Source organism: Halobacteriovorax sp. ZH5_bin.2, from assembly GCF_043196375.1.
Classification (GTDB): Bacteria; Bdellovibrionota; Bacteriovoracia; order Bacteriovoracales; family Bacteriovoracaceae; genus Halobacteriovorax_A.
Genome location: NZ_JBEBMJ010000001.1, coordinates 57672 through 115342, shown reverse-complemented (window position 1 = coordinate 115342; position 57671 = coordinate 57672). Strand labels below are relative to the sequence as shown.

Sequence of the window (57671 nt, the reverse complement as noted above, 5' to 3'; positions counted from 1 at the left end):
AAATCCCATATCATCAGCTACTGGCCCAGCCTTCGCAACGACCTTAGCAGGCTCGCGTTTTACAACTTCAGCAACCGGTGTCTTTTCAAAGACAGGAAAGTCTTCAACAACCTCTTTCTTCGCTACAGTATGAGACTTAACTGGTGTCGATGAGATCGAATCGATTAATGCATTTCTATCAACTGAAAGGTTTTGAATCTTACCTAAGACCTCACTTTCAAGCTCTTCAACAATCCCATTTAGAATTGACGTCTGCTCAGATAAACTTTCTGCAAAGCCAGATGTTTCTTGTGCAATTGTCGAGTTAGTATGTGTTACTTCATCAAGCTCATTCATTGCATCCGAAATATTATTAATTCCTTCAGCTTGCTCTTCAGAAGCAGTTGAGATCTCAGTCATCATTTTTGTTACAGCATCAACATTTTCAACAACACTATCTAGGATCTTTCCACAGTTTTCAGAAACATCCACACCTTTAGTGATACTTGTCTGTGCTTCAGAAATAAGTTTTTTTACATTCACTTGAGTTTCATCAACGATTGATTGAACCTTTTTAATTGATCCACCAAGTAGCTCTTCAATCTCAAGAGCAGCATTCCCACTCATTTGAGCAAGGTTTCCTACTTCCTCTGCAACAACTGCGAATCCCTTACCATGCTCACCAGCTCTGGCCGCCTCTACTGAAGCGTTAAAAGAGAGAAGCTTTGTTTGGAATACAATATCGTTGATAACTTTAGTCTTTTCAGAGATTTCATTAATAACATCGACAATCTTTACGATTTCTTCGTTATTGCGATTCATCTCTTTCATAATATCTTCGTTATTGCCGTTAATTTGTCCAATGGCCTCAACCATTTCATTAACAGCGCTCTTCCCTTGAAGGGCAACACGTTGAGACTCGTCTGCTTTCTGGCTTGATACCTTAGCATTCTCAACACTCTTATTTACCATTGCAGTAATCTCATTAAGGGTCGCTACTGTTTCTTGAATAGCGCTTGCCTGTTGAGTTACAGATGATGACACTTTTGATGAGGCCATGCTCATATTAGTTGAAGACTTTTCAGTAACTTGTGATGAGTCACGAAGTCTCTCACTAAGGCCAATGATCTTCTTAATTGACTTAGAGAAGTTGTATTGAAATCCGTATGCAAAAGCTGCAATAATTGCAAAAAGAATTGGGATATAGAAGCTAATCTTCTCTTCAAGAGCAGTAGTTGCTTCAATTTTCTCACCTGTTTTTCTATCAATTAAGGAAACATCTTTTTGAATTAATTGAATAATATTCGTTGACTCTTTAACTGCTACGGCCATATGCTTCTCAAGTGTTAGTTGATTTGCATACAGCTTATTAAATGTCTTTACATAATTATCAACAGACTTACTTACATCGTTATAAACATATTGCTTATACTTTCGTGCAACTAACTCTTTTTTTATTTTTTGACCTTCTACTTTTGCTTTATCTACATATTTCTTTGTTCTTCTTAAAAGAAAGTCTTTTTCATGACGACGAAGCGTTAAAAGAGAAACCATAAAACTTGGGTTTAAGTCATATTTTTTGATCTTAGATTCAATATCGTGAGCATAGCTACGTAATTCACCTCTTAAACCATTCTTAGAGTCACCTTCAGTTTTTAATACACTACGAGTGTGATCAAAGTTTTTTGAGTATAGCCCATAATGCTTTGTCAGATCATCCCAACTGATTTCATCAGAATAATCAATTTTTAAGTTCTTCATCCCCTCAAAAATCTCATCGTTAATTTTTTCTAGTTCAACAAAGCGTTTCACTTCAGCAGGGTTTTGTGAAATCATATACTGCTTTTCATTAGAAATTTGCACTGCAAGATTAGCTGCAATCGTTCTCATCGAATCTTTCATTCGAAGATCATTTTGCACTGTATGCTTTAAACTCTCTACGAGTCCATAGTAAGAGTAAATTGAAATGGCCAGTCCTATACCAAACATTGTAAAGATACCAAGAAAACTTAGAATCGTTTTTTTGTTCATTGACATTCTTGTCTGTTTCATTATTATCCCCCGGTGCATTAGGCACCACTCTCTACTAAGCTGCTTTCTTTACAAGGCCATTAATTTCATCGATGTTTAAAATTGACTCTAGGTCAACTAGCTGAATTAATGCCTCGTTATTGCGGTATACTCTATTAAGACGATCACGTTTTTTTGTTTCAACTGAAGCGACTTCTTGAATTTGTTCTTCATCTACTGAAAGAACCTTACAAATATTATCCACAACAATCCCTAAGCAAAGCTGTCCAAATTCCACAATAATAACTGCTTCTTCATTTGATTCAGCTGGCTTAACACCTAAACGAGTACGTAGATCAATAATTGAAATAACCTGTCCACGTAGGTTCATGATCCCTACATAATAAGTTGGACTAAAAGGTACATTAGTTGTTTCAGGAACAGAGATTAGCTCTCTAACTTGCAGAAGTGGAATTGCATAGTGCTCATCTCCAAGTTTAAACTCTAGGTATCTTTTTGTTACATCAGTTGTTTCATTTTCCATATTATCCCCACATATCAAGTTATATATTTTAATTATGCCGCGTTACTTACTGGTCTTTGGCCTTTCGTTTTACTTACTTTATTAACAACAAGTTCTTTTAAATCTAAGATTAGAGCTGGTCGTCCATTTCCAAGAATCGAACTTCCCATAAAACCTTGAGTATTCTTAATATCATTCCCAAGACTCTTGATAACAACTTGCTGACGTCTAAGAACATCATCGACTACGATTGCAAAATCCATATCTTCAGTTCTTACAACAAGAGCAATCTCATTTACCGAAGGCTCTTTAACATTATGTTTTAAAAGTTTACTTAGCCTAAATGCAGGTAGAACTTGTCCTCTTAGAACAATACAGCCACCAACATTATTTACTTTCTTATAATTTTCTTCTGTAACAGAAACTGTTTCGTGAACTAGATTCAGTGGGACGACATAGTTTTCGTCACTAACTCTTGTCACCATTCCTTCGATAATTGCCATTGTCAGAGGAAGCTTAATTCTAAAGGCAGAACCTGAGCCTACTTCAGATTTAACTTCAACGGCCCCTGAAATATCTTGGATATTCTTTTTAACAACATCCATTCCAACTCCACGGCCTGAAATTTCACTTACCGCTTCTTTTGTTGAAAAGCCTGGTGCAAAAATTAAGTTAATCGCATCTTGATCACTTAATTTGTCAGCATTCTTAATAACGCCCTTTTCAATGGCCTTATTCTTTATAATATCAGGATCGATTCCCTTACCATCATCTACAACTTCAATAACAAGGCTATTCCCTTCGTGATATGCCTTAATTTGGATCTCTCCAGCATCGGACTTTCCAACAGCTTTTCGATCTTCAACACTCTTTTCAAGCCCGTGGTCAACAGCGTTTCTTACGATGTGTACTAAAGGATCCGAAAGTTGCTCAAGAATATTCTTATCAACTTCTGTCTCCTCTCCAACAATAGTAAGATTAACTTTCTTACCAAGTGCTTTTGAAGTATCTCTTACAATTCTTTGAAGTTTTGAAAATGTCGTCTTAAGCGGAACCATTCTCATCTTCATTGAAATATCTTGAATTTCTTTGGTAATCTTTGATAAGTGACTAACACTTTTTCTAACATGCTCATCAGCTACGAGATCATTACATTCACTAAGTACAGTTTGTAGAATAACAAGCTCTCCAACATAGTTATTAAGCTTTTCAACACGACTGATACCAATACGAATCGTCTCTTCTGGTTTTGCTGGCTTCTTTGGTGCAGCAGCAACAGCAGGCTTCTTTTCTTCTTTTTTTGCAGCAGTTTCTAAACTTACAACATTATCTGCTACAGGAGCTTCTTTTGGAGAAGCCGACTCATTCATAAGTGCATCGAGATCATTTGGTCCACTTGCAACAGCGGCCACTTCAACAGGCTTAACTTCTTCTGTTGAATCAAAAGACTCTCCATATAACATACGATCGAGGTCACTGATATCTGATTCACTTGGGCGCGATTCAGCAACGACTTCTTCTTCAAAACTTACAGATTCCTCATTATCGAGGATACCTTGTAATTCCTGGTCTTCGAAATCGTCTTGTTCTTCTTCGTCTTGTTCTTCTTGTTCTTCTTCGTGTGCACTAGCTTCAAACTCTGCTTCATCAGGAATATTTGAGATTCTAAGATCATCATGCTCAACATCAGCACTAGAGACATCTTTAATTAACTGGATAATATCGTCTGAATTAAACTTAGCATCAATATCATCTCTAAGAGCAGAGATCATATTATTTAAATGGTCAGAACACTTGAGGAAAACATCAATAACATCAGCACAGATATCAACCTCACCCTTCTTAACCTTTAGGATGAGTTCCTCCATCTCGTGAGTAAACTCTGCAACATCACTGAACTCAACTGCTCTTGATGTTCCTTTTAGGTTGTGAGCGAGTCGAAAGATTTTATCAATATGCTCATCTGTATTATCGACACCAGATTCTAATTCTAGGAAAGATTCTTCACAGTCTTCAAGAAGCTGTACTGCTTCTTCAAGGAAATCCATCTTTAATTCTAATTCAAACTCATCCATAATCACATCTTGTCTTTTGTGTTAATATCTCTTCATTATTCGGACAATATTTTTATTTAATTAATGTTTTTAGAGGCTTACTGTAAATTTCTATAAATAATCTTAGTTTCATGACATTGATCATGTTCGTCTTTTTACAAGTACTTAATTATTCATTTGACCCTAGTAGAATGTAGATATAAAAAGAGCCCATTTTTGTCGCAAGTGGAATCATAAGAGACTCATATTTACCTAAATCAATCTCAGAAAAGTTCTCTCTAAGTAAAACCGATGGAATTGCACGATCAATAACAATTCCTCTATTTTGATTCAAATTGGCCTTTGCTTGTCCTAAGGTAATATTTGTAAACTCTGCAATTGCATCCTTCACATCGTCGTTAAGCTCAGTATAGTCTTCACCAAAAATTTGGTTATAAATATTGATGAAAACAATATCTGGGAAACAAATAAGAAGCCTTCCATTAAATTGCTCATTTTGAACATCAATGGAACCAATTAACCCAATTTCATAGCTTTCAAAATCTTTTGCTTTGGAAACTTTTCCTGGCAATACTTTTAAATTCGCCTGAACACCAAAAGTATCAATTGCCGCTTGAATAAAAGGGTTTACAAAGTTTACGTCTAATTCAATTCTTTTCTTTTTAAGATTTAGCTCTTGTAGTCTTTTTGAAATCGAATCAGTAAAGTTGAAACGCTCATCAACATAATCACTCTTGAGTTCTCTAACAAGTTTAGAGCGTGCATTAATTGTATATATTAAAATTGACTTCTCTTCAGCTGACTTGAATAACCTAAAAATTTCGTTATAAATTTTTGGAGAAACATACTCAACGCTCTTAAAATCTAAAATTATTAACTTATCTTTCTCATCCTCTAATATCGCATCAAAGATCATCGACAATGACTTGACACAGTCTTGATCGATATCGCCCGAGAAGGCCAAAACTGAGAAGTGAGATTTTGTAATTCTCTCTACCATACCCATGAAAGCCTCCTATTAACCTTGTGGAAACCTTTTCTTCATGGCCAGGGCCAACCTCTTCTTAAAAGATGCTTGATCAAATGGCTTAATTACATAACCGTCTACGTCACTAGCAATCGCCTCTTGAATTTGAGCAACATCTTGTTCGGCAGTTACCATAACGAATGGCATTTCTTTAAAATTCTCACTACCTCTAATAGTTTTTAAAAGATCTAGTCCTGTAGCATTTGGCATACTCCAGTCAGAAATAATAAATGATATCTCGTTCGGTCCACCTTTATTCTCTACAATCTTTTTAAGAGCATCTTTTCCATCAACGGCCTCAACAAATCTATCGGCCCCTAAATCACGCAGTAACTTTTTAACGATCTTTCTCATTGTGCTCATGTCATCCACAATTAAAAAAGAAAACTTTTTAAGATCTTCCATATACTCTTTCTCCTACTCAATAATCTTCAACTAATATATCACCAGGAAATTTTGCCAAATAGCGACCTTATTTTTCCCCGCAAATAAAAAAAGTTTTGATTCTCTATTTAAACTTAATATATCTAGTTAGTTATCGGCGCTTGTGATTTTTTTTTTACGCTCATTTGTGTCAAAGCTTATATTTCCCCAAAGGAAATCTATTGGATTAAAGGCCAATGATATTCAATACTTGCCAATTAAGTGCCACATAAATTAAACGCTCTAAGAAAATTCTCAACAAAGTAGGTAGTCCATCAAAAATGTTTATACTTTGTTCATACTTATAAGTATTACATTCAACGACTTTTCAAATATTTATTATGATATTAGTCATAGACATGAGTAGGTTAAAAACACTGACAATTATCCTAATTACGTCGATGAGCTTTGCAGCGAAGCAGCCGCAGACCAGTAACGTCCCCGCTCCTGAAGAAGTCATTCAAGACAGCTCACCAGGTGTATATTCGAAGTTTAAGTATTTTCTTAGAGATCACCTTTCAAAAGAGAATATTAATCGTAAGCTGATTGATGCATTCAATAGTTTGAAGATCAGTCTCGATGTGGACATTTTCAAAATCAATATCGCAGACGGACTCTCTCTTAGAGGTAAGTACGAATACGAAGTAGAAAAGTCCTATATTCAAGGAAACTATACTCGTCGCGATCAATTCAATTTCAGAATTCATCACGACACGAAGAATGCATTCTTTCCAGAACTGCAGACACCTTTCTTTCTTAAGCTTGATCGTAATAACGAAGTTGTCATTTCAAGACAATTTGAGAAGAAAACTGATGCGATGAAGGCCCTGCCTTTTAATGTGGCAAAAATCCCAATTCGCTCAAAATATGTCGATGAACTAAATCCAGGAGACTTTATCTCCATACCGGCCTCAATGGCATTAACAACAGGCTTTAGCTACAATAATGCAATTCCTCTACTAAATACTGGCCTGACAGGTTTTTACACCATGGCCGGAGACTTTCTCATTCAGGTATATAAGCTCGAAGATCAGAAAGTAAGAGTTAAGATTATCGCACAAAAGAAGAAAACTTCAGGACTAAGCTTTAAGAGTCGATTTGCCCTCGAACTTGTTAGCTTTGAAATCTTAGGACAAGAAGTTGATTATGAGTATAAACTCGACTGGTTTAAACTCGATGCTTCCCGCACAAAAGGTAATATCATTCTTGCCGACTATGTCTTTAATCTAAAAGATGACGAGGTTAGAAAGGTTTACGATAGATTATTTAATAATGTCTTTAAATTTAAAGAGGCCAAACTCTTTGCTGAATCATTAAACTCAGATCTACTTGATAAGTACTATGTCGTTAACCTTGAAGATGTTGACCGTATTGCCAGAGTTGACGAAGGCCAAGAAAACCCAAGGGTAGAAAGAGTCTTTAAAGGACACAATAGATACAAATCAAAATCGTCAGGAATTCAGCTTAATCTTGATATTTTAAAATTAAGTGCAAAGAGCCACTATGTTAACAATCGATTTAATTTTGAACGACTCGATGGTTCCACGGTAGCTTTCTACTACCCTAACTATACTAAGACTAAAGAGTCCAAGATTTCCATTGAGATTTTTGATACTAAGGAAAAAGAGATCCTCTCTTATTTTGGGCTAACTTCTTCTCATAGTGATCATAAATTTCTAAATGTTGGAATGAACTTTAATCGCATCGACAATGAATTTAGAAGACTAGAGCAAAGAAGATACTTGAGAATTCTAAAAGGGATCCTACCTTCTCTTATTCGCGATGAAGTCATTGCTCGTATTCCAAAGGAAAAACGATACGTTAACTTCAATTCAAGAGTTACGATGATATTGAAAAAAGAAGCATTCTCTTATCTGAACAAGATCCCATTTGAAGAATTCCGCTACCGCCTAGCAGAGCACCTCAGAGGAAAGAGAGTTATTCGCTCAACAAGTCATGATAAGGACTCTAGGCTTCATCCATTTGATGTACCTGAGGACGAGTACCAAAGGAAGACAAAGAAACTTGCAAAGTACTTCTACGACATCATTCATAGTGACATGCCATATAATGAGAAGGTCGATAAGTTCACATCTAAACTAAGAAGAATGAGTAATGAACAATATATTATGCAACTTTTAGTAGAGCTTCTTCCTAAAGATGATATTGAGAAGTATCTCTATCTCGATGTCTATATTGTTGATGACTCTGAGACACTTGTGGACTTAAGAATCGGAACAAATAACTACCAAGAAATCTATAATCAACTTGAGTACTTGAACCGCTATATTAGAGGGACAGGAGAAGATTTAAGAATTGATGATCGAGTTGATCGTATTGAAGATATTCAAGAATTAAATTAAGAGTACCAAATAAAAAAGCCGCTTAAAGCGGCTTTTTTTATTTAACAAATTCGACGTGAGTATGTTTTTGTTGATTTTCTTTTTTAGCAAGACGAGCCTTTTTCTTATTTTGTCTCTTCTTGAATGCTGCTTCCTTCTCTTCGTAAGCCTGTCTTCTAATCTCTTTCTCTTTTGCCTTCTTAGTTTCAGCAATTTCTTTAATCGATTTGAAGTAAGTCTCTCTTCTAAACTTAGTAAAGGCCTTATCATCGGCCGCTGTACAACCTTGGTGACCTTTCTTCTTTAAGTTTACGGACTTTTTACTTGAGATATACTCAACAGCATCTCTCGTCTTATTTCCTGCCATATCAATTCCAATAGCATTTAATAAGTTCTTTCTATTAACAAGGCGGTATGAGCCAGGAGCAATCCCCTCAACAGTTAGTCCACCAATAGCAACACGCTTTAGCTTATCAACAGTAAGACCAGCACCTTCACACATACGACGAATTTCACGGTTCTTACCTTCATTGATTCTAAACTCTAGCCAAGTTTTTGTTTCTAGCTGCTTAATAACACGAACAGCTTGTGGCTTTGTCATTACGCCATCAATATAAACACCTGCTCTTAATTTCTTAAGTAGGAATTCATTGATCGCACCAAAAACTTTTACCTCGTACACCTTAGTAATTTCAGAGCTTGGGTGAATAACAAGATTTGCGAAATCTCCGTCATTCGTCATTAGTAGAAGACCTTCTGAAAGGTAATCAAGACGGCCAACTGGATAGATTCTCTCACTGATCTCTTTACAAAGATCAATAACAGTTTCTCTTCCCTCTGGATCATTAACTGTTGTCATAACTCCACGAGGTTTATTCATAATCATGTAGATTTTTTCTACTGAACCAAGGTCGGCGGCCTTACCGTCAACTTCAACAGCATCAATAGATGGATCAACCTTAGTTCCTAGTTCACGAATAGCAATACCATTAACCTTTACACGTCCTTGAACGATTAGGTCTTCGGCCTTACGACGTGAAGTGATCCCACAATCTGCAATAAATTTTTGTAAACGTACTAATTTAGACATTTGACTCTCCTATCTGCCATCACGGCGGTTAAAAGCTATAAAGAAAAAGCTTACGTCTAAATAGAACTAAACGTAAGCTTTTACAAGTATTTAAGTAATTATTTCTTATTCAATATGAGACTCAGAATCCCCTAAGTCCTTGTTATTTAAGAAATCAAGGTCAAGATCTAGGTCTTTGGCCCCATTAATTAAATTTTGAGTTGTTTCATTGATGCTGTCATCAAGGTCAACATCCATCTCATCTTGAGGAAGAGCTGAGTCTCCACCAAATAATTTAGCAAAAGCATCATCAAGTGCTTGTGCTAGATGATCGGCCTCTTCATCAGACTTAGACTCATCAATAATAGCGATTTCTTCAACTTCTTCTGCAGCAGCTTCAATGTCTGCTTCATCATTTTCTTCGTTGATTACAATTTCTTGAGCTTCTGTATTTTCAGAAGAAAGAATAGCGTCAGCAACTTCTTCAAGTGCTTCCTCTACTGTCATATCTTTAATAACTTCACCTGAATCAAGATCGATCATTTCAAAATCATCTTCCTCTTCTTCAGGGATATTAAATGGTCCTTTTGTTAGATCAGCAATAACCTCAGGGCAAGTGATCGCAGTAAAGACTTCCGATTCTGCAGACTCTTTATTTGCACCAGTAACAAGAGAGTTATCTAGGTGTTGTTCAAGGAGATCAAAAGCAGTTAAAACAGGTGCTGCTTCTTCGCCTTCAGCTGTCTTAGCAGACTTACGTCTTCTTTCTTGAACCTTAAGAGATTTAGTAAATGCTGTTTCTGAATCAATTGATTTAATCGACATTGCGATATTATCAAGTTCTTCAATTTCATCTTGATCAAAACGTGATGCTAGATCAGCGTTTACAAGAGTCTTGATATCTTCAATTTTCCCTACACCTTGAGTAGCAATTTCAGCTAGCTCATGCTCTGGTGGTAATTGGTCTATATTTGCAAGATTAAATACTTCTAAGAACTCGGGAGTTGTCCCATAAAGAACCGGGCGTCCAACTTCTTCAGAACGGCCAACAACTTTAACAAGTCTCTTATCCATTAGACCACGTACAATGTGAGAACTATCAACCCCACGAATTTTTTCAACATCAATTTTTGAAACCGGCTGCTTATAAGCAATGATTGCTAGTACTTCAAGAGCTGTTGGAGAAAGTACTAATTCATTAATCTTAAATAGGTCTTGAACATATTTAGAGAATGTTGCCTTTGTTCTAAACTGGTAACCATTTGCAACTTCTTGTAGACGAATTCCATGGTGCTTTAATTCGTACTCATCTTGAAGACGAGTAATTGCCTCGTGAACAACACGTAGAGGGATATCTTCATCAATTAATGACTTAATCTTCATTAATGGTACAGGCTTATCACTCATGAATACAATCGTTTCAATTGCTCCACAGATTGTTTCTTCATTAAGTCCAGTTCTAGCTTTCCAAAGCTTATCTTCTTGCATCTTCTCATCAGCAAAGTCAGACTCGAGCTTTAAGTACTCCTCTGGAAACTCTAGGTCTTCATCAGTTGGCATAAGGGCCATTTCTAACTCTTCCACCATCTCTTCATCTGTTGATAGAAACTCTAGATTTGCTTCAGTAACTGTTGTGTTCTCTTCCATTTGTGTGCTCTCTCTAAGTAGCGATTAGTGCGCTACTTGTTCCATATTTTCTAATTCTTGTGTATCGATCTTATCTTTTGATTCATTCTCGTCTTCAAAACCATCGGCCTGAGTTACGTCGAAGTCATCAAGTGTTTTAACGACATCAACATAAACTTGCCCAAAGCTCTCATTTTGGAAAACCTGAACACGCTTAAGCCTTGCTAGCTCAAGAAGTGAGATAAAAGTAATTACAACGTTATCAATTGTATTCTTACCATCTGCAGACATCTTTGCAGTATCTTCACCAGTTGTCGTTGCCATACGACTATTACTATCGTTTTCAAGTAGTTCTTCTAAATTCGTTTTCTGTCCTACTTGTAGATATGTCTTTAAGAACTCTAACTTCTCTTTAATCGATAAACGGTCACGCTTAATAACCGTGTACTTACGATTTTGACGGAATATGAAGTCAATCATCGTATCCGTTAACTTCTCTAACTCCATCGGTGTAAGAATCGAGTTAACAATTTCCTTACGATTTACCTTTGGTTTAACAAAGATATCTTTCCCCGTTTGAGGAAGTTCTAAAAGCTTTTGTCCCATCTTTTGGTAGAGTGCTAACTCTTCAAGACGGCGAACTAGCTCTGCATGAGAAGTGATATTTAAAGAGCCTTCAGCACCAAGTTGATTTTGTAGCTTTGCCTGCTCTTCTTCTGTAACAGCATTTTTTGACTTTAGAAGAACTAATGTAGCTGCAAGGAATAGATAGTCACCTGCAATATCAAAGTTAAGCTCTTTCATATTCGCAAGATAGTCTAAGTACTGCTTAGTAATTTTCGTAAGGTCTAATTCCTTAATCGACATTTGCTCTTTTTGAATAAGAAGCAAAAGCAGTGAAAGTGGACCATCAAATGTATCCGTTTTAACCTTAATCGTTGTGTCTAACATGTGTTAATTCCCTCAAATCCCTCAATTAACAAATTAAGAGAGAATACCTGCAAAAGTATTCATTAATACCATTCCTAAGCTCATAACCGGTCTGATCATGTAACCGAAGATTGGTGTAAACCAAAGAATTAGAATAAAAATAAAACTAAATCTTTGAAGCTCTTCATATTTTCGTGCTGAGTTGTAATCTAAATAAGCTGCAACCATTTTCGATCCATCAAGTGGAGGAAATGGAATTAAGTTAAAGACCGCCAGTAGGATATTAATAAATACCGAGTACTGAAGCATATCCATAAATTGCGTCTTTAATGAGAACGTCGATGGAACATAGGCATAGACCATTCCAAAGAATAGCGCTGATAAAACCATAAGAATCAGGTTTGCACCTGGGCCTGCAAAGCTTACCCAAAAGATACCTGACTTCATATTCTTAAAGCGACGAACATCAACAGGGACAGGCTTGGCCCAACCAAAAGGAACACCACCAAGCATGATACCAACCATAGGAAAGATAACTGTTCCCACAAGATCAACGTGTGGAATTGGGTTCAGGGTTAGTCGACCAATTCTCTCGGCCGTATCATCACCATATCTTCTGGCCATCCAAGCGTGACCAAACTCGTGAAATGAGATAGCTAAAAGAAAGCCCGGTAGGGCCAAAGTTAATGTATTGATAATTCGCATTAAATCCATCGCAATAATCTACCAAAAACCACGGGAATCGACAAAAATTTGCGATGCAAAATGAACGGAATGTAAGACAAATTAAAGAAATTAACCTCCAAATTTGCCCAAGGCATTGAAATTAAATTTTTTTGCTATAATAAACCTATGAATACGCGTCATAAAAAGGTTCAAGTTGTCACCGTGCACAACGATTTAAGAGCAATCCTTCTATTAGAAATGAAGGAGGATCGTGGCTTTGGCTGGCAGAATGTAACAGGATCTGTTGACCCTGGAGAAGATATTTTTGATGCGGCCAAGCGAGAATTACTTGAAGAAACTTCAATTAATGAAGCTCAGATTATCGAAATTGATCAAAAATTTGAGTTTCATGACCGTTGGAATAAGGATGTGACTGAGTATTGTTTTCTTGCAAGAACAAATCAAAAAGAGATCACGATCTCCCCTCAAGAGCACCAAGGATTTAAGTGGGTGCCACTTGATCAAGTAACAAAGAAAGACTTTAAATACGAAAGTAATTTCATCGCATTTCAAAAGGCACTTGAATGTCTAGACTAATTACTCTTACTATCATTGGCCTTTTATCTCAGAAGCTTTGTTTTGCTCAAACCTCTTCAGATAAGCTATTTGAGGATCTTAGAAGAATCAGCAAGAAAGAAGAAAAAGTTAAAACAAAGGCAAAGCCACGTTTTAAGTATATAAAAAATAACCTCAGGGCCAAGACTTTTCGAAGTGTAATTCTAGCAAACTCTTTAATCGAATCACTTGATGGAAAGAGCTATTACCGTATTCAGAAGAATACTATTATTCGTACAAAAGAAGTCTCTCCTGGCTCACGCTACTTCTTCATCCTACCTAGTGACGGTAGTGAAGATAACGTGAAGTACGTTACATTAAGTACAAACCTTGATCACCTTGAAACGATTTTAACTTTTAATAATGAGAAGTTCACACCTTTTGACCAAACAAAGTTTAAGGCCATCGAATACGATAAAAAACAAATCCATACTTACACACAGCTTAGAGCAGGACTAGGCAGCTCTACTCCAAACTTCTTTTTAGATAATATATCTTTATCAAGTACAACTATTGCTGCAGAAGCAGGAGTCGAGACCTTCGAAAATATTCCAGTATTTCTTAGCGCTGAATACCTTGCTCAAAATAGTGGCCAAGAAGTTCAATTCACATCTTTTTCTGTTGGCCTAAGAACAGAGTATCGCTATCACATTAATGAAAAATCATTTCTTGCGGCCGGCCTAAGTGCGCAAAGATCACTTTATACATCAGCTACGATAAATGATTTAAAAGTTGGTTATACAATTGATTCCTTTGGCCTCAATGTTAATTACAACTATGCCAAGTACTTCATTGGCCTAGATCTTAAAAAGCAAAATTATGCATTTGATTCAAATGTAAATTTCCCAGCAGCAAATCTTACCAATGACAATTCAGCAACTGCCATTAGTATCAATATTGGGAAAGAATTTGAGGTTTCAATATGATCAGAAAGCTATTATTTATAATGCTTTTAGCAACATCGGTTTTTGCCACCGATGGAATTATTCGTGTTCATGAGGCCCCAGTCATAAGTAAGCCAAATGAAGATGGCATCATACTTATGAAGCTAAGAAAAGGGACAAAGCTCTACTTACATCCAAATTATTTAAATGAAGAAGCCTACTACGTCACACTGACAAGAGATGGGCGAAAGGCCTATATTCGAAAAGATTTCATTAAGCTTATTTTAAATAATGAGTCAGAAGATTTAGGTCATACGATCTATGTAAAAAATGATCCGACTGATTATGTTATCGCAGAGCCACTCCCAGATGAATATCCCCTAAAAGGACGCCCACTTAATCGTGCTCAATTTGATCTTATCTTCAAAAAGGGAGTTTCTTCTCGCTACGCTTATAACTCAGAAATTCAACAAGAAAGTACTGGGTTTGAAGGAAGCCTTAACGTTAAGTACTTAAGTCCAGCTACTTTTGATGATGGAAACCGTCTCTACTACGGCTTCTTTGGCGGTATCACAACAGGACAAGCGGAGTACCGATTAAGTGGAGATATTTTTACAACTGAAAGTAATATTCACTATACTTTTGGGCCTGTCGTTTCTTACACATTTCACAAAAGACAATATTTTGAAATTGAATCAATGCTACAAGTTGGGCTTAATTACCAAAGACGTTTTGTGAACCAAGACGATCAAACCAATAGCCTAGCAGAGGAAAAACTTTTTAGTGGGCTCTTCTTCAATATAAGACTTTCAGTCAACCTATCCCATAAGAAGATTTTTGACTCCCCTTCTTTCTACCTCTATCACGGGCCAGTTATCGACATCCGTCTTCCATCAACACTTGAGTCAGATGGTCAATTTGTAAATTCTCAATTATGGCCAGACAATCAAATTTCAACAAATCTTGAAGGAACGTTTGGTTATAACGTTGGATTCACCTATCGTTACTAGTATCTTGGGCCTATCGGCAAAGATTTCCGTTCATAAATAATGCTCATAATTTTTTAAAAGAAAAAATTAAAGGGACGATAAAGTTAGTGTCATTGTTTTAGCAAGGACTGCAAAACTATTTCAGGAGGAAGATTTATGACAATTCAACACAAAGGTACAGAAGTTCTTTTTCAAAAACTAGGTAACAACTGGTTTATCTTTGCAGAAATCAACAACGAAGTAATTTATTCAACAATGCCAGAAGGCATGGATCCATATTCAACAAAATTAGAATTATATGAAGTCATTGAAGAACATATGAAAAGAGTTTCTACAATGAAAAAAGGTGCAGCTGAAGCGGCTGCTTAGGAAATCTCATGGGTGTAAAAAAATATACACACTTATATAAAGGTGCTGACTCACGTGAAAACGCAGCACCTACTACCTCTCAAGCTAAAACACAGCAAAAACAAGAGGTAGAGCAACTTCAAAAGCTCATTCAAAAGCGCCTTGAGAACCCTCAAGAAGCTAAAAAAGCAGCACGCATTATCGAGCAAATGCTAAAGGGCTAATTGCGATTAAAGTTGGCAACAGCTTCAATAAGCCCCTTAAGCTCACACTGCTTTAACACCTGGACGACTTCTGTATTCACATTGTAGATCTTACAACTTTCAGCTTCATCCAAAACAAGATTCTGTCCTACAAAACTCTTAGTAAAATTATTATATGACTGACTCTCCATCTTCTTCATTCCCGATATGAGAGCGCGATAAAGTCGTTTATTTGTTTTACGTACATAGAGATAAACTGGATAGCGATAATAGATAAAGTTCTTCGTATCGATTAAGAGATTTTCTTTTTGATTAATAATTTCAATGAAGGCTTCCGACACTCCCCTAAGCGTATAATCAGCACGACTGTCAGATAAGGCCCCATAGATATCATCAAAGGTATCAACTGCAATCAATTTGAATTTATACTTTTCTAGAATTTTATAATCACGCCAATTCTTATTAAATGAAACTCGTTTTTTCTTATACTCTTCAGGAGACTTAATTGCTTCAAATTTTAAACGATCCTTATACTCGTAAACAGGTAAGCGAAGCCCCATAAGGCCTGACAAAATAGGTGCTTCAATTTTTTTGAAACCTGAGAGGTCCCAATTCTCAGATGGAGAATAGATGATATCTCCATTCTTATAGGCACCTGAGTTCACACATTCCTCTTCGTTACCGCAATCAAGTGCCGTCACTTTAAAATCACCAAAATCATTACGTGAAAGAGTTAATATCTCCTCTAAGAAATAGCGAAAGTATTGATGACGATAATGGCCTTGGAGAATCTTAACTTCGTGCTCTTTATAGATGGGAGCTGGGGCAACTGAAGCTGGCCCTCTTCTCATTGCATCGAAAGCATGAGCCGCTTGTGAGAAGAGAAATATAAGAAATAGGTGCAAAATAAACTTCATACTACAGTTTCTAAAGCTTTTGAGTAAATTAATACTTAAATATCCCTAATATTTATTTACGGAACACCTTACAAAAGCCTGTATAAAGGTTTTAAAGCCTTGCCTGAGCGCCTTCAATTTGATAACTAGGTGCAATAATCATTTAGGAGTATAAGTTGCCAGTAAAATCAGACGCTCAAGAAGCGACAAACGATCCATTTGCGTACGACCAAGACCAAGACAAGTCATTTGCTAAGGACTTCCAGTACAAGCACCGCAACCCTTACCACGATAAGTTAGAAGAATTTAATGAATTTGTTCTAAGAGACGAAGAGGCTGAAGTTCACTCTGGTAAGTGGAATAAAGAGGTGTTCTCGCAAGATGGTGAACTGTGCCTTGAGATCGGAACTGGTTATGGCCACTTTATGCTACAATATTGTGATGCTTATCGAGACCAGAATTTTGTTGGTCTGGATTATCGCTTTAAGAGAAGTTACGCATTAGCAAAGAAGCTAAAGTCACTTCCTTACCGCAATTTTAAATACTTAAGAGCTAAGGGTGAAAGAATTGAGCACCTATTTGCTGAAAATGAGTTAGATAAAGTTTTCTATTTCTTCCCTGATCCATGGCCAAAGGCCCGTCATCACAAGAAGAGACTTTTTCAACTTCCTTTCCTAGAAAGGGCATATAAAGTAATCAAACCAGGTGGATACTTCTTTGTTAAGACGGATCATGATGGTTATGCAGAGTGGATGAAAGAAGTTATCGAGAAACAAGATCTCTTTGAGCTTGAGCTTGAGACGAAAGATCTATGGAACGATGCTCCGGATCACCTACTTTGCCAATTTAAAACAAAGTTTGAGAAAATATTTATCGAGCAAGGTGTAAATATTAAAGCTTTTGTTCTAAAATCCAAGAAAGCAAAATAAAAAGCTAGGTTAGTCACACACATGTCATTACAAAGACTGCGCGAAAAGATCGTCAATGAGATCCCGATTTCTGATTTAATCGAGCGCTATGGTGTGCACTTAGTTCGCAAGGGTAATAACCTTTACGGAGTTTGCCCTTTCCACGATGACACAAACCCTTCCATGTCTGTTGTTAACGACAAGAAAATCTATAAATGCTTTTCTTGTGGTGCTGGCCACAGTCACTTTGACTTCGTTATGAATCTCCAAAGTATGGAGTTCATCGAGGCCATGAAGGATATCTGTGATAAATTTGGCATCGATTTCGACTCCTACACAAATACAAAAGAAAAGTCGAAAGAGTTCATTTATGCTGAAAAGATTCTGAAGGTCGCTACAACTATTTACTTCCAATCGGGACGTAACCTAAAGCCAGAGCAATACTTAGACTTTTTAAAGAATCGTCATTTGAGCAATGAGATCGCCGACCTCTATCAGCTCGGTTTTGCGCCAAAGAAGAATAGTATCTATGACTATATCTGTTCACTTCCGGCCAAGGATCGCGGGGAGATTCTTCAAGCGGCCCTGAAAATTGGAATCGTTAAATATAACGCTGATAATAAGTCCCATTATGATACTTTCCGTGAGCGCATAATGTTTCCGATTTGGGACCACTACGGTAAAGTTATTGGCTTCACTAGCCGACGAATTCATGAATATCAACACGCTAAGTACATGAATTCTATAGAGTCGTTCATCTTTAATAAGAGAAACCTACTCTATGGCCTCCATCTTGCAAAATCATTCATTAGAAAGCGCGATAGCGTGATTATAGTTGAAGGAAATATGGACCAAATTGCAAACTACAAGAAGGGTTTTGAAAATAGTGTCGCAATCATGGGGACGGCCCTTGGCGACAACTCTCTTCGTACGCTTAAGTCCATGACAAAGAATATTTATCTTTCCCTCGATAATGATGAAGCTGGCTTTAAGGCTTCTCAGAGGGCAAATCGCCAATTCCTAGAATCTGGCATCATACCTAAGTTTGTCGATCTAAATCCCCATAAAGATCCAGACGACTTCCTAGAAAAGGAAGGTATCATTGCTTATCAAGATAGAATCGATAATGCGGTTCCGTTCATTGATTATGAATTTTCAAAAATACTACCGGATCGCAAGATTGAGATACTCGATGAGAAATTGGCACTGCTAAGACAGGCCTTTGATCTTGTGTCCCCTCTTGGAAAAGATCTTAATGCCATTGAAAGACTCGTTGGGTGGGCAAAGCAGCTAAACCTCGAATCGAGTAAAGAAAGCATCATTGAGAATTATGAAAATTTCTTAAAAGACGAGAAATCTCAGACCTTTAAGCCGGCCGTTGTCGAAGAGACACCTCCGATGGAAATGCATGCTCCAGAGTATGACGAAGACTACATGGCAAGCTTTGTTGAAAGTGATGCAAACGAGATGCCAATAATGGATGAAGTAGAGGCTCCAATCTCACGTACAGAGAAGACTTTACTGCTTGCTATCGTTGAACATCCGGATTGTCTTGAGTATGATGAAATGACCGATCTGCTTGATTTTATGCACTCAGATAGGGTAAAAGAGTATGTTTTAAATCTGAAAAATTTAATCTTTGAAATAGATGAGAGGGAATTTAAAAATTTTGCGCTTTCGAGTTCTTCCAAGTACGGCCTACATGAAATTATAGATGATGGCATAAGAAATAAATACAAAGGAATCAAACTAGAAAAAGAGAGAGCGGTTAAAATTATTAAGGACCTCAAAGCAAAACTTGAAAGAGTTAGTCTAGAAGAAGAAAGTGATCGCTTAGTTATAGAGAAAGGAAATGTTACTACTCAAACTGAGCTTACTGAGTTGAATACAAAGATTATTGAAATCCGTAAAAAGCTTCATGCTTTAAAAAAGTAAAAGACTGGAGAAACCAAACATGTCAAGTGCTGCACAATTTTTAAAATCGAAGGGTTTCGAAAAACTTATCGCACGCGGTAAGGATCAAGACTCCCTGACTCCAGAAGAAATTAACGATGCTATCCCAGCAAGCTTAATTGCTCCTGAAGAACTTGACCTCATTATGCTAGCTATCAGTGAATCAGAAATTGAAGTTACTGAAGCCGAAGTTGAAGAGGAAGATGAAGGAATCAAACTTGACGGTACTGAAATTATTGAAGAAACGCTTTCGAAAGAAGAGAGAGCTGAACTTAGAAGTGCCTCAACTGATCCTGTAAAATTATATCTAAAGAGAATGGGATCTGTTGCCCTTCTTACAAGAGAAGGCGAAGTTGTTATCGCAAAAGAAATTGAAGAAGGTGAAAGAGAAATTATTCTTTCATCACTAAAGTCTTCTCACGCGATTGCAGAAATTATCACGCTAAAAGATAGAATCAATGAACTAGAAAACCCAACAGAGTTCGTAAGAGAGCTTGTTCGTGGTTTAGATGATGAATCGACTCAAAAAGACGTTGATAAAGTTAAGAAGACAATCATTAAGGTTTGTGACGAGCTTAAAGAAATTTATGACTCTGCACTTAACGAAGATGATGGAACTCTTGATAAGTTTTCTAAAACTGAAAAAACAAAAATGGATGCTATTGCAACTGAACTTGCAGACCTTACTTTCAATAGAAAGATCATTAATAGCTTCGTTGAGCCAGTTAAGAAATACTACCTACAATTTAAAGACCTTTACGAACAACAAGATCGTATCTTTAAGTTCCTAGAAGTTGAAACAATTGAAGCTTACCGTGACCTACATGAGAAGATCATGGAAGACGATGCATTTAAGCGTGCATTCGCAAAAGAGCTTTACACAACTGATGCAAAGGTAGAGCAACTAGTTCGTAACCAAGAAGATATTCTTAGAAAACTAAGAAGACTATCTCAAGAAGCTGGAATGAGCTTTGATGATATCGAAACAGTTTATAAGATTATCACGAATGGTGAAGAAAGAGCTGACCGTGCGAAGGCCCAACTAGTTGAAGCTAACTTAAGACTTGTTGTTTCAATTGCTAAGAAATACACAAACCGTGGTCTACAATTCCTAGATCTTATTCAGGAAGGTAACATCGGTCTTATGAAAGCAGTTGATAAATTTGAGTACCGTCGTGGTTACAAATTCTCAACTTATGCAACTTGGTGGATTCGTCAGGCCATTACTCGTGCCATTGCTGACCAAGCAAGAACAATCCGTATCCCAGTTCACATGATTGAGACAATCAACAAAATGGTAAGAACTCAAAGACAACTTATCCAAGAACTTGGGCGTGAACCTACTCCAGAAGAAATTGCTGAGAAAATGGAAATGCCAGTAGATAAAGTTAAGAAAGTTCAAAAGATCTCGAAAGAGCCAATCTCTCTAGAAACACCAATTGGTGAAGAAGAAGATTCATCTCTTGGAGACTTCATTGAAGATAAGAAAATTATTTCACCAGCAGATGCTGTAATGAGTATTACATTATCTGAGCAAACTCGTTCAGTACTTTCAACTCTTACACCAAGAGAAGAAAAGGTTCTAAGAATGAGATTTGGTATCGGTGAAAAATCTGACCACACTCTAGAAGAGGTTGGACAGGACTTCTTCGTAACTCGTGAACGTATTAGACAGATTGAAGCCAAAGCGCTTCGCAAGCTAAGACATCCTTCACGTGCGAAACTTCTTAAATCGTATATCGAAAATAACTAAGTAAATTAGGCCCCTATTCAGGGGCCTTTCTCTTAACAGAACTAAGACTATTACATTCTTTATTTTTGCGTTATAATAAGGCTTTTAGACATAAAAGTAATATATGACACAAGAACCTGGACTCGATCTAGCAAAAAAATATTTTTCAACTCTGGCAATTTCTAAGGCCAGAAAAGTTCTCAGCCTTGGGAAGGTCTCACTTTCATTTAAGAAAGGAAGTCTTGATGGTTACCTCATCACAACAGGAATCATTAAAGAAGATCGCCCTTATGAGTCTAAGGTCGTCTATAAGAAGAGGCTTGAAGGAACAGATGAATCACCACTGTCAACATCATGTGATTGTCTAGAATGGACAAAAGAAAAGCACTGCCACCATACAGCTGCTCTCTTTATGTACTATATTGCAACAAATAATGACCAATCTGATACAAGCACTCACCTCCCTCCTATTGGTGGATACGGTGTTTACCCACTTGAGTACGGGACAATTATCAGTGGTCCACACGAGTTAGAAAATGCGCCACATGGGCCAACTTACTCAACACTAAATTACTCATTAACGAATAAGAAAACGATTGAGTTTCCAATTCCTGAAAATCTCTCAGGAAAGTTAGTCTTTAATATCGCTCCAAATAAAGAACAAAGAGTTGATTTTCAAGATGACTTGAAATCTAGTATTCGCTTTGCCCTACTAGATGAGGAAGGTAAAACTCACCGTGATATCAGTATCTTTGAAAGTTTATATCTTTTTAATTGGGATACTGGTGAACTCTTTTCACTTCCAAGTGAACTAAAAGAGTTCTTCTCGACTCTAAGATCGAATTTATCAACATATAAGATCGATGATGCCTTAAATCTCGCCTACTCTGAAAGGCTAGAAAAGTACATCGCATTTGAAGTTGAGGGTAAGCAATTTGATATCACAAATATTGAGTCACCAGATTTAAGAATTTATATCAATAACTCTCAAAGAAAGGGTTATAACAATTTTTCAGTCGAGTTCTTCAATAAAGAAGAAAAGAGAACAAGGCCTCCACAGTTTATGGCCTCTCTTACATTTGAAGGTGGCTATCTCGATTTATTTCGCAAAAAGGTTGAAGCCTACCACTTCCTAAGAGAAGTTCAGCACTACTTTGAAACTGGTGTTGACGGCTATAAGAAGTCCCTTTCTGGAAAGTCGAAAAAGTCTTCATGGATTCGTCTAATTTCTGAAGTTGTTAGTAAAGACTATACACTTAGCTTTGATCACGAAAATCACAAGCTTTACAAATACGACAATAAGCTTCAACGTCTTCTATTTAAGGTCATGGTAACGGAATTTGGAGACCACTTCTTCCGCTACTCTTACCTATATCGAGACACAAACGAAGTTATTTTCCAAGTTTCAATGTCCCAAATCACTCAAGGCCTATCGAAACTATTTACAGTAACGAAGCCTTACGGTGTTGAGATTTTCTATAATAATAATGAAATTAAAAATTGGAACTCTCGTATTCGCTTTGAAAGAAAGCAAATTGGACGCTCGGGTTGGTTTGATCTTGAACTAGAAATCAATGACGTTGACCAAGAAGTACTTAAGAATGTCGACCTCGACAATAATATTGCTATTACTAAAGATGGTGTCATCTTATTAAATAATGAACAAAAAGATCTTTTGAAATTTGTTCAAAAATACACAAAGTTTGAAGCAAAAGAAGAAATTCAGGACGGAAAATTTAAAAAATTCATCCTACCTTTTTCTCGTGCCAGAATCTTTGAATTATTTGAACTTAAAAAGATTGGACTTGAAGGTGCCCTAACGGATGAAGAAATCGCACTTTGCGAAAGACTTCAAAATCTTGAAGGTATCCCTGACTACCCTATTTCAGAACATCTTGGCTCAACTCTTAGAGCATACCAAAAGACAGGTTATAACTGGCTTAAATTCCTTCATGAAAATAAGCTCGGTGCTTGTCTTGCCGATGATATGGGTCTTGGTAAGACTATCCAAACCATCGCCTTTATTGAAAGTATCTACGATAAAATTGATAAAGTTCTAATTGTTTGTCCAGTTTCCCTACTACTAAACTGGGAAAATGAATTTAAAAAGTTCTCAGATATCGATGTTCACATCTTCCACGGAGCTGATAGAGAGCTTCCAGAAGATAGTAAAGCAAAAGTAATTCTAACTTCATATGGGATTCTTAAAAGAGAGCTCGAAGCACAATTTGAAGAAACTAATTATGATGTTCTTGTTCTTGATGAGGTTCAGCACCTTAAGAATATGCGTTCTCTAGGGGCCTCTACCGCAAGAAAGATCAATGCCGACTTTAGAATCTGCTTAACAGGTACTCCTGTAGAAAATGATCTTGCTGAGTTCTTTAATATTATTGATCTAAGTATTCCTGGTATCTGGGGAGATTTAAGATTCTTAAGATCAAGCTCTACTCCTAAGTCGAGAGTATACGCAAGAAAAACGGCCGCACCGTTCATTCTTAGACGTACAAAGAACCAAGTTCTTACTGACCTACCTCCTAAGATTGAAAACAGTGTCCTTCTTAGTTTTGATGAAAGTGAAGAAGAATTTTACAAGAATAAATTACAATCGATTAAAGATAATATTCAAAATGCTCCTAAGAATAAGAAGTATGGTGAAATCCTTAAGGGACTTCTCGAACTTCGCCAGAGCTGTCTATGGCAAAACCATAGTAATAAAACAACAAAAGACATTAGAAGTCTCTCATCAACGAAAGTTGATTATCTTATTGAAAGCTTAGAGCAAATTGTAGAAGAAGGTCACCAAGTTATCGTCTTCTCTCAATTTACAACATACCTTGATATCATTGGAACGGCCTTTGATGGCCAGTGCTGGAAGTACTCTCGAATTGATGGATCGATGAACGTTAAAAAGCGTCAAGCAGCAGTTGATGAGTTCCAAAGCGGTAAAACGAAACTCTTCCTAATCTCTCTTAAGGCCGGGGGTGTTGGTCTTAACTTAACAGCAGCAAGCTACGTCTTTATTATGGACCCTTGGTGGAACCCAGCTGTTGAATCGCAAGCAATCGATAGAGCTTATCGTATTGGTCAGAAAAATACTCTAAACGTATTTAGACCTATTATTAAGGGCTCTGTTGAAGAGAAGGTTTTAAAACTTCAAGAAATCAAACGTGAACTTTTCAAAGAACTTCTTCCTGAAGATGATGAAGAATTATTCAGTGGAAAACTCACAATGAAGGATTTTGAAGATTTATTTAACTAGGACTTCTTTAAGCGATTAACTTCTTTATGGACAGCTACTTTTAATTCATCTCGACAAAAAATAAAAGGCCCTGTCAGCTTCTTGCTGGAAAGATCCTTAATTTCATCAGAATGAATCCCTCTGGAATGGCAAATAATCACTCCAGCAGCGATGTCCCAAATATTCTTATCACGAAATGAGACAACACATTCAGCTGCACCAGCAGCAAGTAGTCCTAGCTTAAAGGCAATAGATCCAAGTGGAGTAATTCTAAAGTTGTGCTTAAAATCTAATTTATTAGCACCCTTCTCCCACTCCGAGCGCGAGATCATAATATTGACCGCCTCAGCGTGAGCATGGCGACTTCCGAGCGGGTACTTAACATCACTCGTAATTTCAAACCCAGTAAATGGATTATAGATCCAGCCAAAGCTTCGATCATCGTTAATATCTGCTGAAAATAAAATGGCCAGGGAGACTGCACACTCACCATAGCCCTTTGCAAATTCACGAGTTCCATCAATTGGATCTAAGACAATCACAGGAAACTCAAAACTCTCTTGATCTTCTTCCGAGAAGAAATTGAAGTCAAAATTAGACTCATGAAAGACCTTTTTAACTTGGTCAGAAACAAAGATATCAAACTCTGTCACAATACTCTTGTCGGCCTTTCTTTCAATCGACATATCTCCCCACACCATCGTGTCGAGTTTAGTATGAATACTGTTTTTTATTTCTTCTAATTCTTTACGATACATTATTGATCCTAGCGGATATGCCTAACGAATGTGAAAGACAAACTCGTGTTTAAAAGTCTTTTCTTGCTCTAAATCAATCAGGCCTTCTTTCGTGTAGAAGTCATTATTAGAGTCTAGAGCATCTGTCACACCAAATGCCGGCGCAATCCTAACGAAATTAGCACCAGGATAAGTCCAAATTGAAAGATAAGGAATATTTCCTAAGTCTATATTAACCGACTTCTCGTTTAAAATATTCTTAAGAGCAACGCTCTTTGACTTAATATCCTTAAACACCATCTCCCCACCTCTAAAATTTTCTTGAGTGAAGAAAACACGACAGTCCTGAACAACCTTTTTATTATCGGCATCATGGAAGTTAACAAGATCATTTTCTAAGAAATAGGCTCCACGCTCTTCTTGAGTAGAGAACTCAATAAAGCAATCCTCATGACCTTCTGGACCTAGTGGAACATTGAAAGTCGGAGCAAAACCTAGAGAGAAGAACATTTCTTTCTTATCTAAATTCTTTATAACAAACGAGACTGTAAGCTTTGGCCCATAAACCATATAGGTTACTTCGATACTATAGCGAAATGGAAAGATAAGCTCTGTGTCTTGGTTATTCGTATGAACAAAAGTGATTCTGTCCTTGCGTTGATTCTTCACTTCAAATTGGAAGTCTTTTAAAAAGCCATCTTTTTGCATGTGATAATACTTACGCCCTAACCAGTACTGGTCATCTTTGAGCTTTCCTACAATTGGAAAAATAAGCTGTGGCCTCCAAGGATTTAGCGTTGGATGTCCTTGCCATAGATATTCAACATTTGATTCAAGATCAAATATTGATAACAGTCCAGCTCCCTGCTTCGTAACAGAAACTCTAATGAACTCACTTTCTAAATGGTAAATCTGATCCTTATTCATCAAATTATCCTCTACTACATAATGATATCAGTTTTTGGCCCAACGTGAAACTCATAAGCAATTGAATATAGGCAATATATTTCATTGTGGGATAGATCGCTCATTTCAAATGTGAAAAAAGTCCAAATATATTATCCCCTAGGTTAAAAACTCTACAAGTTTGAAGCATAGCTGATGCTTAAAAACTTACTAATATCCTTCCTTCAAAATTATCTAAATACTCCATTTACCCAATTCATTCGAATTAACCTAAGGCCCCAGAAAAAGGGGCCCTCGCCTTTTCTTATTGCTCATAAATGATTAAAATAAGGTAACAAATTTACACATAGGGAAATACACGAATGAAAGTTATCGAGCATATCGACAAGGCAACAAACCCACTTTTCAGTTTTGAGATTGTACCACCACCAAGAGGCAAAAATATTTCGGCCGTAACAGATATTGTTAAGCAGCTTTTGCCATTCAATCCGGCCTGGATTGATGTAACGGCCCACTCAGCAGGTGCTTACTACAATGAAAAGAATGATGGTTCGGTAGAAAGAAAAATTTATAAAAAGCGTCCAGGTACAGTTGGTATTTGTGGAGTCATTCAAAATCGCTTTAAGATTGATACGGTAACTCACCTTCTGACTCAAGGATTTACAAAAGAAGAAACTGAAGATGCTCTTATTGAGCTAAACTACCTTGGAATTCATAACGTACTTGCACTTCGTGGAGATGCTCTTAACTATAATAAGAAGTACGACCTTTCTCGCCAAAGAAATTTCTACGCTAAAGACTTAGTCGAACAAATTGATAACGTAAAAAAAGGAATCTACCTTGATGAGATTTCTAATAGCTTACCGCTAGACTTTTCAGTCGGTGTAGCTGGTTATCCTGAAAAGCACTTTGAAGCACCAAATCTTGCAACTGATATTAAGTACCTCAAAGAGAAAGTTGATGCTGGTGCCGACTATATCGTTACTCAAATGTTCTTTGATAACTCAAAGTATTTTGAATTCGTTGATAAATGTCGTGAGGCCGGCATTACATGCCCAATTGTTCCGGGAATTAAAGTGATAAAAAGTATGGGACAACTTTCCAATGTTCCAAGACACTTCTATGTCGACTTCCCTGACGAATTTGTTAATGAAGCAACTGAGAATCCAGAACATATTAAGGAAATTGGTATTAAGTGGGCAAGAAAGCAAACTGAAGAATTATTAAGTGCCAATGTTCCTTCTGTTCACTTCTATGTCATGAATGACAGTGCTAATGTTACTGAAGTTCTAAAAGGTTTATTTTAATGAGCGATATTCGTAAAGAGCTAGAATCGACACTAAAGAGTAGAATCCTTTTCTTAGACGGTGCCATGGGAACAATGGTTCAACAGTATCATCTAACAGAAGAAGACTTTCGAGGAGAACGATTTCAAGAAACAAAAATCGACTTGAAAGGAAATAACGATTTATTGAACCTGACAAAGCCAGAAATTATTAAAGAAATTCATACGAAGTACCTAGCTGCCGGTTCAGATATTATTGAAACAAATACATTCTCGGCGACTCGTATTGCTCAAGATGATTATCACTTAAGTGAAATTGCTTATGAGCTTAATGTAGAGGCGGCCAAAATTGCAAAAGCGGCCTGCCTTGATTTCATGAAAGAAAACCCTGAGCGTAAATGCTTTGTAGCAGGAGCTCTGGGACCAACGAATAAAACGGCTTCAATTTCTCCAGATGTAAATAACCCAGCTTTTAGAGGAATTACATTTGATGAGCTCGTCGATAATTACTATGAGCAAACAAAGGGGCTTATTGATGGTGGAGCGGATCTTCTTTTAGCAGAAACTTCATTTGATACCCTAAATTTAAAAGCGGCCATCTTTGCTATGAGAAAGTATCTTGATGATCATAATCTTGATACTCCGATTATGCTCTCAGTAACAATTACTGATGCTTCTGGAAGAACGCTTTCAGGTCAAACTGTTGAAGCATTCTGGAACTCGGTTGAACATGCTAGACCATTTAGTGTTGGAATTAATTGTGCTCTTGGTGCCAAAGAGATGCGCCCATATATTGAAGAGTTATCAAGAGTATCAGATTCCTTAATCTCATGTTACCCAAATGCAGGTTTACCTAATCCACTAAGTGATACAGGTTATGATGAAAAGCCAAATGAAACAGCATCGCTGTTAGAAGAATTTGCTGAGTCAGGACTCGTCAATATCGTTGGTGGCTGTTGCGGAACAACGCCAGATCATATCAATGCAATTTATAACCACTTAAAAGAAATCAAACCACGTGAAAAACACGATCTACCTAAGAATCAACGATTATCAGGTCTAGAGCCTCTTAATCTTGAGTTTACTGGTGAGCGTCCATTTATCATGGTTGGAGAGCGTACAAATGTAACAGGCTCTCCAAGATTTGCACGTTTAATTCGTGAAGAGAATTTTGAAGCAGCTTTAGATATCGCCCGTCAACAGGTTGAAAACGGTGCTAATATTATTGATATCAACTTTGATGAAGGTCTCCTCGACTCTAAAGCTTGTATGGTGAAATTTCTAAACCTAATCGCTTCTGAGCCTGATATTTGTAAAGTCCCAATTATGATTGACTCATCTAAGTGGGATGTCATCGAAGAAGGACTTAAGTGTATACAGGGAAAAGGGATTGTTAACTCAATTTCACTAAAGGAAGGCGAAGAAGTCTTCAAAGAACATGCAAGAAAAATCCTTCAATATGGAGCGGCCGTTGTTGTCATGGCCTTTGACGAGAAAGGACAAGCGGCTTCTAAGGAAGAAAAGGTTTCAATTTGCCAGCGTGCCTTTAAGATCCTCACTGAAGAAGTAGGATTCCCTGCAACAGATATTATCTTTGATCCAAACGTTCTAACAGTTGGTACAGGAATTGAAGAACATAACAACTATGCGATCAACTTCATTGAGGCCGTAAGAGAAATCAAAGAGACTTGCCCAGGCGCTTTAACAAGTGGTGGAATTTCGAATATATCTTTTTCATTTCGCGGAAATAATATTGTTCGCGAAGCAATGCATAGCTCTTTCCTCTACCATGCAATTAAAGCGGGCCTTGACATGGGAATCGTAAATGCAGGTATGCTTGAAGTTTACGAAAATGTTGAGCCTGAGCTTATGAAAAAGATCGAAGACGTGCTCTTTAATCGCTCAGAGAGTGCAACTGATGACTTAATTGAATATGCCGAAAAATTCAAAGGCGTAAAATCAAAATCCAAAGAAGATGACTTAACTTGGCGCGAAGGAAGCCTTGGAGAGCGAATCACTCACGCACTTGTAAAGGGTATCGGCAAATTCATCGAAGAAGATGTCGAACAAGCAAGACAAGAGCTAGGTATTCCTTTAAATGTTATTGAAGGTCCTCTGATGGACGGTATGAAAGTTGTCGGAGACCTCTTTGGTGCCGGTAAAATGTTTCTACCTCAAGTTGTAAAAAGTGCCCGCGTAATGAAGCAAGCAGTAGCTTATCTTGAGCCATATATGGAAAAAGGTGCAGACGGGAAAAGTAAGAAGAACACATTTGTTATTGCGACAGTAAAAGGTGACGTTCACGATATTGGAAAGAATATCGTTGGTGTTGTACTGGCATGTAATGGATATAACGTCGTTGACTTAGGTGTCATGGTAAGCTGTGAAGAGATTATAAAAGCAGCAAAAGAACATGAGGCAAAATTCATCGGCCTAAGTGGGCTTATCACTCCCTCTCTTGATGAGATGATTCACAACGTAGCTGAGTTTAATCGTCAAGGCCTTGAAGTCCCTGTACTAATTGGTGGAGCAACAACATCTAAAACTCACACTGCAGTTAAGATTGCACCAGAATGTACTAGTCCAGTTGTTCACGTTGGCGATGCCTCGCAAACGGTAGGAATCTGTAATAGTCTTTTAAGTGAAAAGCTAAAGGACGACTTCTTAAAAGATTTAAAAGATTCACAAAGAAGAACAAAAGAATATTTTGAAAATAAAAAAGATAGTGGCCAAGCTACTATTTCAATCGAAGCGGCCCGAGACCACTTAAGAGTTGACCCAACGAAAACTTTCGTCGACTTCACTCCTCCATTTATTGGAGCTAAGAAGTTTGATGATATCAGCGTTTCTGAAATTGCAAAGTATATCGACTGGTCTCCTTTCTTTTGGACTTGGGAATTAAAAGGGCTCTACCCTCATATCTTATCTCATAAAGATTATGGAGAAGAGGCCAAGAAGCTATACGATGAAGCACAAAATATTCTTGATGATATTATCGAAAATAATCGTTTATCGCCAAAAGCGGTCTTAGGCTTTTGGCCAGCTTATGCAAAAGATGAAACGGTGACTCTTCTCGATGAAAATAAGAATGAATTTGGTACTTTTAATTTTCTAAGACAACAAAAAGAAAAGACACAAAAAGATCGTCCTTATCTCTCGCTTGCTGACTACATCCTACCTCAGGGAGAAAAACAGGACTTTATCGGTTCATTCGTTGTCACAATGGGTGATCAAGTAGAGAAATATGCTAAAAGCTTTGAAGACAATGGCGATGACTATACATCAATTATGGTTAAGGCCGTTGGTGATCGTCTCGCAGAAGCCTACGCAGAGTTAATTCATGAAAGAGCACGTCAGTTGTGTGGAATTGAAGAAGAACGTAAGTTCTCACTTGATGAGCTCATTAAAGAAAAATACACAGGGATTCGTCCTGCTGCAGGCTACCCAGCATGCCCAGATCACACGGAAAAAGCAAAGCTATGGGATTATATGAATGTTAGAGAAAATACAGGAGCATATTTAACAGAAAATTTTGCGATGTATCCAGCAAGTTCAGTTTCTGGCTACATATTCTTTAACCCTTGTGCTAAGTACTTTAATATTTTAAATATTGCCCAAGACCAAATTGAGCTTTACTCAAAGGCCAAAGGTCAGGACATCGAAACTACAAAGAAATGGCTAAGGCCAATACTATAGGATTATAAAATGCATGTATGTATTCCATACCACAAAGTATTACCAGTAAAAACTTATGGCGGTGTTGAGAGACTCGTCTTTTGGCATATGAAAGAATTAATTAAATTTGGTCACCAGGTCACCTTTATTGGACCAGGGCAAAGCCAAGTAGCAGAATATGGTATCAATCATATTGCATGTGAAAAGATTGAAGAGTGGCAAAAATTCGTTCCAGATAATATCGATGTTATTCATGGCTTTGATAACATAAAAGTTGATCTTGATATTCCTTACGTTATCAATATCGGAGGCAATGGCTACCCAGGTGAAAAGTTCGACTTAAATACAGTATTTGTTTCAAAATCGCATGCTCGCCACCACGGTTCAACAAGCTATGTAAATAACTGTCTTGATATGAGTGAATACCCGGCCATTTATAAAGAAAGTAAGATTACTGAAATCAAAAGCCTACTCTTTCTTGCAAAGGCTTCTTGGCGAGTGAAAAACCTTCAACAATCTGTAAAGATTGCAAGACAAACTAATAAGCACCTCCACATTTGTGGTGGTGGTTCTAAGTTCTTTGGTTGGCACCCTTTAATTCACAACCATGGCATGGTTGGTGGCCAAGAGAAGTTAGATTATATGCGACAGTGTGATGCCCTACTCTTTGCTGTTCGTTGGCATGAGCCTTTCGGTCTTGCTATCATCGAAGCGATGACTCAAGGGCTACCAGTCTTTGGCTCAAGCTTTGGTTCACTACCTGATTTAATTGCCCCTGGCACAGGTCGTACATTCTACTCTCACGAAGAGATCATTGAATACTTTAATACAACAAAGGATGTCTATGATCGTGACTTTATTCGAGACTATGCAATCAAGAACTTCTCAATGGAAAGATTCACTTCTGACTTTATTGAAAAGTATGAAATTGTTATGTCAGGAAAAAAACTTAATGATGTAGAGCCTGAGTGGATTCACCCATTTAGAGCAGGAAAAAGGCTACCTTTCTAAGGTAGCCTTTAGTATTTTCTAAGATTTTACACTTAACTCATATAATTTCTTATACTCACCACCAAGAGTCATTAACTCCTCATGGCGACCTTGTTCAATCATTCTTCCATCTTTTAAGACAATGATTTTGTCATAATTTTGAATCGTTGAAAGCCTGTGCGCAACTGCTACAACTGTTTTATTTTTAGCAAGTTCATTAAGTGACTGCTGCACAACCTTTTCTGATTCATTATCAAGAGCAGAAGTTGCTTCATCGAATAAGAAGACATCATTATTTTGTAGGTATGCACGAGCAATTGTCAGACGTTGGGCCTGTCCTCCAGAAAGTCTTAGGCCACGATCTCCAATAACTGTTTCAAGTCCACTTGGAAGCTCATTTATATAATCTGTCGCATGAGCAACTTTCAATGCTTCTTGGATTTGCGCTTCACTTACTTCCTTACCAAGAGTTAAGTTTTCTCTTACCGTTGTATTAAATAGAAAGATATCTTGTGATACAAGGCCAAAATAGTGACGTAGGGACTTTAAAGTGAACTCACTTGAGTCTGCACCATCAATCTTATAACTTCCCTTTTTAACTGGGTATAGGCCAAGAAGAACATTAATTAGCGTTGATTTTCCAGAGCCAGAAAGCCCAACTAGTGCAACCTTCTCACCCTTATTAATATCGAAACTTAAATCGTTAATTACCTGATGATCACCATATGAGAAATCTAAGTTCTTAAATGAAATCTTATCACTTAACTCAGAGTGCTCTTTTGTTCCCGAGTCTACTTCATTGTCTACCTTTAAGAATTTAAAGATACGCTTTTCTGCTGCTTGGGCCTGGCTAATCTTAAGATTCGCTTCATTAGTTTTTCTGATCGGATCCTGGATCATGGCCATAATAGCAATAAAAGTAATAAACTCTCCTGTCGTCATTGCATTTCCAGTGATCTTTACCTGAGCAAAGACAATGACAGAAGAAAGAATTAACGTTGTCATAAACTCAACAAGAGGATGTGAAAACTGTCTCATCACTTCTGCTTTCATTTGAAAAGTAAAGAAGTCGTTTTGGTAAGACTTGAAGAAATTTCTTGTATAATCTTGAAGATTAAAGGCCTTAATAATTTTTTGTCCACCAACACCTTCGCCAATAACATGAGTCATATCTGAAAGTCTTGATTGTACATCTGCTTGGTGTGCCTTAACTCTTTTTCCAAAGAATCCAAAAATTAAAAGCATAATTGGAAGAAGTGCAAATGTGACAAGAGTAAGCTGCCAATCTAAGTAGAATGCATATCCTAATAAAACAATTAATGTGATTGGCTCCCTAATTAAAGTAAGAAGTCCACTAATTCCTTGAGAGTAAATCATCGTATCATTTAAGATCGTTGAAATAACATCACCTTGTTTTGTTGTTGTATAAAAAGAAATTGGAATATCTTGAATTTTTGAATAGATCTTCGTTCTAATTTCACAAACTGCATCGTTCATTGCAAATTGCATCCAGTAAAAGTGGAAAAAACGAACTGGTAAATTAATAAGTGCAAGTAAACAAGCAAGGCCTACAATTCCTAGGATCTCTTCAAGTGTCGACTCTGGAGAAAGCCCCTTTGTAAAAAGAGGATTAATTAGCGCCATTTGACCACCTTTAATAAGCGCCATACCAATACCGAAAATCATACTTCCGATAACTCTGGCACGATGGCGATGAATCAATGGCCATATATTTTTAATAGTTTCAAACATGAAAAACCCTTGCTAAATTAGATATAATTAACTTTGCTAGTTTAGAACAAAATAACTAGTTTGCACACCATGTTAGGCATTATGATTGAAAAGTATTTTAGAAGACTCAGAGCACAATACCCAGTGGCCTTCCTCTCAGATGCAAGGCTAAGTCTACTATTGGAGAATATTCACTCAGAAGAAGAATTGAAAATAATCTTTAGTTACCTACAAAAGCATCTAAAATCTTCACCAAGCCAGAAAGAAAATGGTGAACTCTTATTTAGCCTTATCGATAAAACTCAATACTCTGTTCGTGCTTGGATTGAGGCCATACTCACATTTGATTCATGGCTGAAAGAAAATGAAAGAGAGACAGATTTTAAAACAATGATTGGCTATATCGAATGCTCTACACTGTCTCCCGAAAATAAGATTTTAAAATATCAATTGAAAGAACTTGTGGGCAAAATGCTTAACGAGTTCGGCTATGTTGGTTAGCTAGCTTGACTTACTTTGCTAAACTTAATGAACTATTTATTAAATCACTATAATTTCCATGTCCCCACATTAAAACTTTCTGTTTCTTTACAATATTATGAGAACTCTTTTTGTGACTCCTCTGAAGCTCTTCAACAAAACTATTTAGCTGATCAAGCATTGAGTTAAGAATTAACTCTTCAGTTTTGTTAACATATACCTTTTGTAGTTTTAAGGTGCGATCATTTTTTTGATTAAAGTAGTTGGTGACCATCGAGTTTGATACTTCGTTAACTTCTTTTTTTATATTTTCAGGTGTGTTTGCAATTATTAGACTCTTTGCATTCTTATTAATTGAATATGAACTACTTTGTCTCTCTAAGATACCTTTCTTATTTAAGCGAATACAAAGACTTCCAACTAAAGATAAATCCATTCCTGTTTCATCAGAAATTTGAAAAATTGTCTTCTGAGATTTTCCACAAGCTTCTAGAATTGCTCTTTCAACCATTAATAAACGTGACATAACTTCTCCCTATAATCCGGCTAACTTTCTGATAAAAAACTTTTCTTCTAAATTACTAACGATCTCATTGCAATCGTTACGACTTAAGCTAAATGAATGCTTTTCTAAGAATTTAATTAATAAGCTCAATTCTGAAGAGTTGATTTCTAATTTTTCTTTAATTTTAAAATACTCACTTGTTCTCATTTCGGCACCATTCATCAACCTAAACAAACGAGTTGTTTGCATCTCAAAAATCTCTGCTAGTTGCTTATACGTGTGCTTTGGGAAACGTTTTCTAACTTCTTTAACTAATTGTTCTTGTTGAACCATAAGACCTCCTTAACAGGCATGTTTTTAATAAATAAGTGATTTTTTAACCACTTATGTCGATCCTGGAGTTTTCTATTTTTCTATTGATGAAAAATATGTTTTCATTAATGGAATATGTTTAATTTCACTGTAATTTCTTCAAATATTCGCTTTAATAACCCGGCCGATGGAGTTCATTCATGGGATGGAAGACGTGTCATTCTTGCCAATGCACTAAATAACTATCGTCCTGCTCTTATCGGAACACAGGAAGGTTGGGAGCCTCAACTAAGAGACTTTCAAGAACTTCTAGATGGACTAGAGATCATTGATACGAATCGAGAATGGATTGAAGATCGAATGTATCCTTCTCTATATTATCGCCCAGAAATATTTGAATTGATTAACTCTGGAGATATTTGGCTTTCTGAAACACCTTATATTGCAGCATCAAAATCGTTTGGAAGTGCCTTTCCAAGACTGTGCACATGGGCAATTTTAAAGGCAAAAGAAAATGGTAAACACTACTTCTTTGTTAATGCACATTTAGATCATCTTGAATCAAGCACGCGCCAAGAACAAATTAAAGTACTTATTAATGAAATTGAAAAAGTTAGAGCTGATTATCCACTAATTTTAACAGGTGACTTTAACGAATCTCCATTTGAAAGTGTTAGAAAAGAATTAAATGAAAGTAACTTAAATCTTACTGACCCATGGATTGATCTTGGACACGAAGAATGCGAGAGTCACCATAGCTTTAAAGGCTTTCGCGAAGACGGCTCTCGTATTGACTGGATTCTTCACTCAAAAAATTTATTAAAGTGTGAGCAGATACATCTCCACAAGGAAAGTGCTAACGGGATTTACCCATCAGATCACTTTCCAGTTTGTGCTACCTTATCTGCTAAATGAATATAAGTTTCAATTCCATTTTTAGTATTATTCAAAATATCTGAAGTAGGTGCCCACTTACCTTTTTCACCAATAACGATAACTGTTGACCCACCAAACAAGAAGTAACCTTTCTCATCACCTCTTGAAAATGTTGTTAAATCACTTGATTGAACAATACGGCCAACCATTGTTGCCCCAACCTCAACGTATGCAATTTTACCAAACTCTTTCGTTTCCATTACTGTCACTTCGCGAATATTCGTACTAAAAATATCATTCTTCTTACGAAGAGCAAGTGGATTGACTGAGTGGTACCCACCACCGATTTTGTAATAATCAATAACTTCTCCATCAAGAGGATAGTGAAATCTGTGATAATCAACAGGGCATAATCTTGCGAGTAAAAGTGGCCCGTCTTCAAAAACTCTTTCCCACTTTGAATTTTGTAGTAATTCAGTTGAATTTAAGAATTTACCTTTAACAGGAATCTTTACTTGGTTAGTAATTGACTCGTAACCAAAGTATCTAGCCTCAGCAAAAGCCGACATGGAATCAGCTTCATCAAGAAATGGCCTCTTTCCTTCTTTAAACCTACGAATAAAGAATTCATTGAAACTTCCATATGGATCATCTTTAGAGCGCCCTTCAGTTGGTAAAAACTCATCCATATTGATCTGGTAATCTTTCACAAATCTTGGAACCTTATTCTTAGTAAAGTTCATATTTTGAATTTCGCCATACATACAAGAGACGATTGATGAAGTAATTGCACCAGAGATCAGCTTTCCAAGCGGATTTCCATACAAGAAATTGATTGCGGCATCCCCGTAAACTTTCTCCACTTCCATTTGATTTGTATAACGATTAAAATAATTAATATCCACGGGTGACCTCAGAATTCTTACAGAAATTTGACATTTCTGTGTTACAAAATTTTTATACTATGATTATATATGTATAATGAGATGAGCGTCAAAAAGAGATAATGAGGAATATTATGAAAAGCAAGTTAAGGCCATTCTTTTTAATTCTTATTCTATTAACATCCTTTAATTCAAAGGCTTTGTTTGATGAAAATAAGGCCGTCTTAGAAAGTGAACGAAATACTATTTCAGTATTTGATCGTTCAGTGAACTCAGTCGTAAATATTTCAACACTTGGTCGCATGAGGACTCGAAGAGGATTCTTCTTTTCAATGACAAATAAGCAAGTTGTCAAAGGAGAAGGATCAGGTTGGGTTTGGGATGACAAGGGCCATATCATTACAAATTATCACGTCGTTGAAGGTGGAGATAACTTTTTAATAAGATTCAACAATAATAAGAAAGAGTACAAGGCGAAATTAGTTGGAACAGAGCCAGCAAAGGATATTGCCGTTCTAAAATTAATTGAAGTTCCAAGAGATATCAAACCTCTTAACCGAGGGGATTCAGACAAAGTTAGAGTTGGTCAAAAGGCCATTGCCATTGGTTCACCATTTGGACTTGATGCAACGGTTACAACAGGAATCATTTCTGCAAAGAATCGTGGAATCCAAGGAATTGGAGGCGTTGAAATTCGTGGAATGCTGCAAACGGACTCTTCTATTAATCCAGGGAACTCTGGTGGGCCACTATTTGACTCTTCAGGAAATGTAATTGGCGTCAATACAATGATTTTTTCAAACTCTGGATCATCAGCAGGTGTCGGTTTCGCTATCCCTATCAATATTGTCAGTAAAGTAGTTCCACAAATTATTAAGTATGGAATGGTAAAAAGACCAGGTCTTGGAATCGCTATTGCAGAAAAAAGAGAGCTTTCATATTTTTATGGCATTGACGTAGAAAAAGGGCTTCCTATTCAAAGTGTTCGTCCAGGTGGGCCATCTGCGAAAGCTGGCCTTAAAGGTCTAGTTCAAGATCCACGTACGAGAAGTATTATTCTTGGTGATGTCATTCTAAAGATCGATGGAAAAGAGATTAATGACTTTGATGATATTTTCAACACTCTATATGAGTACAAAGTTGGAGATAAGGTCGAAGTTCTCTACCGCAGAGGTTCAGCTCTTAAAAAGGCTATCGTCAAACTAGAAGAAATTAAAAGAAATTAAGCTTACTGCTTTTTAAATAGTTGGAGTGCCAACACTGGTGCTCCAACACATGCAGTAATCGCACCAATCGGTATAATACTATTCTCCAAAACAATTCTCGAAATAAAATCACAAAGCACTAAGAAACCACCACCTAGGATAAAGGTTGGCATTAAGCTTCTCTCATAATTAGCACTAACAAGTCTTCTTGTAATATGTGGAATAATCAAACCCACAAAGCCAATTGGTCCACATTGCCACACAACTGCTGCAATAAGAATATTTGAAATAAGAATTAATGTAGCATTAATCTTACGAGTTGGTACTCCCCTCGTCTGAGCAAAGTCTTCCCCAATAGAAATTAGAGTTAAGCTTCTCTTGTGAATGATAAAAAAGATCAATCCGAATATGTATATAGGTGCTGTATAGAATAGGCTCTCAAATCCTACAATAGAAAGGCTTCCCATCATCCAACGAATTAACCTAGCAATACTTTCATTTCCAAGCATACTTTGAACAAAGACAATTGCACTAGATGAAAAGATAGAAAGGCATACTCCAAACAACAGAACTCTTTGAGATGAGAACTTATTAAGATAAAGAAATAATAAAATAAGAAGAAAAATTGATGAAAGAGCAATATAAGCGCCTAAAGAAAAAGAGTTAAACCCTAATTCGGCAATAGCAAGCCCAAGGGCCGCCACACTTGAGAAACCAAGCGTATAAGGAGTTGCAAGAGGATTTCTAAAGATAACCTGAGTTGTACTTCCGATGACAGAAAGTATTCCACCAACGAGAAAGGCCAAATAGACACGAGGAAGCCTCAAGTTTTCTAAAATATAAAGGCCCTGTACATCTAAATCAATTATTCCCTCGCGACCTAAGAATGGAGTTAGGGCCACGGCCAAAGTAACGACTATATATAAGAGGATTGTCTTCTTCACAGAATATACCTCTTATTATCCATGATATGGTAATTAAACTTCTTATGAAATACCTTATCAAACACTTTATCTTGGAATGCCTCATCGACAGTCGAGTCAAAACTTAGTTTTGATTTTTCAAATGCCACAAGTCGATTACATATATTAATAATAAAATTGAAATCATGAGAGACAACAAAACAACTTTTCTTAAACTCTTGAAGGAAACGACTTAAGCTCTCAACATAAATTGGATCTAAGAAATTTGTTGGTTCATCTAACAACGTTAATTCACAGTCATAATAGAAAGCACAAATAAGATTTAGCCTTTGCTTCTCTCCACCGCTAAGAGTCGATACCCTTCTTAGCAAGAGGCTTTCAAAGTTAAAATGTGAAACTAGTTTTTTGAGATAATCTAAGTCTTGTGCCTTGCTACCGCGAGCATAGGTCAAAACTTCCTGAGCATTCATATCACTTTGAATAGAAGAACAATCACCACAATATGCAACATCACCTTCGACAAAGCACTTTCCTTGAAACTCGACAAGGTTTGCAATCGCCTTAAGAAAACTCGACTTACCAGCACCATTTGGTCCAATAACACCACAGTGGCCAGATTCAAACGCGAATTCCTTAACTGATAACCTATTTTGAATTGATAAATTTTCACAATGAATCACTTCAAAATCTCCCTAAAGTCTTTCACAAGTGACAATGTTCTAGGCCCTAGAACAACTGCATAATCTTTTTCGTATAGATAGATTTTATCTTTAAATAAGGAATTCTTCCAATCTTCTTCTGATTTTACTTTTCGATCAGAAATTCGAAGAATCAAGTCAAACTTTGAAGTCAGTAAGCTTTCAAGACTTCTTAGTGGATAACCCGATTCCGTTACAATATTTTTAGCACCTAATTTTGTTAATATCTCATGATAATAATTATCGACACCAATGGCCCTAACTTCGTGCAATTTACCATCTTTGAATTTTTCATCGATGACCATTAAGACCCTTTTGCCTTTTGAAATTGGCCTTAGTAGCGCATCTAGTTTATTAGCGAAGTTTAGAATCTTCTGGTCTTTATTGAGCTTAAACTTTTTATTAAAAATCTTAAGCATTTCAACGGCATCACCTAGTTTCTTGTAGGGAGTGATAATAACTTCAACACCGAGCTTCTCTAAATTCTTTTTGACTCGTCCCCCCTGAACTTCGGCCAAAAGAACAGAAGTGACTTTATCACTTACAACTTTTTCGAGGTTAATTTCAAAGGACGAACCGTAGCGAGGAAGCTTCTTTGCACCTTCTGGATAATTACAATAGTTAGAAACTCCAACAAGTAAGTCTCCAGCATCAAGATAGAACATTGATTCAGTAAAACTTGGTAGTGTTGAAAGAATTCGATAATTTTTTGCGTGAGAATTTAAGAAAAGAATGGCGGAGAATATTAAGATGAATATTCTCACGCCAACCTCATTATTTCATTTTTGGATCAAGTGCATCTCTTACTCCGTCTCCTACGAGTACAAGTAAGAATAAACTTGAGAATAGTGCAGCTGATGGGTAAACAGCTAGCCACCATGCAATTCTAAAGTTCTGGTGAGCTTGATTTAGAAGCTCTCCCCAAGAAGGTGTTGGAACTGCAAGACCAAACCCAAGATAATCTAGAGAAGCAAGACCAGAGATCCCAGCTGCAATAGAGAATGGTGCGAATGTAATAATCGGACCTAGAGAGTTTGGAAGAATATGCTTTATAATGATACGAGATGTTGATGCTCCCATACCACGTGCAGCTTCGACGAATTCTTGTTTTCTATTTTTTAAGAACTCACCACGAGCGTAATAACTAACACCCATCCAACCAAAGATTGAAGAAATGAAAATTAGAAGTGTTAACGTCGGTTTAAAGATAGAAATCATCGTAAGTAGTAGTAAGAATACTGGAACAGTACTAAAGATTTCAACGACACGCTGACCGAAGAAATCGACTTTCCCACCAAAGTATCCCATGATACCACCAAAGAAAACTCCCATAATCGTCGATAGTAGCCATACTAGAAATGCGTAAGCAATCGAATACTTATATCCATAAAGAAGACGAGTAAATACATCACGCCCTCTATCATCTGTCCCCATGATATTTTCATCACTAGGAGGAGCAGGATACTCATATACGTCTCTATTGGATTCAAATGGATCCCATTGAACTAGAGGCCAGATAACACTATCCATTTCTAGAGTTCGATAATTGGTAACGTAAACGTTAGTGATACCAAACTCTTTAGGGTGGTAGTCTTTAAATACAGGAAAGTAAGACTTTCCTTGGTAAGTCATATAAACCGGCTTGCTATTAGCAATTAATGGTGCCGATAAAGTTAAAAGTACAGAAGCAAAAAGTAGAACTACTGCAACAACAGCAGATTTTCTCTTTTTAAAGCGTCTCCATCTTTTAAGTGTAAGTTCGTTTTCAATAAATCTTTCAATCATGAGAAATCAATCCTTGGATCAACAACAGTGTAAAGAATATCACTGATTAAGTTACCTAAGAACATTAGGACAGTTTGAATAAAGAACAGTCCCATAATTACGTTATAATCTCTTTCTAGTAGTGATTGGTAACCAAGTAGGCCAATCCCATCTAGGTTAAAGATCCTTTCAATAAGAAGAGACCCTGCAAAAAATAGAGATAAGAAATGTCCAAATCCAGTTACAATTGGAATTAAGGCATTTCTAAGAGCGTGCTTATAGTAAACCATCTTATCTGATAAACCTTTTGCTCTAGCTGTACGTACATAATCTTGTGAGATAACGTCTAACATCGAGTTTCTCATAAGAAGAGTTAGTACAGTAAACTGCCCTACCATATACGCAATGAGCGGAAGGACAAAGTGCCAAACTCTATCAGAGATCTTTCCAAAGAACCCTAGCTCATCGTAATAATCTGAAACAAGGTCGCCAATCGGAAACCAATCCACAAAAGTCCCACCGGCAAAGTAAACAAGAAGTAAGATACCTAGCATAAACGGTGGAATTGAATAAAGTGCAGATAAAATAAACGATGAAGAGGCATCAAATTTAGTTCCTGCCTTAACGGCCTTTATGACCCCTAGAGGGATACATATTAAATAGGACATTATAAAGGACACTAAACCAAATTGAATTGATACAGGTAGTTTACTCATAACAACATCAATTACTGGCTCTTCATATGTAAATGACTCTCCAAAATCAAGTGTTGCAAGATTCTTTAGCCAAATCACGTAACGCACGTGAAGAGGTTTATCAAAACCATATTGTTTCTTAAGTGCCTCAACAACCTCTTGAGATACTGCCCCATTGTTAGAGCTTGTATCAGTTGTTGTTTGACCAACTCCACCAAATCTCATTTGTTGAAGCTTTTGTTCAATTGGAGAACCTGGTGCCAGGTTTACCATAACAAACATAAGGATACTGACCCCGAGCAACGTCGGGACCATAATCATTAATCTTCTTAGGATATAATTAAACAAGTCGTCTCTCCTACTTACTTAGCTGGTTTAATCGACCACTTACTTCCGTACCCAACGCCGTAAGTGTAAGTATCTTTCTCTTTTTGCATACGTTTAGTATGTCCATAGAAAGTGTAACGGTCGTTAAATAGAAAGATATATGGGTAATCTTCAGCAATTAGCTTGTATACTTTTTTAAGCATTGTCTTTCTTGCTTCTTTATCAAGAGTAAGTTGTGCTTGATCAATTAGCTTATCAACTTCTTTATTTGAATAAGAAATAAAGTTAGATCCATTATTAGCAGCTGAATCTGAGTGCCAGATTTGCTTTGGATCCCAATCTAGTGATCCACCAGACCATGCAAGAGTAACAGCATCAAAGTTTCTTTCATCAAGTGCCTTAATGAACGAGTTCCACTCGATGTACTTAACTTCAATAGCAACACCAGCTTTCTTTGCATCTTGTTGATACATAGTTAGGTATTTAGAGAAAGTTTTTGAAGGGTTTAAGATTGTGAAAGCAAGCTTTGTCTTCTTTCCATCAATCATTTTATCAAGAACAGCATCACCGTCAGAATCTTTCCAACCATCGTTCTTTAGGATCTTAATTGCTTCTTCAACATTAAATGGAATCGCTTTAACGTCTTTATTTGCATATTCAGATTGAACGTATAGTGGACCAGTTGCTAGAACAGAGTATCCAAAACGGAACTTCTTATTCATTTCTTCACGGTTCATTAAGTAGTTCATTGCTTTACGAACTTCTTTTGATTTAAAGATTGGGCTCTTAAAGTTCCAACCAACAAATCCATAACCTTTTACTGACTTATTTTCTGTTTTAACTTTTAAAACATCTTTTCCCCATCTAGGGCCATTTGTTTTTTGCTCATACTCTTCAGGTGAAAGAGCGTTAAAATCTAGATCACCCTTTTCAAGTCTTTGAATAGCAACAGAAGACTCATTGATAAATCTCATGAAGATTTCACCGTATGAGTAATCATTCTTATAAAGATCAGTCTTATATCCCCACCAGTCTTTATTTTGAACTAGAGAGATACCTTTACCTCTTCTAAGCTCTTTGAAGATATAAGGCCCCGTACCCACTAAAGTCTTGTTAAGTTCTTTTTCTTGCTCCTCAGTTGGGTTTTCATAGATATGCTTTGGAACGATTGCAAGGTATCCACCACTCGCAATTGACATTAGGTTACCAAAGTATTTTTTGCTGGCCTTAAAACGAATTGTTCTTGGGCCTTCAATAATCGCTTCTTTAAAGTTAGCGAAGTAAGACTTCATGTGAGCAGTCTTATACTTATTTTCCGGATGAGTTACCGCATCAAAAGAAAATTTTACATCTTCCACAGTAAGAGGCTTTCCATCATGCCACTTAACACCTTCTCTAATTTTGAAAACAAAATCATAACCATCATTTTCAATTGACCATGATTCAGCAAGAGCTGGTTGCCACTCATTTGTTTCAATGTCTTTAGTTAATAGACCTTCAAGTACATAACCATGAACATTAGATGAATACGCATCAGTTGATGATAACGGGTTCAGAGTTGTAGGAGTACCACTTAGATTGTAGTAAAAAGTGTTGTTTGATTTTTTAGCTCCACCGCTTTTATTACACCCTACTACTGACAATAGAAGTGTACTTAAAAGAAGTAAAAAGATTCCTTTTTTCATAAACTTATCCTTTTTATATTTAGCGAGTCACAATATAAAATTTTACACCAAATGGCTAGAATGCACATTAGGACGTACGCGTTCGTCTGTCTAGATGCTAAAATTATTTACAAAAGAGTTAATTATTTTGTGATGTAATTCCTTGGATCCAAAGACCAACGGTCTTCTTTAAGATTTTTAGACTCAATGCGATATTGCTGTAATTTATAATCGACCTCATTCAAACGAGTTTGAATGCCTTCAGTGTTACGAACAAGCTGCTGATGGTCATCTTCGAGTCGACGCAACTCATCACGCCACTCCTTCTCTAACTTCTGCCTCAATAAATCATAACGAGCGTTTATCGTTTCGACTCTTTGCGCATAGGTCGTAATATCTTGTTTATTGCGGCTAATTTTTGACTCAAGGGCCAATTTTTTCTTAGCAAGAATTTCTATTAATTCATTACCCATCGCAACATTATTAACGAGATCTTGTGAATAAAAGTTATAGTACCTTCCCGTTGAAAATGCGGACTTACGATTACAATCATCATACCTTGGAATACGTAGAAGTAAGTAATGACTCGTACGGCCCATAACGATGGCCTTACATTTTGAGGATTCTTGGTGGAGTCCCCATAAATCAACTTCATCTAATTTATTTATGTATTTGATATTATCAAAATCAACCTTGAAGCGAACTAGTCTCGCACTACCTTCAATATGTGAAACCCTGCCAGAAAAATAACCTAGCTCTTTATTGAATTCGAGAATATTTGCATAACAAACTATTCCGCTCAAGAATGTCGCAACTAAAATGAAGTACTTCACTCTTTCCATTGTGCCATATTAAATTATTTTAGATAGTTGCGGGAAAGAGCTGCCTTTTATTCAGGCTTTTGAGCGATGATTGATTGAGTTAGCTCGGCATTGTGACGTGGCTCTTCATATTTAAGAATTTTAAAATCATTGAACATACTTAATAGCTCTGCAGGTTTTAAGAAATATGAATCCACGCTCTGCTCTTTGTATTTCTTCTTGTGCTCTGTCGTGTAGCCTTCATAAATAATGACCCCACCAGGTCTAAGCCACTTCTTCAATTTCTCAGAAACTTCTCTATCAACATAGTAGAAGCAAATAATTGCATCCAGAGAGTTATTAGCGATTTTTAAATCATCAACAGATTTGTGGATTGTCTTAATACGAACACCTGCTTGTCTCGCAAGTCTTAATGATTTATCAATAGCAACAGAGCTAATATCAACACCCGTTACCTTATAACCTTTTGAAGCAAGGAAAACAGCATTTCTCCCCTCACCCATTCCGATATCTAAAACAGTCGCACCTCTAGGGATCTGCTGATAATTCTTCGCAAGAAAATTTGCAGGAGACTTTCCATAAATATAGTCATGTTGAGCAAATTTCTTATCCCACATATTTGAGGCTTTCTCTTGCACCCTTTGGCCAGTCAGTAGCTCATAGCGAGAACCAGAAATACTTTGGCGTGCAAAAGCATCCTGAAATAGACAAGATAATATAATGATGAATTTAAACACTAACGCTTTCTTCATGAGTCTCAAGCTCCGCATTTAGATAAAGATTTAATTGTTCATACTTGTTTTTCACCATTTTTACCATAGCATGGACTTTATCTTCAATAGTTGCGGGCATATCTTCTGTATGCGCAAGGTACCAATGGAGATCATCCACGGTATTGTAGAAATCTTCAAGATTAACAATCAGCTCTTCAGATAAGAGCATAAGCTGTGCAACTGTTATTGTTTTAAAGTTTGATCTAAAAATCGCATTAAAATGTTCACGAGTACGCTTCATTGACAATATTTGCAAATACTCTTTTTCACGGTGAGTGATTTTATCAGCAAGCCTGGCAGCATCTTGCCTTAGTATAATAAGTAAACGACTTACTTCTTTTGAAATCCTCATTCTCTCTCAATCCCTTTTTAATACTCAGGTAATTTTGCTCTTTTCCCACCTGGCCAGCGAGAAGAATTTGTCACAAGTTTACTGAACATCTCCTGCCCTGCACGATCTGCCATACGAAACATACTGACAGGAAGTCTTTCTTGAAAGACCTTCTTAGTTTTTAGGATGGCATCATCATGAGAAATAGCAAATGAGCTATATTCAAATAAAGTGATACTTCCCTGCCGAAGCATGAAGTTCATATATCTCTTTAATAGTTTTTGATAATTAATGAGTGCTCGAATATCTCGAACGCAACAAATAACAAATTGATGTTCCTTCATTCTTATGGACTTAAAATCATCAAGCTTCATTGGTACAAGCTTCATTCCAAATTCTGAAAAAACGCGAGACATATAGAGAAACTCTTCCCCTAGTGCTCGTTCAAATTGTAAATAGATGACATAGTTTGATTTTCTCACAATGAGCACATCGGTTCATTGCAAGTGTTAGTTAAAGGTGAAAGAGGTTGCGGAAAATAATTCCCTAGAATGTAGAAAGGCCGAGAGTACTCCTTTCTTAAAACCACACACGTTACTCTCGGCCTCTATAAGCTTTGGGTCAAATCATAGGGAGAGAGGGATGTCTCCAAAGCTTATCTATAAACTTCCATGTTTTCTTCGTGTCCTTCCGTGGACACTCTAAATAAACAACAAATTTTTAAAAGGGGCCTAGAGGTGGTTTTGATTAAGCTTCTTGCTTTTTTACAATTCTGTTGCCCTTTCCTCTAGGCCCATTTTTTCCTGAAAGCGACCTTACATTCATAAGTGTAACTCTCAGTTTCCATAGCAACGTCCTATTGCTAAATCCCAAAATCGTCCTAATCCTGGGGAGGCCCCCTGGCCTCTGGATACTTATATATAAGCAGGTTGCGTGCCAAAATTGACAAATAATAGATTCAACAACTTACAAAAACTTTACAATTGAAGTGTGCAAAATGCCCCACAGGCCGCACTATAGAAAGATTAGTGGTCCTACAAAAACAACCACTTAGCATAGGACCAAAAAGGAACTAGTACCTGAGTACTTTCCTTTGTGGCCCCATAGTGAATTTATTGTCAGGAAAATTTAAAGAGATGTACCGATTCGACTTGGTCTAAAGTGAAATGGTTTATCTGACCAAGGGTACACCATTGACATCCAAACCATGAATGCCTTACCGCGAATATTCTTCATTGGGACAAATCCCCAAACGCGAGAATCACTTGAATAGTCTCTGTTATCGCCCATAACGAAAACATGTCCATCAGGAACAGTTACCTTTTCTTGATTTAGGTGTCTAAAGAATGTTGGATTCTCACCTACTGTGAACTTCTTCTCACCAATTGTTTGATGATAGAACTTCATATCTTCAGGGTTAAGTGAAGGCTCCTTGTCATATAAGCTTCTTAGTTCTTTATCTTCTTCAGCTTCAACTGCAGTCTTCTCGACCTTCTTACCATTAATGAACAGTTCATTTTCATAAACTTCAATTGTATCCCCAGGTAGGCCAATTGTTCTTTTAACAAAAAGAATCGAAGGGTTTATCGGATATTCGAAAACAACAATATCACCACGCTCAGGAAGAGATTGTCCACCGATATAGATTGGATTAAAGAATTCTGTAAATGGCACCTTAAATCCATAAGACATCTTATTTACAACAATCGAATCACCAATCGCATTTGTTGGAAGTAGTGATCCTGTTGGTATGTGGTAGTGGTCAATAAAAGTCGATCTGAAACCAAAAACGATTAAAATAATTTTAATCCATGACAGAGCTTCGTCTTTAAACCATTTACCTGAAAGAAAAGCAGGTTTCTGCTCCTCAACTTCTTGCGTTTTATTAAACATATTTCCTCACTTTATTAACTTCAAAAATTATAACGAGTTGTCCCTAAAAAGTATAAGGCTAATTGCGTTAGACACTTTGGTTGCACATCCTTCATAAAACTGCATAAAATAATATTATTCATATAACTTTAGGGAGGAATTATGAAATCAGCTTTAGTATCGATTCTATTTTTAGTTTTTACTATTCTCAATGTGAGTGCATCAAGTGAACAGGAAAGCTATTTTCCATCACACTGTTCAAACTTCGGTGATAAGGTAAGCTACTCATTCACAAGTTGTATCAACTCAAACTTTAGGCGTGCCGAATTTGAGCTTCCTAATCTATTCCTTCAATACTGCAATAATTTTGGGGATGACCTGAGTTTCTCATTTGAAAGTTGTGTCAATAATAACTTTAGAAGAATTGAGGGTGAATTAGGGATGTTTCTTAGTCACTGTATGAATATTGGAAGAGGTGTAAGCTACTCTTTCGTCAGTTGTGTAAATCGCAATTTTAGTGATATTAGCTACGAATTAAGAAAACAAGAACGGTAGAAATTACTCATATTGTAAGCGGCCTAGAGGGCCGCTTCTTTATTTAGAACCGACTTCATTTTATCTTCTAAGACATTTGCAGAGAAAGGTTTTAATAAATAATTATTCGCACCCAACTCGATTGTCCTTTTAATAATAGAAACAGAGTTTTCTGAGCTAACCATGACTACAGGTAAATAGGCCAGTCTCTCATCCGCTCTTAATTGAAATAAAAAGTCTAGGCCATCTGAATTTGGCATATGAACATCACAAAATACAATTTGATAAGGAGAGCCATTTTCATGTGCCTCAACAACCTTGCTTAAAGCCGAAGAACCATCAACAGCTTCACTAATATCTTCGACACCGATATCATTCAAAATGCTTCTTACCGAATTTCTAATGTAATCAAGATCATCTACAACAAGTGCTTTTATGCTTGAGTAGTCCATGAAGCTTCCCCCTAAAGTGAACTCTTTCGTAATAAATATTATATCGGATTTCGATTAAAATACTTTACTTACTTAAGATAAGCGGTGTAAGGGGTTGAAAATTATGAGAGTAAAACGGAGTGGGTTTGGAAATTTGCGCCTTGAAGAGTTGGCTTTTTCCATAAGAGAGTCTGTTGCTAACTTTAGCTCCGCTAAAGTGTCGCTCTTTCATTGCAGTTGCTTTCCCATTGCTCCTGAGGCAACGAAGCCGGGCTTGAACCCGGCTTGTTGAAATAATTTTCTAGCTAAAGAATGGGGAGCTAGCGCCGCAAACAATAGCCCGCCTTTGGGCGGCCAATTTTGCGGACGCTTACCAGGCATACTGCCTGGCTGATTAGCCTTTTGAGCTTTGCTCAAAAGGCTACATCATGCCAGGCATTCCGCCCATTCCGCCACCCATTGGAGGCATCGCTGGACCGTCTTCCTTAGGAATATCAGCAATCATTGTTTCAGTTGTCAGCATAAGACCTGCAACTGAAGCAGCGTTTTGAAGAGCTGAACGAGTAACCTTAACAGGATCAATGATACCTGCAGCGATTAGATCTTCGTATCTTTCGTCACGAGCGTTAAATCCGTACTTTGCATCTTCGTTCTTCTTCACTTCGTTAACAACAACAGAACCTTCAAGGCCTGCATTAGTTGCAATTTGTCTTAGTGGAGCCTCTACAGCTCTTTGAACGATTTTAATTCCGTGCATTTCTTCTTCACGATTAGTTTTAAGATCTTTAAGAACGTTAGCTGCTTTTACAAGAGCAGATCCACCACCAACAACAATACCTTCTTCAACTGCTGCTCTTGTTGCGTTTAGTGCATCTTCAACACGGTCTTTCTTTTCTTTCATTTCTGTTTCAGTTGGAGCACCAACATTTACAACAGCTACACCACCAGAAAGCTTAGCAAGTCTTTCTTGTAGTTTTTCTCTATCGTAGTCAGAAGTTGTTTCTGCAATTTGTGCTTTGATTTGAGAAACACGTGCTTCAACAGCAGCTTCATCACCTGCACCATCAACGATCGTTGTATTTTCTTTATCAATTGAAATTTTCTTGGCCGAACCAAGGTGCTCAAGAGAAGCAGTTTCAAGGCTCATTCCAAGCTCTTCAGAGATTACAGTACCACCAGTCAGTGCTGCGATATCTTTAAGCATCTCTTTTCTTCTATCACCAAAACCTGGAGCCTTAACAGCAGCAACGTTTAATGTTCCTCTTAGCTTGTTAACAACAAGAGTAGTGATCGCCTCACCTTCTACATCTTCAGCGATGATTAGAAGTGGTCTTGAAGTTTGAACAGCTTTTTCAAGGATTGGAAGAAGCTCTTTCATATTAGAAACTTTCTTATCAGTAATTAGGATATTTGCATTATCAAATGAAACTTCCATTTTTTCTGAATTAGTTACAAAGTATGGAGAAAGGTAACCACGGTCAAATTGCATCCCTTCAACAACATCTAGAGTTGTTTCTGCAGTCTTTGACTCTTCAATAGTGATAACACCATCTTTTCCAACTTTATCCATTGCTTCAGCAAGTAGAGTTCCGATCTCTTTATCATTATTAGCTGAAATTGTTCCAACTTGCTCGATCTCTTCATTAGTCTTGATTTCTTTAGCTACAGTTCTTAGTTCAGAAACGATCTTTTCTACAGCTGTATCAATCCCTCTTTTAAGATCCATTGGGTTGTGACCTGCAGTTACAAGCTTAGCACCTTCAGTATAAATTGCTTGAGCAAGAACTGTTGCAGTTGTCGTACCGTCACCTGCATCTTCGTTTGTTTTTTGAGCAACTTCTTTAACCATTTGAGCGCCCATATTTTGGAAGTTATTTTCTAGTTCAATTTCTTTTGCAACAGAAACACCATCTTTAGTGATGTGTGGAGCACCAAATGATTTTTGGATAACTACGTTTCTACCTTTAGGCCCTAGAGTAACTCTAACAGCATTCGCTAGTTGATTTACACCTTCTAAGATTAGTCCTCTTGCTTCTTCTGAGTACTTTAATTCTTTTGCCATTTTTATCTCCTATCTATTAATCAATTTGATTAAACTAAAATTCCTAAAATATCTGATTCTTTCATAATAATGTATTCAACACCATCAAGCTTAACTTCGCTTCCGGCGTACTTACCAAAAAGAACCTTGTCACCTTCTTTCACTGCCAGTTCAGCAACTGATCCATTATCTAGACGATATCCTGGCCCAACTGCAATAACTTCACCTTCACTTGGCTTTTCAGAGTTGTTATCTGGAATATAAATTCCACCAGCTGTCTTTGTTTCATTTTCAATTCTTTTGATTAAAACTCTATCTTGTAATGGTTTAACTTGCATAAATCCTCCAGTTAAATACATTTTTTATTTAATTACTAATTATTTATACACAAGGTGGTAGTGAACGGATACATGTCAAGGTCTGCCAAAGCGAAAAAATCATATTTTTTCACATTTATCTTGGCGCAAAGCAAAATTATCCTTCACGGAAGCTTAAAACTGTGAGATATTCCAAAAAAATTAGCCAGTTAACTTATCTTTATAAGGAGTCGCTCCGATAATTAGCATATGAAACTAAAGTTTAATGAAAAACTTTTAGGTAAATTCCTGCAAAATGAAGCCGCAGAGGAAAGAACATTTTTTGTCCTTACGCTAATTACAGGTGTTACATCAGCTCTTATCGCCGTCGGTCTACAAAAAGGTGTTCACTGGATTCAACAAATCCTTCAAACAGATACAACATTTACATGGCAATCAGTCCTTCTTGGAGGAGCTGCTCTCTTTATATCTGGTTGGCTAACAACTCGTAAATTTCCTTTCTCTGAAGGATCAGGTATCCCAAAAGTTCGCGCGGCCCTTGTTGTTGATCACGGAAGAATTAGTTTAAAAGATACTTTTGCTAAAGCTGTGACAACGCTGCTTGCACTTGGCTCAGGTGTCTCTCTTGGAAGAGAAGGGCCAACCGTTACCATTGCCTCAGGTGTCGCCTCTTGGCTTGGTTATTCATTTCATATTTCAAAGAAGCGAGTAAAGGCCCTTGTTGCAGTTGGAGCAGCGGGCGGAATTGCGGCTGCATTTGCAACTCCTATTTCAGCAGTTGTTTTTACATTAGAAGAAGTCGTTGGTGATCTTAATGCCAAAGTTCTTGGTTCAATTGTTATCTCATCAGTTGTGGCATCAATTACAGGGCAAATGCTTACAGGACAGCATCACATGTTTGAGCAACTTTATTATAAGATGCACGATCATCGTGAACTTCTTTTCTATTTACTCATAGGAATAAGTTGCGCTTTCATTGGCCCACTTTGGATGAAGTCTGTTTTGGCCTTTAGAGAATTTAATCGAAAACATATGAAGAGTCACAAGCTAACTTATATGATGATTGTTTTTCTAATCATTGCATTGATGACTCAAGTTCACTCAAGTGTTATTGGAAGTGGACACGGAACTTTAGAAGACACATTACTTTCACTTATTCTCGATCCGAAAGTTTTATTTCTAATGTTCTGTTTAAAATTCCTAGCAACATCTCTATGTTACTCGGCCGGAATTTCTGGTGGTCTTTTCATGCCAACACTTTTAATGGGAGCAACATTAGGAAGTTTAATTGGTTCCCTTGCAAGTGTTTTCTTTCCAGAAATTACGACGAATACGGGTGCGTATGCACTTGTTGGGATGGGAGCATTCTTTGTAACAGTTATTCGTGCTCCATTTACTTCTATCCTAATCGTGTTTGAGTTAACGAGAGACTATAATATTATTCTGCCACTGATGATTGCAAATATCATCGCCTATATGCTCTCTTCTAAACCAACAGAGAATGAATCAATCTACGAACAAATTTCTGCACAAGATGGAATTCACTTACCAACACGTGATGATTTAGAAGTACTTGATCAACTTCATGTTGAAGATGCAATGATAAAAGATATCGTTACATACGGTGCTACTTTAACAGTTAGTGAAACATTAAAAGACATTCAAAAATACAATCCAGATCTTCAAGGCTTTCCTGTTTTAAAAAATGGAAGATTAATTGGAATGATGTCAACGTCAGAACTTAGAGTTCAAGTTGCAAAAGGAAATGGCGACATAAGGATTGAACAATTCTGTGAGAAAAAAATTATAAAAATCTATCCAGATCAAAGTTTATATATTGCTCTTCACAGATTAAAAAGATTCCAAATCTCCCGTCTACCGGTCGTTTCAAGACTTGATGAAAAAAGAATCATTGGTATTCTCACACCAAAAGATATCGTAAAACAATTCGGTTATCAGATAACAGAATCAAAAGAAAACGAAGCCAACAGTTAACCTTTTCTTAAAAGCCGGTTAATTAAGTACAAATTCAGGCCTTCCCCCCTTGACCCCTCTCGACTTTCAAAAATTCGGTTGCTACAAATTTATTCATCAATATTTTTTGTCTAACAACCTAACTAAAAAGGAGAGGGTAATGAAAAAATTACTACTAGCTTCGGCTCTTTTAATGGGAGCTTTCTCGACGCAAGCGGCTCGAGTACAATTTAATTTTGATGTATATTCATCAGGCTCATCAATTTATCCGTGTAATGCCGGTATTAAGCACAAAGAGCCAAGAGGACAAGTTTGTTATAACCCAAATACCTATGAGTCATGTACGCCGAAACGCGGTGGTGGCTATGGTGTAGCAGAGCCTCTAGTCGGAGATGGAGATGGGCTAGACAATCTTTTTGCAGGACTTGATGCTCAGCCAGAGTCTTACAACGGTTCGTGTGACCCTCAAACAGGTGAAGGCTGTGACTGTGTCTGTACAGGTGAACAAAATGGGGATCATGAAGCAACAATTGATTTCATGAAAGCAAAAATCACAAAATGGAAGGATCACGGTGATCCACAAGGTTACTCATGGTACAAGAAAGCTGTTGCAAACAATCACACTGGTAACTATGCAACACTTCTACCACACGTTAAGCAATTCGATCATAGAATCAAAGAACTTACGGTTAACCTATCTTCAGAAAGATATGGTGCAGAGTACTTCGTTGACATCTGTTACAGAGCAACTCAGATCGACTTTGGTCACAAGAAGCCAAAATACAAGTTTGAAAGAAAAGTAACAGTTACAGACCTTAAGAGTCCATATGACTACACTGGTGACAAGTTCCCACGTTATGGTGATGTATGGGCAAACCAAACTTACCAAGAACTTGCTAACCTAAAAGTTAAATCAGAAATCTTCTGTGTTGATAAAGGTTACGGTGGTCACTACTCTCTAGGTTTTGCTAAGAAAGATCTTTCTGTAAATGATATTGCAGACTTTACTGATATCTTCAACAAAAGCGACCTAAAAGGTTGTATGGTTAGATATACTTTCAAAGAAAAAACTCGTGGTAGAGATCCAATTGATACAGTAAGAAGATGGAAGCTTCACGGTGCAAACATCTGTACTGATACAGCTATCACATCTACACACTTATCTTACTAATCTAAGAATTAATTAAAAGTACACTGGGCAAGGCTAACCCCTTGCCCTCTTTTTCAAAAAATCTATGGGGTGGGGAAATGAAAATACTTATCATAACAATTATTCATACACTATTTTCAATGGCCTTTGCTTGTAAAGTCAACTCCCTTAATAAAGAGTTAAATATCACCTTCTCTCCATTTCAAAGTTCAAAGTTTATTTACAATGAAAAGGGGAGCGAACTTAAGGATGGTATTAAGTTTGATATAACTGACTGTGCAACAACGGTAGCAAACGATGAATATCTTATGATAAGCTTAGGTGTTGAAAATAATATGTTCGATGATAGTGTTCAAACTTTCAGTATTAATGACATGAACACGATAAATAGTAAAAACACAAAGTATTGTCGAATTGAAGACAAATACAATGACAACCTATCTGTTAGCGTTGATTTCTTACACAAACGTTTACTAAACAGACGAGAATTAATAAGCAAATGTACTGAGCTTAGAATAACAGATCATTCAAAAAAAGGTTTAAACATCTCTCTCAAGCAGAATGGATGTATAGTAAATAAAATCAATAACCAAACGGCAATTTTTGAAGGCTATTTTTGTTTTGCAAAGCCTCATGATGACTCGAAATTCGTGTTAGATTTCTCAGTAAAAGACGAGTGTCTAAAAGAAGAATTTTACCGAGAACGAAAAATCGAACTACAAGATGTTCTTGCAACTTTAGACTTCTATACTTCTGGAGATGATAGTGGTAGTTCACCAAAACTAAGATTCGTAGAAGACTACAAGCTAAGATTTACTGCGACTGCTGAAGGAATCATTAAGAGTGAGAAAACGGTACTCGAAAATGATCCGAAGTGGCCAATTGAGTGGCATGTTAACAATATAGAAATGGGTAAAATTAAGGTAAGTGGACATGGGAATGAATCAATAAAGCTAGATTCAAGTGTTTTCATAAACAACACATGTCAAAAAACATGCGTTAATGGCCTATGCTCATCACCATGTAGTTATACTCAACCAGTTGTTGGTGAGTACCTATTAAGCGAAGTAAAAAAAGATGGTGAAAGAGAGTTTATTAGCCTTTGGTATGATGGTGGAATTACACCAAGTAATTGGTCCGGCTTACTTAATGGAGCAGGACATCTACTACCAAAGTCAACTTTCAAAGATGATGCAGTATATGAGTTAGAAATCAATCTAGAAGATCAAGAGTTTTACTACCTCATGTTTAAAAATAGTATAACGAGTAGACTAAAATTAAATAATAAAACGATTCCTCAAATTGATAGAGAAGCTGGAGCACTTAGATCACTAAACGAATTCAATAGTATCGAACTTCTTCAATCACTTCCAGAATTTCCTGTATTCGACTATTTAAGATTTACAGGTAATACGCATATAGCTGTGAAGAATAGTGTTAATTCAATCAGTCGAGTATTTAAAGACTTCTTATGGCCACCATATATACAGAGATACTGCCATAATGAAAAATGTATAAACACTAAAGATCACCAACTTACATTAAAGGTACAATTCAAAGTATCGAAGAATGAAAATAAATTTAAAGTGGAGTATTTGACATACAACAAATTATCAAACGTACAAGGGAACAAATTAATCGAAGCTTATGAACCACCATTTTCGACATGTATGAAACCAGGTACAGATCCTAATGACGACGATGATGACTGGGATGATAACGGTGATATTGGTGACATAGACTTTTAACAGCATGGAATTGAGGAGAACAAGGATGAAAAGATTACTATTAGTATTATTAATTATGACAGCTTCTGTGTATGCAAATGATGTCGACAACATGTTTGGAGGCGGAGAGGATCAATTTGAGTTTGAAAAATTTTCAAATGAAGAAATCCTACTAAGAATTGAAGAAGACATTAAAGTTTCTTGCCGTAAGGGAGAATGTACCCTCTTCTCTACGGAGAATAAATTTGCCGGTTTTGAAGTTGGATTTAATATTGGCGAAGGAATGAATCAACAAGCTGGAAGTGGTGTAAATATCTACACTGGAGGATACGGTGGAGAGATCAGCGGAGAATACTGGGGAGTTAACGTTAGATACTACAACGGTAAGTGTACTCAACGTATTAAAGTACCTAAATCTGTTTACATTGCTATTAATCGTTATATGTATGGTCTACTTGACACAGATGGTAATACACGCCGTGGTTTCACTCCTGCTGACGAAGCAATGATCCTTTTCTATACGACGATCATAGGAAGAGCAAGTGGCTGTACAGCAAATAATGGAAGCTAAATAAATTAAGATTTTCTTTAATTGTTAAGGAAAATTCTAAGTTATAAAACCTCTCTATGATGAGAGGTTTTTTATTTCTATTTTTAATTACTTTTACCGCCCATGCGAAAATCAAATGGCATGATTGGCAACATCAAGAACTAAATGACTTGATTACGCCACTAACTACAATCGACTTAAATAACCGTGCCTCCTGTGCAATCGACTCTAAGAAGCCAACAACATCAATGTTTGTTTTCTTAAATAACACGATTCCGGCCAAAGCAGCATATCGTCTGGCAAATCGAACAGGTCAGGACAAAACAAAAGTGATTAAAGAATTAATTAGGGATTATCGAAATAAAGTAACTCGACTTCTTTATGAAATTCATCAAAAGCTAATTCATCAAGAACTCCCACTTCTCCCCTACCTAGATAGTGAAAACAATATTCCCGTCAAGTATCAAAAGATCTTAAAAGAGTGTTATGGCAAGCTAGAGTGTCCAAAACTCAATAATTACATGGATGCCCTCTGGACAAACTCTCATAAGTTAAAGCATCGACTATATGATAGCTTTGAAGACAGTAATTATATTCAGAAAAAATATGTCAAAGGAAATGAAACGTTTAAGTGCATTAGGATAAAAAAATTTGGTCCACTACAAGCAAATCTTTTCGGCCAAAAACCATCAGTTCAAGACCTTAACCGTATCGCACAAGAGTTATTAGATTTAGATGAAAGAGTATCTGATTGTCGCTTAGAAGATATCGACCAGATTGATAACCTACAAGTGTCTGGTTACCAGTTTGATATCGAGGGAATCAAAGAAAGATATTGGGAAAAAGAAGTTGGATTTGATTATTGGAACTCAATGAAACTCTATTTCGCTTGGGCAATGAGGAATTTGAAAGTTGAAAACTCTAAGTACGAACAAATCATTAGAAATTCGAATACCCAAGATTATATTCTCTTTTCTCCGAGTGGATGTAAGAGCGATATCATTCCTACTTGTAATAATAAGAGACTCGCAGAAAACTCATTTAGAGAATTCTCTCGCAAGAATTTTGAAAAGGATGC

52 protein-coding genes and 1 pseudogene (2 of these 53 cut by a window edge) are annotated in these 57671 nt (G+C 36.8%); 23 read left to right on the top strand and 30 right to left on the bottom strand.

The window, feature by feature from the left end; genetic code table 11:
* The 5 genes from ABMA76_RS00520 to ABMA76_RS00500 all read right to left on the bottom strand — a co-directional run.
* Window positions 1–2031, bottom strand: partial view of a methyl-accepting chemotaxis protein gene (locus ABMA76_RS00520; RefSeq protein ID WP_393060595.1) — the 5' portion only. The gene continues 75 nt to the left of window position 1, outside the view; the window shows 2031 of its 2106 coding nt (coding positions 1–2031); it begins with the start codon at window positions 2029–2031; its stop codon lies off the left edge, out of view.
* 34 nt (window positions 2032–2065) lie between these two features.
* Window positions 2066–2533, bottom strand: a complete 468-nt coding sequence (locus ABMA76_RS00515) for a chemotaxis protein CheW (RefSeq protein WP_392858218.1) — start codon at window positions 2531–2533, stop codon at window positions 2066–2068.
* A gap of 32 nt (window positions 2534–2565) precedes the next feature.
* Window positions 2566–4587 (bottom strand): chemotaxis protein CheA, encoded by a 2022-nt coding sequence (locus ABMA76_RS00510; protein WP_393060593.1) that lies wholly within the window; start codon window positions 4585–4587, stop codon window positions 2566–2568.
* A 148-nt stretch (window positions 4588–4735) separates the two neighbouring features.
* Window positions 4736–5572, bottom strand: coding sequence for a chemotaxis protein CheX (locus ABMA76_RS00505; protein ID WP_393060591.1), 837 nt, complete (start codon window positions 5570–5572; stop codon window positions 4736–4738).
* A 12-nt stretch (window positions 5573–5584) separates the two neighbouring features.
* The gene (locus ABMA76_RS00500) at window positions 5585–5998 is read right to left on the bottom strand and encodes a response regulator (protein ID WP_103217672.1); all 414 of its coding nucleotides are present in this window, start codon (window positions 5996–5998) and stop codon (window positions 5585–5587) included.
* A 377-nt stretch (window positions 5999–6375) separates the two neighbouring features.
* On the opposite strand from ABMA76_RS00500, the gene ABMA76_RS00495 reads away from it, so the two are divergent.
* Entirely contained in the window at window positions 6376–8379 is a 2004-nt protein-coding gene (locus ABMA76_RS00495) for a hypothetical protein (protein WP_393060589.1), read from the top strand.
* A gap of 37 nt (window positions 8380–8416) precedes the next feature.
* Here the strand turns inward: ABMA76_RS00495 and ABMA76_RS00490 are convergent, their stop codons facing one another.
* The 4 genes from ABMA76_RS00490 to ABMA76_RS00475 all read right to left on the bottom strand — a co-directional run bounded on the left by ABMA76_RS00490 (window position 8417) and on the right by ABMA76_RS00475 (window position 12697).
* The gene (locus tag ABMA76_RS00490) at window positions 8417–9448 is read right to left on the bottom strand and encodes a pseudouridine synthase (RefSeq protein ID WP_392858210.1); all 1032 of its coding nucleotides are present in this window, start codon (window positions 9446–9448) and stop codon (window positions 8417–8419) included.
* Window positions 9449–9553: 105 nt separating this feature from the next.
* Window positions 9554–11074 (bottom strand): SMC-Scp complex subunit ScpB, encoded by a 1521-nt coding sequence (gene scpB / locus ABMA76_RS00485; RefSeq protein WP_392910572.1) that lies wholly within the window; start codon window positions 11072–11074, stop codon window positions 9554–9556.
* A gap of 24 nt (window positions 11075–11098) precedes the next feature.
* Complete coding sequence (locus tag ABMA76_RS00480) at window positions 11099–12004, bottom strand: segregation and condensation protein A (RefSeq protein ID WP_393060587.1); 906 nt, start codon at window positions 12002–12004, stop codon at window positions 11099–11101.
* A 33-nt stretch (window positions 12005–12037) separates the two neighbouring features.
* Window positions 12038–12697, bottom strand: coding sequence for a site-2 protease family protein (locus tag ABMA76_RS00475; RefSeq protein WP_392858205.1), 660 nt, complete (start codon window positions 12695–12697; stop codon window positions 12038–12040).
* A 138-nt stretch (window positions 12698–12835) separates the two neighbouring features.
* On the opposite strand from ABMA76_RS00475, the gene ABMA76_RS00470 reads away from it, so the two are divergent.
* The 5 genes from ABMA76_RS00470 to ABMA76_RS00450 all read left to right on the top strand — a co-directional run bounded on the left by ABMA76_RS00470 (window position 12836) and on the right by ABMA76_RS00450 (window position 15709).
* Window positions 12836–13246: an NUDIX domain-containing protein gene (locus ABMA76_RS00470; protein ID WP_393060585.1), complete on the top strand. Its 411-nt coding sequence runs from the start codon at window positions 12836–12838 to the stop codon at window positions 13244–13246.
* Window positions 13234–14190, top strand: coding sequence for a hypothetical protein (locus ABMA76_RS00465; protein WP_393060583.1), 957 nt, complete (start codon window positions 13234–13236; stop codon window positions 14188–14190). Before ABMA76_RS00470 ends, ABMA76_RS00465 begins: the two co-directional genes overlap by 13 nt.
* A complete protein-coding gene (locus ABMA76_RS00460; RefSeq protein WP_393060582.1) occupies window positions 14187–15158 on the top strand; it encodes a hypothetical protein in 972 nt (323 codons plus the stop codon). Before ABMA76_RS00465 ends, ABMA76_RS00460 begins: the two co-directional genes overlap by 4 nt.
* Before the next feature lie 135 nt (window positions 15159–15293).
* Window positions 15294–15506 carry a hypothetical protein gene (locus ABMA76_RS00455; protein WP_021268232.1) on the top strand — a complete coding sequence of 71 codons (213 nt, stop codon included), beginning with the start codon at window positions 15294–15296 and terminating at the stop codon, window positions 15504–15506.
* 8 nt (window positions 15507–15514) lie between these two features.
* Window positions 15515–15709, top strand: a complete 195-nt coding sequence (locus tag ABMA76_RS00450; RefSeq protein WP_392858194.1) for a hypothetical protein — start codon at window positions 15515–15517, stop codon at window positions 15707–15709.
* Here the strand turns inward: ABMA76_RS00450 and ABMA76_RS00445 are convergent.
* Window positions 15706–16605, bottom strand: a complete 900-nt coding sequence (locus ABMA76_RS00445; RefSeq protein WP_393060580.1) for a hypothetical protein — start codon at window positions 16603–16605, stop codon at window positions 15706–15708. The two genes, ABMA76_RS00450 and ABMA76_RS00445, sit on opposite strands and share 4 nt — an antisense overlap.
* A 155-nt stretch (window positions 16606–16760) precedes the next feature.
* Here ABMA76_RS00445 and trmB point away from each other — a divergent pair, with 155 nt between their 5' ends.
* From trmB to ABMA76_RS00420, 5 genes and pseudogenes are all read left to right on the top strand, one after another.
* The gene (gene trmB / locus ABMA76_RS00440) at window positions 16761–17513 is read left to right on the top strand and encodes a tRNA (guanosine(46)-N7)-methyltransferase TrmB (RefSeq protein WP_392858191.1); all 753 of its coding nucleotides are present in this window, start codon (window positions 16761–16763) and stop codon (window positions 17511–17513) included.
* Window positions 17514–17534: 21 nt separating this feature from the next.
* Window positions 17535–19427, top strand: coding sequence for a DNA primase (gene dnaG, locus ABMA76_RS00435; RefSeq protein ID WP_392858188.1), 1893 nt, complete (start codon window positions 17535–17537; stop codon window positions 19425–19427).
* A gap of 19 nt (window positions 19428–19446) precedes the next feature.
* Window positions 19447–19788, top strand: a pseudogene (locus ABMA76_RS00430) (RNA polymerase sigma factor region1.1 domain-containing protein); the annotation flags it as partial.
* Window positions 19762–21198 (top strand): RNA polymerase sigma factor RpoD, encoded by a 1437-nt coding sequence (rpoD, locus tag ABMA76_RS00425; protein ID WP_232215063.1) that lies wholly within the window; start codon window positions 19762–19764, stop codon window positions 21196–21198. The pseudogene ABMA76_RS00430 and the gene rpoD, both read left to right, overlap by 27 nt.
* Before the next feature lie 103 nt (window positions 21199–21301).
* The gene (locus tag ABMA76_RS00420) at window positions 21302–24436 is read left to right on the top strand and encodes a DEAD/DEAH box helicase (protein ID WP_393060578.1); all 3135 of its coding nucleotides are present in this window, start codon (window positions 21302–21304) and stop codon (window positions 24434–24436) included.
* On the opposite strand, the gene ABMA76_RS00415 is transcribed toward ABMA76_RS00420, so the two are convergent.
* Together ABMA76_RS00415 and ABMA76_RS00410 are read right to left on the bottom strand one after the other, a co-directional pair.
* Window positions 24433–25173: an inositol monophosphatase family protein gene (locus ABMA76_RS00415; RefSeq protein ID WP_393060576.1), complete on the bottom strand. Its 741-nt coding sequence runs from the start codon at window positions 25171–25173 to the stop codon at window positions 24433–24435. The genes ABMA76_RS00420 and ABMA76_RS00415 overlap by 4 nt on opposite strands.
* A gap of 21 nt (window positions 25174–25194) precedes the next feature.
* Window positions 25195–26079, bottom strand: a complete 885-nt coding sequence (locus tag ABMA76_RS00410) for a hypothetical protein (RefSeq protein ID WP_393060574.1) — start codon at window positions 26077–26079, stop codon at window positions 25195–25197.
* A 341-nt stretch (window positions 26080–26420) separates the two neighbouring features.
* Here ABMA76_RS00410 and ABMA76_RS00405 point away from each other — a divergent pair, with 341 nt between their 5' ends.
* Genes ABMA76_RS00405 through ABMA76_RS00395 form a run of 3 tightly spaced genes read left to right on the top strand, consistent with a single transcriptional unit; the run spans window position 26421 to window position 32029 of the window.
* Entirely contained in the window at window positions 26421–27365 is a 945-nt protein-coding gene (locus ABMA76_RS00405) for a methylenetetrahydrofolate reductase (RefSeq protein ID WP_392858179.1), read from the top strand.
* Window positions 27365–31039 (top strand): methionine synthase, encoded by a 3675-nt coding sequence (metH, locus tag ABMA76_RS00400; RefSeq protein ID WP_393060572.1) that lies wholly within the window; start codon window positions 27365–27367, stop codon window positions 31037–31039. Before ABMA76_RS00405 ends, metH begins: the two co-directional genes overlap by 1 nt.
* A gap of 9 nt (window positions 31040–31048) precedes the next feature.
* Window positions 31049–32029: a glycosyltransferase gene (locus ABMA76_RS00395; RefSeq protein ID WP_393060570.1), complete on the top strand. Its 981-nt coding sequence runs from the start codon at window positions 31049–31051 to the stop codon at window positions 32027–32029.
* A gap of 18 nt (window positions 32030–32047) precedes the next feature.
* Here the strand turns inward: ABMA76_RS00395 and ABMA76_RS00390 are convergent, their stop codons facing one another.
* A complete protein-coding gene (locus tag ABMA76_RS00390; RefSeq protein ID WP_393060568.1) occupies window positions 32048–33760 on the bottom strand; it encodes an ABC transporter ATP-binding protein in 1713 nt (570 codons plus the stop codon).
* An 81-nt stretch (window positions 33761–33841) separates the two neighbouring features.
* Here ABMA76_RS00390 and ABMA76_RS00385 point away from each other — a divergent pair, with 81 nt between their 5' ends.
* Window positions 33842–34240, top strand: coding sequence for a hypothetical protein (locus tag ABMA76_RS00385; RefSeq protein ID WP_392957727.1), 399 nt, complete (start codon window positions 33842–33844; stop codon window positions 34238–34240).
* A gap of 10 nt (window positions 34241–34250) precedes the next feature.
* On the opposite strand, the gene ABMA76_RS00380 is transcribed toward ABMA76_RS00385, so the two are convergent.
* Window positions 34251–34745: a hypothetical protein gene (locus ABMA76_RS00380; protein ID WP_392910610.1), complete on the bottom strand. Its 495-nt coding sequence runs from the start codon at window positions 34743–34745 to the stop codon at window positions 34251–34253.
* Window positions 34746–34754: 9 nt separating this feature from the next.
* The gene (locus tag ABMA76_RS00375) at window positions 34755–35057 is read right to left on the bottom strand and encodes a hypothetical protein (RefSeq protein ID WP_392910612.1); all 303 of its coding nucleotides are present in this window, start codon (window positions 35055–35057) and stop codon (window positions 34755–34757) included.
* 114 nt (window positions 35058–35171) lie between these two features.
* Here ABMA76_RS00375 and ABMA76_RS00370 point away from each other — a divergent pair, with 114 nt between their 5' ends.
* Entirely contained in the window at window positions 35172–35951 is a 780-nt protein-coding gene (locus ABMA76_RS00370; protein WP_392910614.1) for an endonuclease/exonuclease/phosphatase family protein, read from the top strand.
* Here ABMA76_RS00370 and ABMA76_RS00365 read toward each other — a convergent pair.
* Window positions 35915–36817: a phosphatidylserine decarboxylase gene (locus ABMA76_RS00365; protein WP_392910616.1), complete on the bottom strand. Its 903-nt coding sequence runs from the start codon at window positions 36815–36817 to the stop codon at window positions 35915–35917. The two genes, ABMA76_RS00370 and ABMA76_RS00365, sit on opposite strands and share 37 nt — an antisense overlap.
* Before the next feature lie 113 nt (window positions 36818–36930).
* Between ABMA76_RS00365 and ABMA76_RS00360 the strand changes: the two genes are divergently transcribed.
* Window positions 36931–38022, top strand: a complete 1092-nt coding sequence (locus ABMA76_RS00360) for a S1C family serine protease (protein ID WP_392910618.1) — start codon at window positions 36931–36933, stop codon at window positions 38020–38022.
* Window positions 38023–38024: 2 nt separating this feature from the next.
* On the opposite strand, the gene ABMA76_RS00355 is transcribed toward ABMA76_RS00360, so the two are convergent.
* The 11 genes from ABMA76_RS00355 to lepB form a co-directional block, all read right to left on the bottom strand.
* The gene (locus ABMA76_RS00355) at window positions 38025–38945 is read right to left on the bottom strand and encodes a FecCD family ABC transporter permease (RefSeq protein ID WP_392910620.1); all 921 of its coding nucleotides are present in this window, start codon (window positions 38943–38945) and stop codon (window positions 38025–38027) included.
* Window positions 38942–39604: an ATP-binding cassette domain-containing protein gene (locus tag ABMA76_RS00350; RefSeq protein WP_392910623.1), complete on the bottom strand. Its 663-nt coding sequence runs from the start codon at window positions 39602–39604 to the stop codon at window positions 38942–38944. The genes ABMA76_RS00355 and ABMA76_RS00350 overlap by 4 nt, the downstream gene beginning before the upstream one ends.
* Entirely contained in the window at window positions 39601–40386 is a 786-nt protein-coding gene (locus ABMA76_RS00345; RefSeq protein ID WP_392910626.1) for a helical backbone metal receptor, read from the bottom strand. Before ABMA76_RS00345 ends, ABMA76_RS00350 begins: the two co-directional genes overlap by 4 nt.
* A gap of 10 nt (window positions 40387–40396) precedes the next feature.
* Window positions 40397–41407 carry an ABC transporter permease subunit gene (locus tag ABMA76_RS00340; protein ID WP_392910628.1) on the bottom strand — a complete coding sequence of 337 codons (1011 nt, stop codon included), beginning with the start codon at window positions 41405–41407 and terminating at the stop codon, window positions 40397–40399.
* The gene (locus tag ABMA76_RS00335; RefSeq protein WP_392910630.1) at window positions 41404–42429 is read right to left on the bottom strand and encodes an ABC transporter permease subunit; all 1026 of its coding nucleotides are present in this window, start codon (window positions 42427–42429) and stop codon (window positions 41404–41406) included. Before ABMA76_RS00335 ends, ABMA76_RS00340 begins: the two co-directional genes overlap by 4 nt.
* Before the next feature lie 14 nt (window positions 42430–42443).
* Window positions 42444–44093: an ABC transporter substrate-binding protein gene (locus tag ABMA76_RS00330; RefSeq protein ID WP_392910632.1), complete on the bottom strand. Its 1650-nt coding sequence runs from the start codon at window positions 44091–44093 to the stop codon at window positions 42444–42446.
* Window positions 44094–44215: 122 nt separating this feature from the next.
* Window positions 44216–44914: a hypothetical protein gene (locus ABMA76_RS00325; RefSeq protein ID WP_392910634.1), complete on the bottom strand. Its 699-nt coding sequence runs from the start codon at window positions 44912–44914 to the stop codon at window positions 44216–44218.
* A gap of 47 nt (window positions 44915–44961) precedes the next feature.
* Window positions 44962–45645: a class I SAM-dependent methyltransferase gene (locus ABMA76_RS00320; protein ID WP_392910636.1), complete on the bottom strand. Its 684-nt coding sequence runs from the start codon at window positions 45643–45645 to the stop codon at window positions 44962–44964.
* Complete coding sequence (locus ABMA76_RS00315) at window positions 45623–46018, bottom strand: hypothetical protein (protein ID WP_392957725.1); 396 nt, start codon at window positions 46016–46018, stop codon at window positions 45623–45625. The genes ABMA76_RS00320 and ABMA76_RS00315 overlap by 23 nt, the downstream gene beginning before the upstream one ends.
* Window positions 46019–46035: 17 nt before the next feature.
* On the bottom strand, window positions 46036–46479 hold the full coding sequence (locus ABMA76_RS00310; protein WP_392910641.1) for a hypothetical protein: 444 nt from the start codon (window positions 46477–46479) through the stop codon (window positions 46036–46038).
* Window positions 46480–47125: 646 nt separating this feature from the next.
* On the bottom strand, window positions 47126–47890 hold the full coding sequence (gene lepB, locus ABMA76_RS00305; RefSeq protein WP_392910643.1) for a signal peptidase I: 765 nt from the start codon (window positions 47888–47890) through the stop codon (window positions 47126–47128).
* A 141-nt stretch (window positions 47891–48031) separates the two neighbouring features.
* On the opposite strand from lepB, the gene ABMA76_RS00300 reads away from it, so the two are divergent.
* A complete protein-coding gene (locus tag ABMA76_RS00300) occupies window positions 48032–48424 on the top strand; it encodes a hypothetical protein (protein ID WP_393060566.1) in 393 nt (130 codons plus the stop codon).
* A gap of 23 nt (window positions 48425–48447) precedes the next feature.
* Here ABMA76_RS00300 and ABMA76_RS00295 read toward each other — a convergent pair whose 3' ends face one another.
* The 3 genes from ABMA76_RS00295 to groES form a co-directional block, all read right to left on the bottom strand.
* Window positions 48448–48855, bottom strand: coding sequence for a response regulator (locus ABMA76_RS00295; protein ID WP_392910648.1), 408 nt, complete (start codon window positions 48853–48855; stop codon window positions 48448–48450).
* A gap of 400 nt (window positions 48856–49255) precedes the next feature.
* Entirely contained in the window at window positions 49256–50896 is a 1641-nt protein-coding gene (gene groL / locus ABMA76_RS00290; protein WP_393060564.1) for a chaperonin GroEL, read from the bottom strand.
* Window positions 50897–50925: 29 nt separating this feature from the next.
* Window positions 50926–51213, bottom strand: coding sequence for a co-chaperone GroES (gene groES / locus ABMA76_RS00285; RefSeq protein ID WP_392858125.1), 288 nt, complete (start codon window positions 51211–51213; stop codon window positions 50926–50928).
* A gap of 228 nt (window positions 51214–51441) precedes the next feature.
* Between groES and ABMA76_RS00280 the strand changes: the two genes are divergently transcribed.
* The 5 genes from ABMA76_RS00280 to ABMA76_RS00260 all read left to right on the top strand — a co-directional run.
* Window positions 51442–53187 (top strand): chloride channel protein, encoded by a 1746-nt coding sequence (locus ABMA76_RS00280; protein ID WP_393060562.1) that lies wholly within the window; start codon window positions 51442–51444, stop codon window positions 53185–53187.
* Window positions 53188–53326: 139 nt separating this feature from the next.
* Window positions 53327–54337, top strand: a complete 1011-nt coding sequence (locus ABMA76_RS00275) for a hypothetical protein (RefSeq protein ID WP_392910654.1) — start codon at window positions 53327–53329, stop codon at window positions 54335–54337.
* A gap of 77 nt (window positions 54338–54414) precedes the next feature.
* Window positions 54415–56064, top strand: coding sequence for a hypothetical protein (locus ABMA76_RS00270; RefSeq protein WP_392910657.1), 1650 nt, complete (start codon window positions 54415–54417; stop codon window positions 56062–56064).
* Between the two features lie 25 nt (window positions 56065–56089).
* On the top strand, window positions 56090–56614 hold the full coding sequence (locus ABMA76_RS00265) for a hypothetical protein (protein WP_393060560.1): 525 nt from the start codon (window positions 56090–56092) through the stop codon (window positions 56612–56614).
* Window positions 56615–56670: 56 nt separating this feature from the next.
* On the top strand, window positions 56671–57671 hold the 5' portion of the coding sequence (locus tag ABMA76_RS00260; RefSeq protein WP_393060558.1) for a hypothetical protein. It continues 1630 nt past the right edge of the window; only the first 1001 of its 2631 coding nucleotides appear in the window; the start codon lies at window positions 56671–56673; its stop codon lies beyond the right edge, outside the window.

Bases quoted from the DNA above. Each gene is read 5' to 3' on its own strand.
- ABMA76_RS00300 (WP_393060566.1), top strand. From the start codon at position 48,032: ATGAAATCAGCTTTAGTATCGATTCTATTTTTAGTTTTTACTATTCTC.
- ABMA76_RS00505 (WP_393060591.1), bottom strand. From the start codon at position 5,572: ATGGGTATGGTAGAGAGAATTACAAAATCTCACTTCTCAGTTTTGGCC.
- ABMA76_RS00360 (WP_392910618.1), top strand. From the start codon at position 36,931: ATGAAAAGCAAGTTAAGGCCATTCTTTTTAATTCTTATTCTATTAACA.
- ABMA76_RS00380 (WP_392910610.1), bottom strand. From the start codon at position 34,745: ATGTCACGTTTATTAATGGTTGAAAGAGCAATTCTAGAAGCTTGTGGA.
- ABMA76_RS00275 (WP_392910654.1), top strand. From the start codon at position 53,327: ATGAAAAAATTACTACTAGCTTCGGCTCTTTTAATGGGAGCTTTCTCG.
- ABMA76_RS00475 (WP_392858205.1), bottom strand. From the start codon at position 12,697: ATGGATTTAATGCGAATTATCAATACATTAACTTTGGCCCTACCGGGC.
- ABMA76_RS00295 (WP_392910648.1), bottom strand. From the start codon at position 48,855: ATGGACTACTCAAGCATAAAAGCACTTGTTGTAGATGATCTTGATTAC.
- ABMA76_RS00330 (WP_392910632.1), bottom strand. From the start codon at position 44,093: ATGAAAAAAGGAATCTTTTTACTTCTTTTAAGTACACTTCTATTGTCA.
- ABMA76_RS00420 (WP_393060578.1), top strand. From the start codon at position 21,302: ATGACACAAGAACCTGGACTCGATCTAGCAAAAAAATATTTTTCAACT.
- ABMA76_RS00450 (WP_392858194.1), top strand. From the start codon at position 15,515: ATGGGTGTAAAAAAATATACACACTTATATAAAGGTGCTGACTCACGT.
- ABMA76_RS00405 (WP_392858179.1), top strand. From the start codon at position 26,421: ATGAAAGTTATCGAGCATATCGACAAGGCAACAAACCCACTTTTCAGT.
- ABMA76_RS00515 (WP_392858218.1), bottom strand. From the start codon at position 2,533: ATGGAAAATGAAACAACTGATGTAACAAAAAGATACCTAGAGTTTAAA.
- groES (WP_392858125.1), bottom strand. From the start codon at position 51,213: ATGCAAGTTAAACCATTACAAGATAGAGTTTTAATCAAAAGAATTGAA.
- ABMA76_RS00395 (WP_393060570.1), top strand. From the start codon at position 31,049: ATGCATGTATGTATTCCATACCACAAAGTATTACCAGTAAAAACTTAT.
- ABMA76_RS00490 (WP_392858210.1), bottom strand. From the start codon at position 9,448: ATGTCTAAATTAGTACGTTTACAAAAATTTATTGCAGATTGTGGGATC.
- ABMA76_RS00390 (WP_393060568.1), bottom strand. From the start codon at position 33,760: ATGTTTGAAACTATTAAAAATATATGGCCATTGATTCATCGCCATCGT.
- groL (WP_393060564.1), bottom strand. From the start codon at position 50,896: ATGGCAAAAGAATTAAAGTACTCAGAAGAAGCAAGAGGACTAATCTTA.
- lepB (WP_392910643.1), bottom strand. From the start codon at position 47,890: ATGTTTAATAAAACGCAAGAAGTTGAGGAGCAGAAACCTGCTTTTCTT.
- ABMA76_RS00480 (WP_393060587.1), bottom strand. From the start codon at position 12,004: ATGTTAGACACAACGATTAAGGTTAAAACGGATACATTTGATGGTCCA.
- ABMA76_RS00340 (WP_392910628.1), bottom strand. From the start codon at position 41,407: ATGATTGAAAGATTTATTGAAAACGAACTTACACTTAAAAGATGGAGA.
- ABMA76_RS00500 (WP_103217672.1), bottom strand. From the start codon at position 5,998: ATGGAAGATCTTAAAAAGTTTTCTTTTTTAATTGTGGATGACATGAGC.
- scpB (WP_392910572.1), bottom strand. From the start codon at position 11,074: ATGGAAGAGAACACAACAGTTACTGAAGCAAATCTAGAGTTTCTATCA.
- ABMA76_RS00320 (WP_392910636.1), bottom strand. From the start codon at position 45,645: ATGAAGAAAGCGTTAGTGTTTAAATTCATCATTATATTATCTTGTCTA.
- ABMA76_RS00460 (WP_393060582.1), top strand. From the start codon at position 14,187: ATGATCAGAAAGCTATTATTTATAATGCTTTTAGCAACATCGGTTTTT.
- ABMA76_RS00455 (WP_021268232.1), top strand. From the start codon at position 15,294: ATGACAATTCAACACAAAGGTACAGAAGTTCTTTTTCAAAAACTAGGT.
- ABMA76_RS00325 (WP_392910634.1), bottom strand. From the start codon at position 44,914: ATGGAAAGAGTGAAGTACTTCATTTTAGTTGCGACATTCTTGAGCGGA.
- ABMA76_RS00375 (WP_392910612.1), bottom strand. From the start codon at position 35,057: ATGGTTCAACAAGAACAATTAGTTAAAGAAGTTAGAAAACGTTTCCCA.
- dnaG (WP_392858188.1), top strand. From the start codon at position 17,535: ATGTCATTACAAAGACTGCGCGAAAAGATCGTCAATGAGATCCCGATT.
- ABMA76_RS00370 (WP_392910614.1), top strand. From the start codon at position 35,172: ATGTTTAATTTCACTGTAATTTCTTCAAATATTCGCTTTAATAACCCG.
- ABMA76_RS00465 (WP_393060583.1), top strand. From the start codon at position 13,234: ATGTCTAGACTAATTACTCTTACTATCATTGGCCTTTTATCTCAGAAG.
- ABMA76_RS00270 (WP_392910657.1), top strand. From the start codon at position 54,415: ATGAAAATACTTATCATAACAATTATTCATACACTATTTTCAATGGCC.
- metH (WP_393060572.1), top strand. From the start codon at position 27,365: ATGAGCGATATTCGTAAAGAGCTAGAATCGACACTAAAGAGTAGAATC.
- rpoD (WP_232215063.1), top strand. From the start codon at position 19,762: ATGGGATCTGTTGCCCTTCTTACAAGAGAAGGCGAAGTTGTTATCGCA.
- ABMA76_RS00265 (WP_393060560.1), top strand. From the start codon at position 56,090: ATGAAAAGATTACTATTAGTATTATTAATTATGACAGCTTCTGTGTAT.
- ABMA76_RS00315 (WP_392957725.1), bottom strand. From the start codon at position 46,018: ATGAGGATTTCAAAAGAAGTAAGTCGTTTACTTATTATACTAAGGCAA.
- ABMA76_RS00470 (WP_393060585.1), top strand. From the start codon at position 12,836: ATGAATACGCGTCATAAAAAGGTTCAAGTTGTCACCGTGCACAACGAT.
- ABMA76_RS00495 (WP_393060589.1), top strand. From the start codon at position 6,376: ATGAGTAGGTTAAAAACACTGACAATTATCCTAATTACGTCGATGAGC.
- ABMA76_RS00445 (WP_393060580.1), bottom strand. From the start codon at position 16,605: ATGAAGTTTATTTTGCACCTATTTCTTATATTTCTCTTCTCACAAGCG.
- ABMA76_RS00280 (WP_393060562.1), top strand. From the start codon at position 51,442: ATGAAACTAAAGTTTAATGAAAAACTTTTAGGTAAATTCCTGCAAAAT.
- ABMA76_RS00410 (WP_393060574.1), bottom strand. From the start codon at position 26,079: ATGAATAAGGATCAGATTTACCATTTAGAAAGTGAGTTCATTAGAGTT.
- ABMA76_RS00510 (WP_393060593.1), bottom strand. From the start codon at position 4,587: ATGGATGAGTTTGAATTAGAATTAAAGATGGATTTCCTTGAAGAAGCA.
- ABMA76_RS00415 (WP_393060576.1), bottom strand. From the start codon at position 25,173: ATGTATCGTAAAGAATTAGAAGAAATAAAAAACAGTATTCATACTAAA.
- ABMA76_RS00385 (WP_392957727.1), top strand. From the start codon at position 33,842: ATGATTGAAAAGTATTTTAGAAGACTCAGAGCACAATACCCAGTGGCC.